This is a genomic window from Photorhabdus sp. RM71S, from assembly GCF_042879355.1.
Classification (GTDB): Bacteria; Pseudomonadota; Gammaproteobacteria; order Enterobacterales; family Enterobacteriaceae; genus Photorhabdus; species Photorhabdus kayaii.
In genome coordinates this window covers 1-57671 of record NZ_JBHFKV010000014.1, presented here as the reverse complement: position 1 = coordinate 57671, position 57671 = coordinate 1, and the positions used below count along the sequence as shown (strand labels likewise).

Sequence of the window (57671 nt, the reverse complement as noted above, 5' to 3'; positions counted from 1 at the left end):
AAACGCGCGCAGGAAGCGGCCAGAATAAAAACGGAATTTCTGGCAAATATGTCTCATGAATTACGTACTCCACTCAATGGCGTAATTGGCTTTACCCGCCAAACACTGAAAACACCTTTAACAATACAGCAAACTGAATATCTGTATATTATCGAGCGCTCCGCTAATCATCTACTGAATATTATCAATGATATATTGGATTTTTCGCGGCTTGAAGCGGATAAATTGGTATTGGAAAACGTTCCATTCCTTTTACAGGATATGATTGATGAGATCATGGTGTTACTGACACTCAGCGCCAAAAGTAAGAATATTCAGCTAACTCACCATATTGATCCCCAAATACCGAATCTGGTTGTAGGTGACCCTATGCGCCTCCAGCAAATACTCACCAATATCATCGGTAATGCAATTAAATTCACGGACCAAGGTTCTGTGGAGATAAAGATCAATCTGTTACAACAACAACACCATAAAATCAATTTAGAGATTATTGTCAGCGATACGGGCATCGGTATCAGCCCTGAGCAGCAACCTCATCTATTTCAGGCTTTTCACCAAGCAGATGCCAGTATTTCTCGCCGTTACGGCGGTACCGGCCTCGGTCTGGTCATTACAAGGAAACTGATCCAAGAAATGGGCGGAAATATCAGCTTTACCAGTGAGCCGAAGAAAGGTTCTGTTTTCCGTTTTGATTTATGGCTAGGAAAAGACGATTTCATTCTAACCGGCTCAGTTGCACCACAAAAGACGCTTGTCCATCCCCCACGTTTACCGATGACCGTCATGGCCGTCGACGATAATCCAGCCAACCTCAAACTAATAGGTTCATTACTGGAAGAAACCGTAGAAAAAACAGTGCTATGTAACAATGGAGAAGAAGCTTTGCAGTCAGCAACTTCTCACCATTTTGATGTCATTCTGATGGATATTCATATGCCAGGTATGGATGGCATCTGTACTTCTGACCGCATCCACCAGCTACCGCAACACCGCAGTACACCGATCATTGCGGTTACAGCCTATACTTGCCGACCAAAGAGCGATACAGACCAATCTCCATTTGAGGATTTCCTGACCAAACCTCTCGATGAAGATCGTCTGAGAGCAGTGTTAAGTCGCTATGTCAAAACGCCAAAATCACAACATATTAACTGGCCATTAGCATTACAACAGGCAATAGGAAAAGAACAGTTGGCTATAGATATGTTGCAAATGTTGGCAGATTTACTGCCAACGATTAAAACAATCACAGAAAAAGTTTTGTCAGGGGAAACAGCGGAAGATTATCAGCAACAGATCCATAAACTACACGGTAGCTGCTGTTATAGCGGCGTGCCACAACTTAAAGCTCTCTGCCAATTAATTGAACAACAATTACAACAAGGCGTTCAATTAACCGATATAGAACCTGAATTGTTGGAACTGACAGATGAAATTGATCATGTCCTTACCGCCGCAAAAAAAATATTGAGTCGCGGCGAGAATATACCCTATGGATTTCAAGATGCATCGCGACGGCAAAGGAGCGAATCCCCGGGAGCATAGATAACTATGTGACCGGGGTGAGCGAGGGCAGCCAACAAAGAGGCAACTTGAAAGATAACGGGTATATCAATTGCACACAATAAACTTACGATACTCTTCATAAGCATAATTATCTGTCATGCCACTGATGTAATCCTGAATAAGACGGGCACGATAATAGAATTCCATCAGGTCTTTTTCAGATTCATCAGTGGCAACAATTTTCTCCACGGCTTCACCATAAGCCAGACGATGTTTGGTAGAAAGTTTGTGTAGCAATCGAGTTTCCATAAAATAATCCTTGTGGAAATTGTTCTGGTTCAGTTCCACAAAATCCTGACGGGATATCTTTAATAACGGATAATAAAAATCCAATAACCCATTAATAACTCGGTATCCCTGTAACTCCAATTCTTCAATTTCTGGATGATTAAACACTCTCTTACAAGCAATACTCTTCAACGTCTTAAGTAATCGATGCTCTTCACTGCTATCTTCAAGTAGAGCTTGATTAAACGAGCCCTCAAAAATAGCCGGCAGATGATCAATAAAACGACGAGCCGTGTAAGGCACAAGTTTACCGGTAATATAAACCCGCAAATACATAAAAAATTGATCCTGCTGGCTTCGACGTAATTCGTTACCGTGAGTTCCCTTGTACGCCTTTCTGACCGTTAAGTCGAATAGATCCCCGGCCCGATGACCGCCATTTTCTTGCCACTCCTGTTCCAAATATCCCATCAGTGTATCGACGCTGAAAATCGTTTTTTCAACAGCATCATCCAAATCAGCAATGCAATAAGAGATATCATCTGCTGCTTCCATAATATAAGTCAGTGGGAAGCGACAGAACTCACCCATTTTAAGCTCACGACGTAATTCGCGAACAAAATGCTCCTCCGACCAATAAAAACCTGGCTTTTTCATCAAATAATTAAATTGATTTGGTGTTTCTTCAAGACGAAAAGCAGGGCAAGTATATTTTAGAATACAACCAACCTGGGCATAAGTCAGATTGAGTTTTAATAAGCTATGCACCATACGGATAGCCTGAGCATTCCCTTCAAACTGACATAAATCTTTACGCAACTGGCGACGAAAGAGATCTTTTTTCACATCACCACATAAACGCAATTCGAAGATTTCGCATCGATCTTCTCGCTTAATATTTTCCAAGGAAAAATTAAGATCGAGCTTTTTGGCAAACCAATCTTTAATTGCCGCTTCACCAAAATGACCAAATGGTGGATTACCAATATCATGCATTAAACAAGCCATTTCAATCAAACTTTCAAATGATAATAGCCGTTTATCCAACCCGTAATCAGCCAGCAAATTACGCGTTTTCAATTCATTAATAATCGTTTTCGAAATATAGCGCCCAACCTGTTGCACTTCCAATGAATGCGTTAAGCGACTGCGGACAGCGGCATTATTTTCCAGCGGAAAAACCTGTGTTTTTTGCTGTAAACGACGAATAGCCGCTGAATTCATAATCCGCCCACGATCGCTTTCAAACTGGCGAATAACCTGCTCTTCATCATTAGGATCAATATGATACTGACGGTATTTACGCTGATAGTTAAGCTTCTGACTAAAGTCTATCCCGGACATTTATCCCCCCGACTTGTGAGATAGCACAGTTTTACACTACAGATTATCTGATTGTTCCGTATTAGATGTTAAACTCAAACACGGAATGATTTTATATGATTAATTAATCAACAGCGAGTATGACATCATGAAAGTAGGCGTGATAGGTGCTATGGAGCAAGAAGTGACGTTACTGCGTGATCAAATTGAAGATCGCCAAACATTGTCACGAGGTGGCTGCGAAATCTATACCGGTAAGCTCAACGGCGTGGAGATCGCACTGTTAAAATCCGGTATTGGTAAAGTTTCTGCTGCAATTGGTACAACTTTACTGCTTGAACATTGTCAGCCTGATGTAATTATTAACACCGGATCAGCGGGTGGCCTTGATCCAAAACTGCAAATCGGTGATATCGTGATATCCCGCGAAGTTCGCTATCATGATGCTGATGTTACCGCTTTTGGTTATGAGCCCGGCCAGATGGCACAATGCCCCCCAGCTTTCGTGGCGGATGACCAGCTAATTGATCTGGCAGAAAAATGTATTCATTCACTAAATCTGAACGCAGTACGTGGGCTGATTTGCAGTGGTGATGCATTTATTAATGGTGCGGAACCACTAGCGCGTATCCGGGAAACTTTCCCACAAGTGACGGCGGTAGAAATGGAAGCGGCAGCAATAGGGCATGTCTGCCATCAATACAACACCCCATTTGTAGTGGTACGTGCTATCTCTGATGTGGCGGATAAAGAATCTCATATCAGCTTTGATGAATTTCTTGCCGTGGCAGCTCGCCAATCTACATTAATGGTCAACGCAATGCTGACAACTCTGAATAAAGACAAATAATATATTACTGACACGCCCTGATGAATATTTTCGGGCGTGTTTGCGGGCGACATATTTAATGTTTTAAAGAGCACCCTTCAATGAAATGGATAAAAAGCACGGGTTCAATTGGATTATCGCTTTTACTGTTTCTCAGTAGTTTCAGCCATTCTCTGTATGCAGCTCCCTTACGGGTAATCAGTTTATCTCCGTCAACCACAGAATTAGCCTATGCCGCCGGGTTAGGCGACAATCTGATCGCAGCCAGCGCGTATTCTGATTATCCCCCTCAGGCCCGTAAACTTGAGCAAGTAGCTAACTGGCAAGGCATCAATCTGGAACGCATTATTACCCTTAAACCTGAGCTGATTCTGGCATGGCGTGGCGGTAATCCCCAACGTCCACTGGAACAACTTGCTGCTTTTGGCATTAAAATCTTTTATTCCGATCCCATAACCACCGAACAGATAGCGCAGGATTTAGAACGACTCGCTGAATATAGTCCTCACCCAGAACAAGCAAAAAAATCCGCGACTGAACTTCGTCAACGATTTGCCAATTTGCAACAAAAATATGCCACTACAACTCCCAAACCGGCCTTTTTACAATTCGGCACTTATCCTCTGTTTACCGCTTCCGGCCATACATTGCAAAGTGAAGTGCTTTCAATCTGTGGCGGCAAAAATATTTTTGCCAACAGCCCCGTCCCCTGGCCCCAAGTCAGTCGTGAACAAATACTCACGAGGAAACCTGAGATAATTGTTATCAGTGGTGGACAGGAACAAGTCAAACTAATTGAAAATTTCTGGCATCCACAATTGCATGCCAAAGTGATTACATTACATGAAGATTGGTTCCATCGCGCAGGGCCACGCATCATTCTGGCAGCCGAACAGCTATGCCAGCAATTGAATGACAAAGATTATTGATAAAGCAAAATCGTTTAATAGGATTGCAAGAGGACTCCCGAAAATGGGTCATAATATTCAGACCCATTACGGGAAATCGCCTGGAATCAGATACTGAAAGAAGAACCACAACCACAAGTTGTCTTAGCATTAGGGTTCGTGACGATAAAACGTGAACCTTCCAGACCTTCGGTATAATCAACACAACCGCCAACCAAATACTGTAGGCTCATCGGATCAACAACCAACTCCACACCTTGTTTCTCAATGGTCATATCACCTTCATTCATTTGATCATCAAAGGTAAAACCATACTGAAAGCCACTGCATCCACCACCGGTGATATAAACCCGTAAACGCAAGTTTGGGTTTTCTTCATCCGAAACCAAAATTTTCACTTTGTTAGCTGCGGCATCCGTAAACTGCAAAGGTAATACGATATCATCGCTCATCATTTTTACTCCAGACTGGAACTCGGCAAAAATATTCAGAAGACAACAAAAATTTGCCGATCATTAATAACTCGAATTATCCAATACCTGATTAGTTCGTTCAAGTATTGTCATTTTGACAACACACTAACCGCTAAAAAATTATCACACATTTGTTTACCATCGCGGCTACCTTAGCGACAAACGCGGGCTTTTTACGATAGCTTCAAAGAGCAGTAAACCGTCACGTGTAGTTAAACCCTCCGTCAATCAATTAACAATTAAGAAAGAAAAAATATTGATTTATCATCATGATTAGTTACTTTATTGAATATTTTTCAAAGTAACCATATGGAGTTCCTATGCGAAAAATGTTGCCACTGATGCTTGCTGTCACCTTGACAGGTTGTGCCGCTCATAGCAAACAAGCCGATATTGACAGCTATACCTCGAAAAAAATTAATGAAATTATAGAAAACCAAGTAAAACCGGGAAACAAAGATAATCCCGGAGAAATAATAAAAAACGTCTCTTATCAATTACTGGGCACACCTTATGCCGCCAACAAACTTATTGGCTCCCCTACTGAACCTGAAAAATTAGTTATAGACCTCAACGGACTAGACTGTTTTACTTTCCTTGATTATGTAGAATCGCTAAGAAAATCCAACGACCAAAGTGATTTTGTAAAAAATCTCATCCAGACAAGATATATCGACGGAAAGATTAGCTTTTTACAAAGAAAACACTTCTTTACAGATTGGTCAATCAGAGAAAAATTAAATGCCAAAGATGTAACGGATGAAATAAGTTCTTCTTACATAAAAATCACAAAAAGCCTGAATAAAAAGGCTGATGGTAGCGAATATATCCCCGGACTGGGTGTTACCAAAAGAGAGATTAAATATATTCCAGGCGATAAAGTCAACGATGCCGTTATTAAGAATCTAAAAACGGGCGATTATATAGGAATATATACCCATCTTGCCGGATTGGATGTCACACATACAGGGATTTTTATTATGACAGATCATGGCCCAATGCTGAGGAATGCATCCTCACTTGCTGCGAATAAAAAAGTTGTCGATTCTCCATTTCTTGATTACGTAAAGAATAAACCCGGAATTATCGTTCTAAGAGCCTTATAATCCGAGGGGCAAACGACAACCCCACTTAAAAATAGATTCAGGAGCCTTTCATGAGCCAATCCGACATCCTCTATTCTCAGGCAAAGCAACTTATTCCCGGCGGCGTCAACTCTCCGGTACGTGCATTTAATGGTGTTGGCGGTACTCCGTTGTTTATCAAACATGCTGATGGCGCTTATCTCTATGATGTTGATGGTAAAGCCTATATCGATTATGTCGGTTCCTGGGGGCCAATGGTACTGGGACATAACCACAGCACTATCCGTAATGCCGTTATCAAAGCCGCAGAGCAAGGATTAAGTTTTGGCGCCCCCACCGCCACGGAAGTGGAAATGGCACAGTTGGTGACTGAACTGGTGCCATCAATGGATATGGTGCGCATGGTTAACTCAGGCACAGAGGCGACCATGAGTGCTATCCGTCTGGCCCGTGGCTATACCCATCGCGATAAGATCATCAAATTCGAAGGTTGCTATCACGGCCATGCTGATTGCTTGCTGGTGAAAGCCGGTTCTGGCGCGTTGACTATCGGCCAACCAAATTCACCGGGGGTTCCGGTTGATTTCGTCAAACATACGCTGACCTGTATTTACAACGACCTAAGTTCAGTTAGGGAAGCGTTTGAACAATATCCGCAAGAGGTCGCCTGTATTATTGTTGAACCGGTTGCCGGTAATATGAACTGCGTACCGCCACTACCTGAATTCCTACCCGGTCTGCGCACGCTGTGTGATGAATTCGGTGCTCTGTTGATCATCGATGAAGTGATGACCGGTTTCCGCGTCGCTCTATCCGGCGCACAATCTTATTACGATGTCGAACCCGATATAACTTGCCTTGGCAAAATCATTGGTGGCGGTATGCCCGTTGGCGCTTTCGGCGGGCGTTATGAAGTGATGGAGAAATTAGCTCCCATTGGCCCTGTTTATCAGGCAGGAACCTTATCCGGCAATCCGATTGCAATGGCCGCCGGCCTTGCTTGCCTGAAAGAAGTTTCTCAACCCGGTGTACATCAACGCCTGACTGAGCTAACAGATAATCTGGCTGCTGGCCTGATGAAAGCAGCAAAAGCTGCCGGTATTCCTCTGGTGGTTAATCATGTCGGCGGGATGTTTGGCATTTTCTTTACTGATGCAGAAACCGTCACTTGCTATCAGGATGTGATGAATTGCGATATTGAGCGTTTTAAACATTTCTTCCACCTGATGCTTGATGAAGGGGTTTATTTAGCGCCTTCTGCATTTGAAGCGGGTTTTATGTCTATTGCTCATACTGATGAAGATATTCAGCGTACTGTTGATGCTGCCGCTCGCTGCTTTGCCAAGCTAAAATAATTTCTTTATTTTCAAATAACAGCGCCGTATTTCTACATTCCTACGGCGCTCTTAAATAGTCCAATCTTCGGTATGCAATCCCGATACATATTGAAAAGCATGATCATTTGTGACCATATATCATTTTCATATTTAGTGTATGTGCTGCAATAAGTAGATCAAGTGGCGCTATTTCAATCCTTCAAACGTATCACGAGATTGCTCTTGCTGACACCGCTCTTCTTTACTCAAAAAATCATCGGGAATCATTGTCCCCTTCAATGCCGCCAAAAAACCATCTCAGTCGGAAAGATTACGGGACAGTGCTACATCTCCGGTCTCAGTATCCTTCCGAATAAAAACTTCATCAAAGTCAAACCGATAAACCGCTGGCAAACGCACCGCTTGATTCCTCCCATTCATGAATAATTTCTCTACAATATCAAAACATAGATACATATCAAGATATAGACCAAACATGATGCTATAAAGAGCTATCGATTTAACGGTAAGTTATAAATCCGTTGCCCTTCAAAAAAACACCCTGTTTCACTTGACCAGTACAAAGGATACAAGTATATATTTTTCATAAATTTTATTTATGTATGCCGTGTTTTCAGACTCATATTCATTTATTAAATAGATATTCTGGCTTTATCAAGAAGTTGAGTTTTATTTCTATCTTTTTGTTTTACATCACAATTTACTAAACCAGAAAATATGAAGGAGAGAGGATGAGCAACGTTATCAAAGAAATAAGTGATGCTAATATTGCATATGCAGCAACTTTTGGTGATGATAAAAAAAATCTTGGTTTACCGGCTGTCAGACGATTTGCCATATTGACTTGTATGGATGCCAGGCTGGACCCAGCAAAATTTGCAGGTTTATCTGAAGGTGACGCTCATATTATTCGTAACGCAGGCGGAAGAGCCAGTGATGATGCCATTCGTTCACTTATCATTTCTTACAAACTTTTCGGCACAAAAGAGTGGTTTGTCATTCATCATACTGATTGTGGGATGGAGCTTTTTACAGACAATATCATGGGCGATCTACTGGAAAGCAGCCTGGAAAGTGTCATCATGACAGATGAGGGATTTAAAGATATCGGCAACGGTACAGGTTCATCCGAGGGAAAATATATCAAATGGCTTACTATTGATAATCAAGTTAATAGTTTAGTTGAAGATATTCACCGTATTCGTACTCATCCCCTTGTACCCACAAATATCGCTATATATGGGTACATCTATGATGTGAAGTCAGGAAAATTAATTGAGGTTCCTGAAGCAACAAGCATTGTAAATATAGAGTCGTGAATTAAACTTGTTGGTATACCATAATCATTGAAGATATTTGATTTACGATAGACTTGTGTGATTTACTCCCCACGCTCAATCACCAGTGATTAGCGTGGGGTTTCTTATCAGCGATTTTATACTCTGCTTATTTTACTGCCATAACCATTTAAAAATGCGAATACAGAAATATTATCCGAACAGACTGGTATTTAAATGCTTTCTCGCCATTATTTTATGAAGGAAACCCTAAAAATAACGCAATAAAAAAATGGATAAAACGGTTAATCTGGCGGGATTTAAGCCTTGAAAAAAGTTGATTTTCCGTAAAGATATCTTTAATCTCATCAGGTTACTTACTGATTTATCAAGATAAAACAAAGGGTGGTAATTTATTAAAACTGCCCAGGATTTCCGGTAAAACAACATCAGTAAAGCTAAAATCGGCTATGATTAACGTTCATTAAACGTAAAGCCACAATATGCCATAATGATTAAACTTGATAAAAAGCAGACGTTAAAAGTGGTAAAAACCATAGTTAAAAAAATGGTTAAAACTTTATACCGATTAAAACCAAGGATTAACACCATGGCTTTTAAAATAGTTTAAAACCGGCTTATTATAAAACTATCAGTGAAAAATGAAAAACAAAACTTGACTCTGTTAATGCTTATATCCATTTTGGGAAAAAAGAAAAATAAGAACATGAGTCGTTTAATCAGAAAATATATTCTCTAAAAGGAAATGGTTTTATTAACGTTTTCAATCTGGAGTAAACTTTGTCGTAAATAGATTAAATAGTCGTAATTAACACCCTTTATCTAAGAAAAATAATTAAGAGATTGTTCTTCAATAAAAAATCCCCTGATAAGATTTTCTTAGACTATTTATTAACACTTCAAAATTAACCACCATTACTTATATAACCCCTGTTCTCGGCTAAGCTAAGGTTATATTCTCCGCCCCCCTCTAACACGCAAATTAGCTAAATATAATCGCGGAAATCCTTTTCCTCATTTAACGAATCCCTATTATTTTTTGAAGCCGGGCCTGCCATTTTTCGCTCGCCATTCTTTTATCACTTTAAGCACACCTTCTGGACTATCTTCAACTCCATTTTCTGGATAAAAAATTAGTCCATTTCCGTTTGGGTGTTCTGAAAGTTTTTCAAAATGATCTATTAAATTATCATGTTCTTCCTCTGAAACATCCACAGCCCATATTTTATTCAATAGGGATAAGAATTCAGCTTCAGTATAATCTTCCAGTTTGTTTTTCAGTTCCATCTTACATACCCTCTCTAATTAGAATGGAGTTCAATGTGTTTTTTTGGGGTGACTACCCGTAAATTATCGAGATCATAGACAGCCCCACCATCTTTAATTGGTTTTACATGGTGGATATCGAATTTTCTCTTTCCACCTACTTGTTCAATCGGAATGGCAAACGGCGCATATCCAAGCTCTTTAATTCTTTTTTTATTTACATCAGAAAGATCCTTTGCTAATTCAGGATCGTTTCCAACCTCTTTCCAAAATGCCTTTCTGAAATCATCAAAGCTATTGAATGTCCTCCCACGCAACTTATCCGCTATCTGACAGGGGATCGGAGCTCCCATATCTTGCCCTGCACAATTTAGCCAGTTGCCTTCGATTTTTTGCCCCCGACCAGTTACCACTCCCGGTTGATTCCTAGAGGTATTAAACATCACGTAAATCGGTTTCATGCCAGAATCGGCTGGAAATACCAAAATATAATCGCGGAAATCCTTCTCTTCCGGCATCGGTAGTAATTCAATATCACTGCCCACTTTATCCGGGATAGGCAACACGGTTATTTGAGACGGAATAAACGGCTGTTCTTCATTCCCGGTATGGGCCGGAACTTTAAACTCTTGTTCGTTCGGCGTCCATAAAATCGTCGGCCTGTGCTCTCCCGGCTCCCAAAACTCATAATTACCCGTGGTCCGATTCAGCTTCATCATATGAACCGGCACTTTATCCAACCCACTTTCCGGGCTGACGTGATACCCCTGAACCGTCATCCTGCCGTTTTTTTCATCTCTGATCTAGCGAAAACGCACGCGAGTAGAAGCTTTACCATACTGTTCCGCTATCTGTCTCAGACGATACGGGGTTAAGTAATCTTCCTCTCCGTCATTCAACTTAGGTGAATAAAACACCCTCATTAACCCAACCGTTACCGGATTCGGTGCCGGCAACCAACGCCCTGCACTGATGATACCACCACCAATGTAACGCATCACCAGCCCTTCCCCTTCCGCTACTGCGCTGCGGGCAGTTGCGGCCACAGCGGTAGCGGCTGCTTCGGCTTTATCTTTGCCACGGCTAAACCACCGTTTATACCACGGTAATTTTTTATCCTGAGGTTTATCCGGTTCAGGTGGGTGTTGCTTGCCCTGTGGAGTCGGTTCTGGTTTTTGCGGCGTTACGGGAGCAGGAGATGACGGAACCTGATATACCGCCATCTTGCCGAAGTTGTTCGCGGATTCAGCCTCAGTTCCAGCATCGGTACAACCTTTGCCCCGCAAGCAAGATTTCGTAAACACCGGTATCGGAGGTGCCTTAGCCACAGGCGGCTCCGGCTGAACGTTGCTCGCTTCCTTCACCGGCGACGAGAAATTCTGCACCGCCATATTAACAGGCGCTGTAGCCCGATGATTAGGCTGCTCCTGTTTCTCATAGCTGTCCATCTCCGAATTAATGAATCTAGCCCGGCAGGGGCAAGTACTCACACTGTCCAATGTGCCAGCCAACTGGCGCCCCATATCAAACACATCGGATACACCACAACAATCGTGTAAGTACCGGGATGTTTGCCACAGGTAACCTTATCCCCTTCACGAGCGGTTGCACGTCCGTTAAACGTCATGGTGTGGTCACCGGTAATAATCTGTCCACCACAGGTTGTTTTGTCACCAACGAGCAGAAAATATCCTATTGCCATCTATTGACTTCTCCATTGACCAAACGCATGAAGAGTGGATCTGACTGGAATCATCATGTTCTTACTACCTATTACTTAATATTAATGATTAATAATTCATCAGATTTAACTTTAGAAAAATATAGGAACATTCCGAAAGTTGCTGATTTTTTCATCTCATATGGGTGCAAAAATCCACATATTGCAACAATATTTATACAACTATGTAACAAGCATCAGCATTACTACTGCGATAATCGTGTAAAGCCGAAAAGGTAATGACGCGGTATGTTTGGAAAACTGATAAAAAAACGGTGGAAGGTGACTTTGCAGACGAAAAACAATACTCAGAAAATCAAAACGCTGACCAGAAGATCAGCGCTTTGTTATTCATTTCATCAAATATTCATTATTGACCAAACATCTCCCGCAACCAGCCCGGTGCTTGTTCTTGTTGCTGAACAGGCTCTGACACTGCTGTTTGCTGGCACAAACTCTGTGGATCATAAGTCCAAACCGGTAATGTTCGCCAACCACTGCCACTACAGCTAAAGCTGCCATCCTGATTAACCGCCATATCGACAATGCCTTCCGGTGGAATGTTATTCAGCATCAGCGGCGTCTGATTTTCCAGATAACGGCGATATACATTCAACGCCCCTGTAGCCCCTGTCAGATTGGTCGGTTCATTGTTATCTCGGCCAACCCATGCTATCACTACTTCTTTACCATCGATTCCGGCAAACCAGCTATCACGCAGATCATTGGTGGTACCCGTTTTACCCGCCAAATTATAACGACCAAACTTAGCGTTCAGAGAACGAGAAGTTCCATTCGCTACAACCTGCTGCATACCATATAGCGTCAGATAAGCCGCCTGAGCCGGTACAGCCCGTTCAGCCTGCGGGTAACTCTGATATATCACGGTACCATCTTCCGTAATGACAGAACGTAACGCGGAAAGCGTCGCGCGGTTGCCGCCACTCGCCATCGTCTGATATTCCTGCGCCACTTCTAACGGTGTCAAGCTAAGAGAACCCAGTAACATGGCCGGAACCTGCTGAATCACTTCCTCCGGTACGCCAAGCCGGATTAATGTGTTGCTAACATGATCAAGACCAACAGCCAATCCAAGATTCACCGTAGGAATATTCAATGAACTTGCCAGCCCATCTATCAACATGACACGCCCACGGAAACGACGGTCATAATTTCTCGGTTCCCAAACCTTACTGTTCGGCTGTTTTACCGCAAGAGGTTCATCCGCCAGCCAAGTATTCAACCGATATTGATCCGGCTCACTCAATGCCGCCAAATAAGTAGAAGGTTTTGCCAGTGAGCCAATCGAACGGCGCGCCATCATCGCTCGGTTAAATCCAGCATACTGAGGTTGAGAACCACCAACCATCGCTCTAATTTCACCACTGATGCGATCGACAATCACCATTGCCCCTTCAAGGTCAGCAATTTTTCGGGTTTCTCTCAAGCTGGCAATCCCCTCTTCTACTGCGTTTTCAGCCGCATCCTGAGATACCGGGTCCAAAGTAGTGAAGATTTTCACGCCGGACAGATCATTTACTCGATCACCAAGTCTATCCTGCAATTCCTTACGAACTAGCTGCATAAACGCCGGTTGTGGGGTGATAACACCACCTTTCGGTTTTACCCCCAGTGGACGAGCACTCAATAACTTATAAAGATCTTCATCAATAATTTGCTGGTTTTGTAACAGCTTCAGCACCACATTTCGACGCTGGAGAACGAGTTTAGGATTACGCCACGGATTATAGAGTGAAGCCCCTTTCACCATACCGACCAGCAACGCCTGTTGATCTAAACTCAATTCATCCACCGGACGACCAAAATAATAGAGGCTCGCCAGCGGGAATCCTCGGATCTCCCCATCACCACTTCGGCCTAAATAAACTTCGTTCAGATACAGTTCAAGAATCCGATCTTTGCTGTAACGATAATCCATCAGCACAGCCATATAAGCTTCATTGGCTTTGCGCACCAAAGTGCGCTCATTGGTCAGGAACAAGTTTCTCACCAATTGCTGCGTCAGGGTGCTTCCCCCCTGAACGGTACGCCCGGCAGTCAAGTTAGCCAGTGCTGCACGCCCAATGGAAAGAATACGAATACCATCATGTTGATAAAAATGGCGATCTTCGGTCGCCAGCAAGGTGTTAACCAGTAAATCGGGGAAACCAGAACGTGGCACAAATAACCGCTGCACCCCATTAGGAGACTGCAACATGGTAATCAGCTTCGGATCAAGGCGGAAGAACCCAAATTGACGCTGATTTTCCAGATTTTCGATCCCTGCCAGACGGTTATCACTGAACGTTAGCAGAGCGTAGATCTGCCCCTCTTTACTGTCAGGAAAATCAAACGGACGGCGTAACATTTCAATGGTTTCACCTCTGACAGAAAACTCACCAGGACGGGTAATTTTTGTCACCTGGCGATACTGCATCCCTTCCAGCAGATGTATCATCTCTTTCTTACTGTAGTTCATGCCCGGTTCAAGATTGACCATTCGTCCATAGACTGCCGCCGGTAACTCCCAAACTTTTCCATCAATGCGATCGCGGATTTTGGCATCCAGATAGACACCATAAGCCGCCAATAATACGGCAAAAATAATAAATATCTTGAATAACAACCAGAACCAACGCCACTTTTTCTTAGGTGGACGGGAATACATTCCTTTCTTTGTCATGGGTTGATCCTCTTCATCATCGTAGTCCTCATCTTCATAGCCATTATCATCATCCAACAGATACCGTCTTTTTAATGGCCGTTTACGGCGGGGTACCGGCTTTTTGCCTTTACGTCCGATTGGTTGACGATCTTCACCAGACATTCCAAAATTCTCCAAAGCCGCTTAGATGCTAATTAATTGATATTCATATCTTTTAGTGAATCTATTCGCCGGCAAAAAGTTGTTAAATTCTACTGCGAATATTTTTTTACCCGCCGAGTGGGTAATGTATTTGCCGGATCATCCGGCCATGGATGTTTTGGGTAACGCCCTTTCATCTCTTTTTGCACTTCTCGATACGAGCCTCGCCAAAAAGCGGCTAAGTCTTGCGTAATCTGCAATGGCCTTTGGGCTGGCGATAATAGTTCAAGCACCACAGCCACCCGCCCTTTTGCCAGAGATGGGCTTTGCTGCTCACCATACATTTCCTGCATCCGAACAGATAATACCGGTGGTTTATCACTGAAATAACGGATTGTTATCCGACTGCCAGTTGGAACAGTATAATAAATAGGCAGTTCATTATCCAGACACTGTTGTTGTTGCCAATCCAGTAAACTTTCCAGTGCCGGCAACAAATCAATCTGTTTCAGCCCTTTCAAATCACGCACACCAGTAAGGAACGGCATCAACCAATCATCAAGAGAAACCATTAATGCATCATTATCTACTGCCGGCCACTGCATTTCAGGCAACCATTTAGCCGCACATTGGATACGGATGCACAACTGAACTGCCGCAGGTGACCAGTTGAGCTCATGTAATCCCTCACTGCGTAACCAGTTTAGCAGGGCCAGCTGTAATTGCTCATCTGAAAGCTTTGCCAATCGTTGGGCTTTTACTGTCAAGCACCCACATTGCAGTCGTTTCCATGCTCGCAATGTCCCTTTGTTATCATCCCATTCAACGACACTCTGCTCGCTAAATAAATTCGGCTGCTGTTGTATCAGCCGTTCAATATCCAGAGGGCAAGCCAGCAAAATACGCGCATCAGGATTTCTGCTGTTTTGTAATAATGAAGGAGCCACTAGCCACGATTCGCCAGATAACTTTTCTTCATCATCGATCATCACCCCCAAACCATTAGCCAGTTGAAAACGCCCTCCCTTATCCCGATTTTTGGCTATTCTGTCAGGGAAACCTTGGGCTAATAGCATTGCAACAAATCCACCGTCTGGCTCACCAAAATGATCGCCCATATTCCTAGCTAACTGCTTTGCCCGCCGTAACCAATGAGCTTGTCGCTGCTCAACCCAATAAGTGATATCCGGCTGGCCACCACGGGGCGGTTCTTCCAGAATCGCGGTCAGCATAGCTGCGGTTGCCAGCATATCGGCCCCTTGTTCCAACCCTGCACATAATATTGCAGCCAAGCGCGGATCACTGCCGGATTCCGCCATTTTTCTGCCTCTGGACGTTAACTGACCATTGTTATTGACTGCACCTAACTGTAATAACAGCGATTTGGCTACTGCCAACGCTGCGTCAGGAGGCATATCTAGCCAGTACAATTGGGAAATATCATGACATCCCCACTGCAATAAGGAGAACCATAAGCCACTGAGATCAGCATTCAGAATTTCGGACTCACTATACTCTGCCGCTCTTTCTGCCTGTTCTTGGCTGAATAGATGCCAACAAACACCGGCTTCCAACCGTCCCGCTCGACCAGCTCGTTGTGTCATAGAAGCTTGACTGATGCGTTGAGTGATCAGGCGAGTCAATCCATTTTTGGGTTCAAAACGCGTCGTGCGTTCAAGACCACTATCAATCACCAGTCGAATACCTTCAATCGTTAAACTGGTTTCTGCAATGTTAGTCGCCAAAACAACTTTACGGCGTCCACGTGATGAAGGCTCGATAGCTTTTTGTTGTTCAGCCAATGACAACGCACCGTATAACGGGCAAAGATCGGTATCCTCAGCAACTATCTCTTTAAGAAGTCCAAACACCCGTTGAATTTCCCCGCTGCCCGGCAAAAACAACAGCACAGAACCTTGCTCCTGTTGTAGTAACCGCAATACGACGGTGGCTACACACTGTTCAAAAGGTTGGTGAGCAGGCAAAGGACAATAATGTCTGGTCACAGAAAAGCTTCGCCCTTCTGAAATAATCACTGGCGCATCAGGCAATAAAGAAGAGAGCCGCTGATTATCCAGCGTCGCTGACATGATCAAAATTCGCAGATCATCCCGTAGCCCTGCCTGTACATCCAGCAACAATGCCAACGCAAAATCAGCCTGCAAGCTGCGCTCATGGAATTCATCCAGAATCACCAGAGAAACCCCTGTCAGCATCTGTCTCTTGATCATATTTCATAGATCAAGAGACTTGGACAGTAAATAACCTTCAAGGATGGTTTGTAACATGAACCATCCTTGCCACAGCCTTTCCCATCCCACTCGGCCATTTCGTTTTGAGTCATACCAACCCGCTAGTTTTCCCAAATTGATATAGGCCCAGTAAACACTTGGCGCTGTCTTAGGGACCTTTTTCTTTTCTTGCTTTACCCACAATAATTTCCACGCTAGCGGGCTTAATAGCGTTTCACAACTCTGTTTTTCCGCCTCTGATCTATTGAGACCCACATAGCGCAACTGATGAACACGCACCGCGATAAACGCCAGGATCACCACCATTTTTTCCAGATTTTCTTTACGTTGCATCCGCAGCGCTTCTACCTGTGTCCCGCCACTTTTCCATGCCTTGTGAAACTCTTCAATGAGCCAGCGTTTTTCATAGTAGTCCAGAATACGGCGGGCATCTTCTTTACCTTTTACCGGCTCCGATGTCAGAATGTGCCAGCTCAGCTCCTTGTCGTGATTCGTTTCCTGACAACTCACATAATACAGCGGTATCGGCTCCCCTCGTTTATTGGCCGGCATTTTGAGCGTGACAGGGGCGTAACGGACGTCGCAGAGAGCTTCACGCGCCTTACGCCCACCTCGTTGTTTAACCTGAACGGTTCTTTTATCTGCGGGCTGCAAAGATTCACTGAACAGATAAAGTTTATCTGAGCTTTGTTCAATGCAACGGCTTTGCATTGAACGCACAATAAAACGCGGCTGATGCGTGATTTTATAGGTCAGATAGTCAATAATGTCTGCCTCGCGATCACAAACTGAAATGACCTTATTCATATCACTGCCAAGACGAGTTTCTGTTGCCTGAGAGGCGCGTTCCCACTTATAACTTTCCTTGTCTTTATACGGCCGGGAAGCCCGTTGCGCTTTCTTGCCATAATGACTCAGCTCTCTCGTCCAGCGCGTTTGTTCAATCAGGCCAATGACCTGTTCTTCTCTGGGGGCAAAAAGCAAAACGGAATGGGCATGCAGGCCGGTGGCACTTTTTCGTGATGCGGTATACCCCATTTCATCCCGAACCGTCTGATGAGTGAACTCCAGTGAGGTTGTATCTTCCAATGCCAGCAAACAGTCATAGGACTTAGCTTGTTCAGCCGTTGCTGCAAATCCGGCCTCTGCAATGGCCGTTGCGTCAATGGCCCGGTTACGCGTAAATCGATAAGCGGCTTCAATATCCGCTGGTGTTTTGAGTGATTGCACAATAGATTGCCCGATATGGTTGGCTAAAGAGGCGGTGAATTTGATAAGACGCTGGGTTCGTCGGCTATCACCCAAATTTGCGCGAGAAAAAGTCTCATAAGCCCATTGTTCTGCGTGAGTTTGGAACATTTTACCGTACCTCAATGAAATAGTTATTACTAAGATCAGCAAAATAGAAAAAGATTCAAAAAAATCCCCCGATTTTTTATCAGGGGATTTGTGTATGAAAGACAGTGTCAGCATGGGGTCCTGCTGTAACATTCGGGTTAAAATGCCTTCTGTTACCACTTCAAGGCGAGTAGTTGCACTCATTTTCGTTTCTGAACGCATCCGGTAACCCACGGTCTGCCCGATATTTTCATTCAATTGAGCGGCAAGGCGATTGGCGACACTGCGAGCAGCAATCCGCCGTGGTTCTAACATTATGATACGCCCAGAGAAATCGGCTTTTTTCAGAATTTCCAATGGCAAAACCGTCGATTTCCCGGCCCCAGCCGGAGCATGAAGCAGGACCTGTTGTGAACTTTTCAACGTACTCAGGACAGGCTCGACGACCTCATATACAGGCAATAAAGACACAAACACTCCATACAAAGAAAGTTAACTTTCAACCGCCGGCATTGTAGCATTGCCTGCTTCAATCTTATGCCATCCGTCATTAGGGCGTTTTTATGAAATTCTATCCACTGTGCCAATACAGGGTACAGACAGAATATAATCATACATAATTGCCATTGATACAGTAATATTGCGGTTTCTGTTTTTAAAAACAAATAGTTAGATTAGATATATAAATAATTTTAATGTCAAATACATTGATAAATTCATTTAATGTGCTAATCTTTTAATTACTTAGATTCTTAATTATTTTTACAAAGTTATGAAAGGAGTTTAAAATTGGGCTCTGAATTTTGCTTTGTCAAATATGGTTTTGATAAAAATTTAAATGAATTAACAAATGAGTTTCAATTTGATGAGTTATCTACCGGAAGAATACTCTTCCGTAATACAACAAATGTATCTAAATTTAAAAGTGAAAGATATACTGCTTTTTTAATTGGTAATATATATAACATATCTACCATCAGATTCATTCTTGGAAAAATAGAAGGAAGAGCTGGTGTGCTTAGCGATGTGGAGGTTTTATTATTAATTAGAGAAAAATTTGGCAATTCCATTATTTCTATAGCAGAAGGGGATTATTGCCTTTTTATTGAGGATAAAAAAGGAAATATAGAAGTAACAACAGAGTCTAGAGGATTAAATTTAGTACAGACAGATTTTATTTGGATTACTAATAGCTTGAAGATTGTTGGTAAGGTAGAGGGAGATAAAGCTTTTGATTTCAAATCTGAAAGCGAAGTTATTAAGCGCTCACTAAAACCAGATAATTTTTCACCAATAAGAAATGTGTCTAGATTAAAGCCTGGTACAATAAATAAATTAACATTTGATGAACAAAGATATCCTCATTTAGGAGTTGAGTATGTAATACCTCCTGTAGAGGAAAATTCTTTTGATATAAAAGAAAGTGACCTTCTTGAAATAATTGATTCTGATTTGAGAAATTCTATTTCCCGGTTATCTAAAAATAATAAAACTATAGGTGTTCCACTATCAGGAGGATTAGATTCAAGTTTAGTTACTGCTTTAGCATCAAAGTATTTTGATAAAGTAAAAACATGATCTATAGGAACAGAATTAAGCAATGAATTTGAATTTTCTAAAATTGTTTCTGATTATCTCGGTACAGAACACGAAGTTAAAATTCTTAGTGAAGATGAAGTTATATCAGGTGTAGTAAAAGCTATTTATCATAATGAAATATTTGACGGATTATCTTCTGAGATTCAATCAGGATTATTTAATGTTTATGAATTAGCAAAAGGAAAAGTTAACTCATTGATAACAGGATATGGTTCTGATCTATTATTTGGAGGGATATTAGAACCCGGAAAATCCTATATTGAACCAAATAAAATATTATCTGAGCAAGTTTATAGAACTAAATGGACAGGAGAATTTTCAACTCATGGAGCAGGAAATTATGGGTTGAACGTTTATCACCCATTTTGGACTAATAATCTTATATCTTTATGTCATAATTTGGACCCATACTTTAAAATAAGAGATAATGAAGTTAAAAATATTTTACGAGAATATGCAAGCAGTATAAATATCCTCCCAAAAGAAATAATATGGAGAAAAAAAATAGGTATTCATGAAGGATCATCTGTCAATAAGTTTTTTGCAACAATGATAGGAACTGAAGTAAATAACTATCAAGATAAAACAAGGTTTAGTTATTCTATATATAAAGAGTTTTTGACAGGAAAATTGTCAATTGAAGAAGCAAATTCAACCAAGTTGCGTGAAATTATAAAAAGGAGTTAGATATGGTAATAGAAAGAGATTTTAGCTCAATTAGAGTAATTATACTTAACCATGAAAATAAGCATAATCCATTTAGTGAAAGCTTAGAAAATTCAATTAAAAAATCTTTAATTAAAGCTGATCAAGATGACAATGTTAAAGCCATTGTTGTTTATGGTGGAGAGAATCGTTCTTTTTCTTCTGGGGGAGATTTCAATGAAGTTAAAAATCTATCAGGAGAAAATGTGGAACGTTGGATAGATAGAGTGATAGATCTATATTGTGCTGTTTTAAACGTAAACAAACCAACAGTAGCTGCGGTAGATGGTTATGCTGTAGGAATGGGATTTCAATTTGCTCTAATGTTTGACCAAAGAATTATATCAAGCGAAGCTAAATTTATAATGCCTGAATTAAAACACGGTATTGGTTGTTCTGTAGGTGCAGCTATACTTAGTTTTACACATGGACATAATATAATGAGAAAAATTGTATTTGAATGCGAAGAACTTTCATCAGAAATGTGTATTAAATACAACATTGCAAATCAGGTAATAGATAAAGAAATTCTTTTAGAAACAGCTATAGAACGCGCTAATTTACTAGCAAAATATCCGAAAACAGCATACTCGAACACAAAAAAATTTATGAACAAAAAATTCGTTGATATCTTGGAAGATAGCAGAAAAGAATCAAAATTAGTTCATAAAAATTCGTTTGGCTCTAGAGATTCTCAAAAGCACTTTAAAAAAGTACTTGGTGATAAATATTATGAGGATAATTAAATGAATAAAAATTTACAATGGTCACCAATAATGCAGTCAGGTTTTGGTGCTAACATTAGTACAGATGATTTTTTGAAAGCTTCTGCTAAAGAAATTAAAAATCTTCTAATGAGACAAGGCTTTATTGTAGTCAATAAAATAAACCTTAATGCTGATGAATTTCGCGATATATACAGCAAATATGGAACAATAGTTGAGTATGCAGATGAAAAAATAGATGTTGGTTTTGGGTATCGTGATACATTAAAACTTGAAGGCGAAAAAGGAAAAATTGTCACTGGGCGTGGACAACTCCCATTTCATGCTGATGGTGGGTTATTATTATCGCAAGTAGATCAAGTTTTTTTATATGCTGCTGAAATAAAAAACATGAAGTTTCGAGGAGCAACTACCGTTTGTGACCATGTTCTTGCATGCAAAGAAATGCCTAAACATTTATTAAATATTTTAGAAAATGAAATTTTTGAAGTAATAGTTCTGGAATATGGCTACTACGTAGATGTATCTCCTGCTGGATGGTTTCAAGTTCCTGTATTTACTGACCTTGGATGGGTGAGAAAAATGCTAATATATTTTCCATTCGATGAAGGACAACCAGCCAGCTGGGAGCCAAGAATTGTTGGGTTCACAGATGAAGAAACAAAGAGATTTTTTGCTGAGCTTACTGAATTTATGAAAAATCCCCGCTATTATTATAAGCATTATTGGGAAAAAGGTGATTTAATTATAATGGATAACAGAAGAGTTATTCATGAAAGGGAAGAATTTGATGACGATAATATCGTTCGTCGTCTCTACCGTGGGCAAACTGCTGATATTTAAATTCCTCCCCCTTCATAGAAGGGGAGGTAAAAATAAAGTGACATATGAGTTGTTATAACTATAGAAATTACAAATAATGGCTAATAAAAAATCAAACAACAATAAAGTTTTTAAAGACGAAACATCACTGTATTCTAGATATAGTATATCAACCCTTTTTCTTAAGTTTTTTGTAACTTTATTGTTAACAAATAAAATCACAAAAAAAATTTCTTTATGGATGATGAGATTTATTTTAAATAAAAAAAATAAGTTTTTTATTAGGTTTTTAAATGGGGTTTATTTTGGTGGTGAAAGTATAGATGAAGCAAAGGCTAATGTGATTTTTCTATCAAAAAATAATATTCATAGCATATTAGATTATGCAATTGAAGGGAAAAACGACGAAATTTTCTTTAATAATGCGCTAGAGTCAACATTAAAATTAATTGATCTCGCTAGCAAAGAGTCCAATATACCATATGTTGCCATTAAGCCTTCATCACTAGGAGATATTCATCTTTATGAAGAAAAAATGAGAGGTTGGAATTTTTTTGGAGAAAAAATTAATTCTTGGAGTAGGATATTAGAACGTTATGAAAAAATATTTCATTATGCAGAAATTAAATCAGTTAAAGTTATGATTGATGCAGAGCAATCTTGGATTCAGGCAGCAGTAGACAAGATTGTCATAGATAGCATTATTAAACACAATAAAATATTGCCTATTATAACATTAACAATACAATCCTACAAAAAAGAATCCATTGATCTTCTGATGTTACTACATAAAATTGCTATTGATAATAACATTAAAGTTGGTATTAAGATTGTTAGATGAGCTTATTTAGAAGAAGAGATTAAAAATAAAGAAAAATCAATTGGAACATTTTTTTTAAAAAAAGAAGAGACTGATTTAAATTATAATTATTTAGCTGAATACATATCAAAAAGAATTGAGTATTTTTATCCTTTTTTTGCAACTCATAATGAAAATAGTATATCAATCATATTAAATAAGAATGAATTAAAAAATAAATCATTTTGGATTGGACAATTGTACGGGATTGGAGATCATATTTCATCAAAACTAGCTTACAATGGTATTAGGACGTGTAAATATTTACCATATGGGCCAATTGATAAATCATTGCCATATTTATTAAGAAGGATAAATGAAAATGCAGTGGCTTCAGATACCTTTGTTACAGAAAACAAAAAGATAATGAAAGAGATTATTTTAAGATTAAAAAAATACGGGAGATAAAAATGGATGTCTTTACATTAAAAATTGGAAATGATTCTTTTGATATATCATCGAATGAAACGATTTTGAAATGTGCTTATAAGAATAGAGTTAAATTAAAATATCATTGCGCTTCTGGATATTGTGGCAAATGTAAAGTAAAGCTTATTTCTGGTGAAGTTAATTTAGATCATTCTGGTGGAATATCTAGAGATAAAATATCTTCTGGATATATATTGACTTGCTGCTCATACCCGAAAAGCAACATTGAAATATAGGAAAAAAAATGAAATATATTTGTTTGTTTTTATCTATAATAATGTCATCAAAAGCATATTCATTTGATAACATGAAACTCAGCTTTGTTGAAGGCGGTGATTTTTACGTTGGTAGTGTGTTTGGCGCTCAAAATTATGAATCTCATTCTAATGTTACATTAAATTCTTTTTATATCATGAAGAATGAAGTTACTTATTCAGAATATAAAGAGGTATATGAATGGGCTATATTAAATGGTTATGATTTTGATGATGGATGTAATGGGGCATATTATGAAGATTGTCTTCCTCCTGAGCAGGATGAAGGCAGGCATCCTGTGACTAGTATTAAATGGTTAGATACCATTCTTTTTTCAAATGCATTAAGTGAGAAATTAAAACTCACTCCAGTATATTTTCAAAAAGGAAATAAAATTATTAGAAAAAAAGACAAAAACTTAGAGATCTTTATAAATACAAACGCTAATGGCTATCGTTTACCTACCTTAAATGAATGGCATGTTGCAGCAAGGGGCGGAAAACCTGCCTTACGATTAGGAAGATATGGATACTATCACTCTGGAAGCAATGATTCTAAGAAGGTGGCATGGTATCCAGAGTTTAATACAAGTAATTTTGGAACACAGGTTGTAGGTAAATTATCTCCAAACGACTTAGATTTATACGATATGAGTGGAAATGTTTCTGAATGGGTCTATGATAGTTATGAACTTGGTACAGTTAAGTTGTACTATTTTTGTGGTGGAAGTTATCTTTCCCATGCAAACAGCTTATCCAGTTGTGATAACCATAGTTCAGGATATATTATGCCAGATGTTGGATTTAGATTAGTTAGGAGCTATTTAAATGAAAAATAAATTTTACCTTATTTTTATTTTACTTTTCTCGTTTGAGGCATTTTCTCATTGCGGAAATAAGGTAAATCTAAAGGATGGAATCAATCTTATAGATTTGAATGGTGATGGAAAAAAAGATGTAATTTTTTATGCCAAATTTGAAAACAATACATCTCATCCAAGTAACACATTAACTGTTTTTATAAAAAATAAAAATGGGAAATTTAATATAGTTCCACTCCCAAATGATACTGGTTTTACTTGGTTTGATTTTAAATTATCTGCTTCTGAAATAAAAATACAAGATTACGAGCTAAGGGTAAAAAATGGAGTTTATTATATTATTTTTTTTCGCAAAAAAAATAATGATGATGACATATTTGGAGAATACCCAGTAGAATTTATTAAATATGATATAAAATACAACAATGAAGTGCCTGGTATTTCAAATTATTATTGGGATTATACTAAATCCTATCTTACAAAGAAAAAATATAAAAATGTTAGTGATGCCATGACAGAATATAATATGGAGTGTAGTTTATGAAATTTTTTTATTTTTTTTGTTTTTTTATCTTTTTTTTGTCATTCAGGAGAAAATGAATCTTTTAGAAAAAAAATACAAAAAAAATTGACGATAAAATATTATTATGCCTAGGTGAAACTGAATGGCCAGTATCAATTAATGAAAATTCTATATGGGTTAATGCGAACATGGAATCTCTTGTTGATGCTGGATTAGTGAAATTGGATTTTAAAAGAGGAAAAAATAAATTATGGAACTTAACCAAGTTAGGAAAAAAAGAATTTAATAAAAATGGTGATTTTTGTTACGGTAGAATGATGTTAAAAAACATTCTAAGTATAACTTACATAAATAAAAAAAGAGGGTTTATAGTTTTTAACTACTATGTGCATTTATTACCTGAATGGGCTAAAAGCAAATCAATAAGATTCGCATATTCTTATCTAGATAATATTATTACAGGCATTGACAATGAAAAATATCAAATTGAATTTGAAAAATCTGACACTGGGGTTATTAAAATAATAAGTGATCCTGTTCAACTTGAAATTCTTTACTAATTTTAAGCGATAATAGGGGTTTCAAAAGCAACGGAATAGTACACTCCATTAAATAACTATTTAATGGCAGATTCGACTAATATACATTACACCTGCTGGATAGTCTTGGTATTCAGCATAAAAACAGTTTTATGAAACATCGTTCAAAAGCAGTTATTTCGGATAAAGATTACTCTAGCCAATCATTACGTAGCCGATTAAAAAATCAGGGAATAAAAGTGATAATTCCGTATATACCCTATGGATTTCAAGATGGATCGCGACGGCAAGGGAGCGAATCCCCGGGAGCATAGATAACGATGTGACCGGGGTGAGTGAGTGCCGCCAACAAAGAGGCAACTTGAAAGATGACGGGTATAAATCAAACGAAAAATCCCGGTCAGATAGACGGGTAAAATTCGACCATAAGACGAAATGTTGTGGAAAGATGTTTTGGTCGACTGAAAGAACATTGTAGCATTGCCTGCTTCAATCTTATGCCATCCGTCATTAAGGCGTTTTTATGAAATTCCATCCTCCGTTACAATCCGCCACACTCATTCGTCGTTATAAACGTTTCCTGGCTGATGTCATCACACCGGAAGGAGAAACACTGACTATCCACTGTGCCAATACGGGCGCAATGACCGGCTGTGCGACACCGGGAGATACGGTTTGGTACTCCACCTCTGATAATCCCAAACGTAAATACCCCAACAGTTGGGAATTGACAGAAACACAGGATGGTCACTGGATTTGTGTTAATACGCTCAGAGCAAATGATCTAGTCGCTGAGGCCATTGCACAAAATGCTATTCCAGAATTTTCTGAATATAAAAAAATCAGCCGGGAAGTGAAATATGGCGAAGAGAACAGCCGGATAGATCTGCTATTACAGGCAGAACAGCAAGTTAATTGCTACATTGAAGTGAAATCAGTGACTCTTCTCCAGGAAAATTGTGGCTATTTCCCTGATGCTGTCACGACTCGCGGGCAAAAACACCTACGGGAATTGCAACACATAGCAGAACAAGGGCAAAGGGCTGTTTTATTTTTTGCAGTCTTGCATTCTGGCATCAGGCAGGTCGCGGCGGCTGCACATATTGATCATAATTATTCATCTCTTTTGGAACAAGCGCAAAATTCTGGGGTCGAAGTTATCTGTTACCAGGCCAACATGACAGGAAAAGGGATGGTTTTAGGCGATAAGTTAACTTTTGTACTAAAATGATTAACTTACCGATTCACCTAATATTTGCAGCCAAGTTGTACAAGGTGTAAAGGCATACAATACATTTGCTTCCACACCATTGTGAAACTAATAGCAGGAACAATTGCCAACCCTTGCTCCATCTGCTATTTATAACGGCCTATTTTTTTCCCCGCTAGGGGTTCGTTTGATAGTGCGTGTGTTAGGAGAAGTATTATGCAAGAAGGGCAAAAACGTAAAACCTCGTCCTTAAGCATTCTCGCCATCGCTGGGGTAGAACCTTACCAAGAGAAGCCAGGTGAAGAATACATGAACGATGCCCAGTTGGCGCATTTCAAGCTAATTCTTGAAGCATGGCGCAATCAACTCAGGGATGAAGTAGATCGTACTGTATCTCATATGCAAGATGAGGCAGCGAACTTCCCTGATCCAGTTGACCGTGCGGCGCAGGAAGAAGAATTCAGTCTTGAATTACGTAACCGCGATCGTGAGCGTAAATTGATTAAGAAGATCGAGAAAACCCTGAAAAAAGTCGAAGATGACGATTTCGGTTTTTGTGAATCTTGCGGCATTGAGATCGGCATCCGTCGTTTGGAAGCCCGTCCAACCGCAGATTTGTGTATTGATTGTAAGACGCTGGCCGAAATCCGTGAAAAACAGATGGCTGGCTAATTAATGGTGTTCCGAATACGGCGTCTTTATGACGCCGTATAAACAACCCCACTGATCTCCATATGATAAAATCTGAACGTCCCCAAGCTTATATTGGGCGTTTCGCCCCATCACCTTCTGGTGACCTGCATTTTGGTTCATTAATCACTGCCATTGGCAGCTATTTGCAAGCCCGTGCTTGTCAGGGAAAGTGGCTGATACGTATTGATGATATTGATCCGCCCAGAGAAGTTCCCGGTGCTGCCAGCCGGATTCTTCACGCACTTGAACATTACGGTTTACATTGGGATGGTGAAATTCTCTATCAGTCTCAACGCCATGAGGCTTATCGCCATGTCCTTAATCAATTGCAACAACAAGGTTTAAGTTATTACTGTACCTGTACCCGTCAACGCATTCATCAGATTAATGGTTTTTATGATAGAAACTGTCGTGAATTAAATTTGCCCATTGATCATGCAGCAATTCGATTCAAACAGCGTCATCCGGTTTACGGTTTTGAAGATAAATTACAAGGATATCTGAACGCCGATCCGGTCATGGCTGAAGAAGATTTTATTATTCACCGTCGTGACGGTTTATTTGCCTATAATTTAGTGGTTGTTATTGATGATGATTACCAAGGGGTGACTGAGGTGGTAAGAGGGGCAGATTTGATTGAACCAACTGTCCGCCAGATTGCGCTTTATCAGCAATTAAATCTCAAAATACCTGACTATATTCATTTACCACTCGCTCTGAATAAGGACGGCAATAAACTTTCCAAACAGAATCATGCTCAGCCGATCCCATTGGATGATCCCCGGCCATTACTGATTGAAGTATTATCTTTCCTTAATCAATCTGTTATAGAAAACTGGCAAGATCTTTCTCGTGATCAATTGTTACAAAAAGCAACAGCACGTTGGGATCTGGACCGAATTCCACGACAAGGTAAAATGCACATAGATAACATGAATAAAGTTACGGTTAGTCATAACAACCATTCTCAAAAAATACACAGTAGGCTATGATTAGCCGCTGTTTTTTATTTGTTTTATATGATTAGTTACTTATCGAGGTGTACCATTTTTAACCGAGTAGCAAATTTCTGCCGTAACTTATTGATCCGCGAAGGGAAAAATAACCGCGAACTACAGGCAGCCAGTGAAAGGCCAGTCACCGGATCTGACCGTTCTGCTCAGGAAGAGTACATAACTCTTCACTCTAATCGCCAAAACCCTTATCAACTCTTATCCAATGTGGAGACACCAAGGAAGGTTGAACAGGAGAATCCTCATTCGAATTTATCGATAACGATAATTCCACGGGAACAACATTGTATTTCCCGCAGAGATATCAGTGAAAATGCACTGAAAGTCCTTTACCGTTTGAATAAATCCGGTTTTGAAGCCTATTTGGTTGGCGGTGGTGTCCGTGACTTATTACTCGGTACAAAACCGAAAGATTTTGATATTGCCACCAATGCCACACCAGAACAGGTGCGTAAATTATTTCGCAACTGCCGTCTGGTTGGACGCCGCTTTCGCTTAGCTCATATTATGTTTGGTCAGGAAGTGATTGAAGTCGCAACATTCCGTGGTCCACATGAACAAACGGGTTCTGATGATAAAAATCAATCACAACAAGCACAAAGCGGCATGCTACTGCGGGATAACATCTTCGGCTCAATTGAAGAAGATGCTATGCGCCGCGATTTCACCATAAACAGCCTCTATTACGGTATCAATGATTTCTCTCTGCGTGATTATGCCGGTGGCCTTCATGATCTGGAAACCGGTGTTATCCGCTTGATTGGCGATCCTGAAACCCGCTATCGGGAAGATCCAGTAAGAATGCTGCGTGCGATCCGTTTCGCTAGCAAACTGAATATGACCATCAGCGAAGGTACCGCCGAACCTATTTCTCGTTTGGCTTTTCTGCTGAGTAATATTCCACCTGCCCGTCTGTTTGAAGAATCTTTAAAACTTTTACAAACCGGTCAAGGTTACAGCACTTATAAACTTCTGCGCGAATACCGCCTATTTCAACCACTTTTCCCATTGGTTCAACGCTATTTCACCGAAAATAACGATTCGCCAATGGAACGTATACTCAATCAGGTTTTGAAGAATACCGATTACCGGTTACAAAATGATAAACGGGTTAACCCGGCGTTTTTGTTCGCCGCAATGCTCTGGTATCCACTGGTTGAACATGCGGAAAAGCTGTCTCAAGAAGGTGGCCTGGCTTACTACGATGCTTTTGCATTGGCGATGAATGACATTCTGGATGAGCAATGCCACTCCATTGCCATTCCTAAGCGCCTGACAACCATCATGCGTGATATCTGGCAATTACAGTTACGTCTGCCACGCCGTCATGGTAAGCGGGCAAATAAACTGATGGAACACCCTAAATTCCGTGCTGCCTATGATTTGCTGGAACTGAGAGCCAATGTTGAAAATCGCAATGAGCTAAAAGATCTTGTCGATTGGTGGGGAGAATTTCAGCAAGTCAATGCATCACAGCAACGGAGTATGATTTCTGAACTGGGCAGTGAGATTGTTCGTCGTCGTACACGGCCTCGCCGTCACTATAAACCAAGACTGAGCAGGAACAGCTAATAAATTATGGCTCGTGTTTATATCGCTGTTGGTAGCAATCTGGCAGAACCTATGCAGCAAGTAAAAAATGCACTTGCTGCATTAAAAGATTTACCGGAAACAGAATGTATTGCCTGCTCCTCACTGTATCGTACTAAACCAATGGGGCCGCAGAATCAACCTGATTTTCTGAATGCGGCAGTCGCACTGGAAACCACGCTAACACCGGAAGAATTACTCAATCACACTCAGGCGATTGAACTGGCCCAGGGACGGGTAAGAAAAGATGAACGCTGGGGGCCAAGAACACTCGATCTGGATATCATGCTATTTGGTGATCAGGTGATTACTACCGAACGATTGACAGTGCCTCACTACGGACTAAAACAGCGCGAATTTATGCTCTACCCGTTAGCTGAAATTGCCCCTGATCTTATATTTCCTGATGGGGAAGCTTTATCTGAAAGACTGAAACACATCCCAGAAAACGGCCTGACACTCTGGCTGCAACCGCAGCTCTGATTCTAATCATTACATATAGGGATCTCAGTTCAGTCCGTGGCCGATTTCTGTACATAACAAGAAAAATTGCAGGAGAAGGAAGATAAATAATGAAACCAATAACCATGACTGATCTGAATCAGCTCAAAAAAGAAAAACGTAAATTTGCAACTATTACCGCTTATGACGCCAGCTTTGCCCACCTGTTTGCCGAGCAAGGTATCGATGTCATGCTGGTTGGTGACTCACTGGGTATGACTGTGCAAGGGGCTGATACCACCATTCCAGTGACAGTTGAAGATATTGTCTATCATACTCGTTGCGTCCGTGCCGGAGCACCTTATACTTTTATCATTGCCGATATGCCCTTCATGAGTTATGCCACACCAGAGCAAAGTTGTGAAAACTCAGCCAAGCTTATGCGTGCTGGCGCTAACATGGTGAAACTTGAAGGCGGTAGCTGGTTATACGATACCATTAGCATGCTTACCGAGCGTTCTGTACCCGTTTGCGCTCATTTAGGGCTAACTCCTCAATCAGTCCATATTCTTGGCGGTTATAAAGTTCAAGGACGTGATGAAGTATCAGCGAATCAATTGATAAAAGATGCCATTACCTTAGAAAAGGCAGGCATACAACTGCTAGTACTAGAATGCGTACCCGTTGATTTAGCTAAACGTATCACCGATGAATTACAGATCCCGGTAATTGGTATTGGCGCCGGTAATGTGACTGATGGGCAAGTTTTAGTGATGCATGACGCACTAGGCATTACCGTAAGCCCCCCTAAATTTGTGAAAAACTTCCTTGAAGAAGCAGGAAATATACGTGATGCCATCCGCTTATATAAAGAACAAGTGGAAAGCGGCGCCTACCCAGGTAAAGAACACTCATTTTATTAATAAATTACCCTTGTTAGCCCGAAGGCTATAAACACATTAAGGAGTATTAAGCAATGCTGATTGTCGAAACTGTACCGATTCTACGCCATGAAATCCGCCGCTGGCGTCAGGAAGGAAAACGCATTGCACTGGTGCCAACAATGGGTAACTTGCACGACGGCCATATGACGTTAGTCGATACAGCCAAAGGGCAAGCAGATATTGTGATCGTCTCTATTTTCGTCAACCCGATGCAGTTTAATCGTCAGGATGATCTGGCAAGATATCCCCGCACTTTACAGGAAGATTGCGAAAAACTTCATCAACACGGTGTCGATCTGGTATTTGCTCCTGCTGATAAGGAAATATACCCTGATGGTATGGAACATCAGACTTATATTGAAGTTCCTGGGCTTTCTACCATGCTGGAAGGGGCCAGTCGTCCCGGTCATTTCCGTGGTGTTTCAACCGTGGTGAGCAAACTATTCAATCTAGTGCAACCAGATTTAACCTACTTTGGCGAAAAAGATTTTCAACAATTACAACTTATTCGCAAAATGATCGCCGACCTGGCTTATGATATTACGCTGGTTTCAGTACCTACTGTGCGCGACAAAAATGGCCTGGCTCTCAGTTCGCGTAATAACAATTTAACAGCCGATGAACGTCGAATCGCCCCAGAATTCAGCAAGATCATGCGATCTATCGCTGAAAAAATGGCACAGGGTGAATGCCACACAGAACAATTGCTCATTCAAGCTTCCGCACAACTACACGAAACGGGTTTTGTACCTGATGAGTTGTTTATCCGTGACGCCGAAACATTGGCGCCGTTAAATACCGAAAGCAAAAAAGCCGTTATTCTAATGGCTGCCTGGTTAGGGCAAACCCGTTTGATCGATAATCAGCAAGTAGATTTAACGCAATAATCGCCGTTGTATCAGGCGTTATTGATGCAAAAAGGTTCTAAGTTGTCATCGAATCAGGAGAAAAACCATGTTGCGTACGATGCTACAGGGGAAATTGCACCGGGTGAAAGTCACTCAGGCAGATTTGCATTATGAAGGTTCCTGTGCAATTGATCAGAATTTCATGGATGCAGCCGGTATTCTGGAATATGAAGCTATTGATATCTATAACGTGGATAACGGCGAGCGTTTTTCCACTTATGCTATCGCCGCTGAACGTGGTTCTAGAATAATTTCAGTTAACGGGGCAGCAGCACGCCGTGCTGCGGTAGGTGATAAGCTAATTATTTGCTCATATGTACAAATCCCTAACGAAGATGCCCGTCATCATAAGCCTAATATCGCTTACTTCGACGGTGATAATATTATGAGCCGTATAGCTAAAGCCGTGCCAGTTCAGGTAGCTTAAATATTAATTTAAGCGCTCAATAATGGGTAGGTTGTGAAGACATTGCAAGTAAACTTCCCCTACCCATTCATCACCATTTAATAACAAAATAATCTACAATTAAGTTCTCAATCCCCGCCCTGTTTCAATTAAATACCAAGCAACAAGATAAAAAACCACAATAAATGCAGTCAAAACACTCAACGTAATTATCAAAGAAACATCAGTAATCCCCAAGAAACCATAACGGAAACCACTAATCATATAAACGATCGGGTTCAACTTGGAAACCGCTTGCCAAAATGGGGGTAATAATGTCAATGAATAAAATACCCCACCAAGATAAGTCAGTGGCGTTAATACGAAGGTCGGAATAATGCTGATATCATCAAATGTTTTAGCAAAAATCGAATTCAGCAAACCACCTAGTGAGAACAAAATGGAGGTCATCAACAACGTGACAACAATCATCCACCACGCATGAATATGAAGCGGCACAAAAAATAGAGAAACCAATGTCACCAGAATACCGACGCTGACACCACGGGCAACACCACCACCAACAAACCCCACAATCACTATGTGTGTCGGAACCGGCGCCACCAATAATTCCTCAATACTGCGCTGAAATTTCGCACCAAAGAAGGAGGAAGAAACATTGGCATAAGAGTTAGTAATCACTGCCATCATAATAAGGCCAGGGACAATAAACTGCATATAATCGACACCGCCCATTTCTCCAATACGTGAACCAATCAAGCTACCGAAGATAATAAAATAGAGCGACATGGTAATAACCGGCGGTAATAAAGTCTGTACCCAGATACGACCAAAACGGGTAATTTCTTTAATCCAGATAGTTTTTAGCGCCACCCAGTACAACTGAATCATTTACTATCTCCTTATTTGTTGCTCACCAAGCTGACAAATAACTCTTCCAGACGGTTCGCTTTATTACGCATACTCAAAATATGAATACCCTGAGCACTTAATTGGGTAAATACGCTATTTATTCCCTGACCACGTTGAACATCCACTTCCAAAGTAGAAGCATCCAGCAGTCTATAATCATATCCTACTAGTTCAAGAATTGGGTTTTGTGTTGCCAGATCGAAGAAGAATGTTTCAGATTCCACCCGACTGAGTAAATTTTTCATACTGGTGTTTTCCACCAATTCACCATGCTGAATAATACCAATATTACGGCACAGCATTTCTGCTTCTTCCAGATAGTGAGTCGTTAGAATAATTGTCGTTCCCTGAGCATTCAGCTCTTGCAAAAAATTCCACATAGAGCGACGAAGTTCAATATCAACACCGGCAGTCGGTTCATCAAGGATCAATAATTTAGGCTGATGCATCAACGCACGTACAATCATCAGACGTCGTTTCATCCCACCAGACAAACGAATCGCCCGTTGATTGCGTTTTTCCCACAGATCTAACTGCGACAGATAAGTTTTCGCTCTGGCTTGAGCCACTTTTCGCGGTACACCATAGTAACCGGCCTGATTGAGAACAATCTGCAACACCGTCTCAAACGGATTAAAGTTAAATTCTTGCGGAACAAGACCTAATTGACGTTTAGCATTCACAATATCAGTATCAATATCATAGCCAAACACTTTAACCTTACCGCTGCTTTTGTTTACCAGAGAGCTAATAATGCCGATTGTGGTGGATTTCCCTGCACCATTCGGGCCTAATAATGCGTAGAAGTCTCCAACTTCCACATTCAGGTCTATCCCACGCAGCGCCTTAACGCCATCAGTGTAAGTCTTAGTAAGCTGCGTTAACTCCAATGCATAAGTCATAAATTACAAAACACCTTTATTATCTGGTCGCCTTTGCGTGTAATGTGGAAACATAATGCCCCTTTTCTGCCTGACTTGCTTTGCAAAAGCAGCAGAAAGATTAAAAACAAACAGCAATAAAATATTAAAATTTCAATTGATGTTGTATATGATTCTATCTTAAAGAAACACTACCAGGCTATGAATCATGATGAAAAAAATAGAAGAGCTGCTTGCCAATAACAAGCAGTGGTCAGAATCGGTTAACGAAGAAAATCCAATTTTTTTCAAAGAATTAGCAAAATCACAAAAACCTCATTTCTTATGGATTGGTTGTTCAGACAGCCGGGTACCAGCAGAAAAACTAATTGATGCCGCCCCCGGTGACTTATTTGTTCACAGAAACGTTGCAAACCTGGTTATTCATACTGACTTAAATTGTCTTTCAGTTATTCAATATGCGGTAGACGTACTGGAAGTTGAACATATCATTATCTGCGGACACTACGGTTGCGGTGGTATCGAAGCGGCAATTGATGGCACCGAACTGGGGTTGATTAACAACTGGCTGCTACATATTCGTGATCTTTGGTATAAACACAGTTCTATGCTAGGTGAATTACCCCCTAATGAGCGTCTGAACCGTCTGTGCGAAATTAACGTTGTTGAGCAAGTATATAACCTTGGTCACTCAACCATTATGCAAGCAGCATGGAAACGAGGCCAAAAAGTAATGATCCACGGTTGGGTTTACGGTATTCATAATGGTCAATTGCAGGATCTGGAAGTCACAGCTGACAGTCGTGAAAAACTGGAACTTGCCTATCGCCAGACAATATCCAAACTGACGCATAAGAAGTGATTTTTTAGATCATTCATAAAATACGCTGTAGAAAAGGTTATATTTAACCTCTTCTATAGTGTAATTAAGCAAATATTTATACAGATTTTTATTTTATTAAATCGCTGCCTATTTGAATCTTAAGTATTTATTTTGATTTCTTTATTTTACGAATGTACTAAATATGGTAATAAAAAGAAAACAACGTAATTCATGATAAATATATTCATCATCACTACAGAAAAAAGGAAAGATAAATATATTATTATCCACTAGGTAAAAAATTCGGTTATCAGTTCTACCACCTTCATTCCATTTGACTGTTTCCTACCTTGTCGAAGTTGTTACAAAAGGCTAGCGTTTCTTACTACAATAAGGAATGTTTCAAATTTTCCTTGAATGGACAAAATAGTTCATGAAAAAGAACATTTTTATGGGCTATTGAATCACATTATCTGTAATAACAATGTTGACACTTAGGTAAAACCACGCTACAGTGTCAACAATGTGATAACCGTTACTTACGAGGAAAGTGCTATGCTCACTCGTGTCAGAAAAATTGGAAACTCTGTTGGTACTATTATTCCAGCTCAGCTATTGAAATCTCTCCACCTGAAAGAGGGTGACCAATTATCAATTGTCGAAGAACAAGGAAAAATTGTAATCTCTGCGGTAAACCATCGTCCTAAGTATAAATTGGCCGATCTACTTGCTCTATGTGACTCAGAAGCACCAATGCCTGAAATATTAAAAGAATGGGATGCTAGTAAACCTGTAGGGAATGAAGTGTAATGGCAATATTTCAACGAGGGGATATTATTGAAGCTTGCTTAAACCCAGTCGCGGGTCAAGAACTGCAAGGTGACAAAAGACCATGCTTAGTAATAAGTCCATACAATTTTAACAAATTAGGTTTAACAATTATTGCTCCTATAACACAAGGAGGAAATTATGCCAGGTTCGCAGGTTTTGCCGTGACATTAATGGGCACCGGTACACAGACTCAAGGAGTGTTATTAGCGAATGGCATTCGTTCCGTCGATCTAAATGCAAGACAGGCAAGAAAAATTGAAGAGGCACCGACGTCTGTAGTTAATGAAATTTTAGCCATAGTGTCCAGCATATTGGAATAAATTCTACTGTTAATCAGGGATATCTGCCGATATGGTTCTATGACCGGAAGCCGTATTAGGCACCAGTGCCGAAATGTAGATAGGAACGCAGCCCTCTACACACCATGCCTGAATCACAAAGCCAAAAACGGCAACCCAAAAGTTGCCGTTTTCAAATGAGATAAAAACTACTCTTCTAACAAAACCACATGACCGATATAAGGAAGATGACGGTAAAGTTGCGCATAATCGATACCATAACCCACCACAAATTTATCCTCAATTGAGTAACCAATCCACTCAACCGGAACATCAACTTCACGGCGGGAAGGTTTATCCAGCAAGGTACAGATTGCCAGTGATTTTGGCTCACGCAGCGCTAAAATTTCACGCACTTTATTCAAGGTATTACCTGAATCAATAATATCTTCCACAATCAGTACATGCTTACCGCGAATATCCTCGTCCAGATCTTTTAGAATTTTCACATCACGCGTGGAATTCATACCGCTACCGTAACTGGAAGCCGTCATAAAGTCGACTTGATGAGGGATCTGAATTTCACGGCATAAATCAGCCATAAAAATAAATGAACCTCTCAGCAATCCGACCAACACCAGCTCACTACCGCCGTCACGATAGTGTTCAGTAATCTGTTTTCCCAGTTCAGCAATACGTTGTTTAACCTCCTGTTCGGAGATCATAACTTCTACAGTGTGTTTCATTATAAAGTTAACCAATTGTTTTTAATGAATAAATATATGAAAATCAATAAAAAATCATAACCAGTTGATATGCCAATTAATACGCTGTTCTTCTAGCAATATTGTTGAACAGTTCCTTTTCCCTAGGATATCTAAAGGCAAGTATGGCATAAGATAAGGATGTTTATATACCCGTTATCTTTCAAGTTGCCTCTTTGTTGGCTGCACTCACTCACCCCGGTCACATAGTTCTCTATGCTCCCAGGGATTCGCTCCCTTGCCGTCGCGATGCATCTTGAAATCCATTGGGTATAGTATTTAGAAGAGAAACCAACAGATATTTTAACTTTGGCAGAGTCGTAAAAGGGCAGTGAAGATAAAGAACATCTCCTATAGCCAAACTCTGTTTGGCTGAAAAATCTGCCCTAAAAGATGCGGGAAATCTGTCACCAAGATTAGTCATCGTTACTCAAGTAAAAGTCAAATAAGCAACTAACTTATCACCATCTTTACAACTGGCAGCGATCACTTCCAATGGAATCTCTCCATTCTGGTTAGCCGCCATCCAAACACTATCGTGGCTGATATCACGTATTTCTTTAAAAGAGAGATTCCCATATTTTTCAATTGATTCATTTATGCAATCAATATCAGAATCACTAAACACATCTTCATCGAAATCACGCAAAGCACGTATTTGGAATAAAGCGCCCGTCTCCCCTGGCTACTTTTATAATATCATAGGCATTCTCTGCAACAGGGCCATCTTTCATTGCAAGATAGTTATCACCCGCAATTAACCGGCCATAACGTTCTAAATGCAGCCGGTCAGCAAAATACAGAATTTTGCCCACATGATAAATGTCAGAAATTGGTGCTGTAGAGGCAACGTACAGAATAGACTCTATAGCTTTTTCTGAGTCAAATCTTGCACTAAGCATCTCAATTACCTTCATTTAAACAGGATAAATAATACACAAAACCTATGCCTATTCTAATACCTACCATAATCCCTGTACAACGCTTTGTTATGCTCCATTACGGTCAGCAAAATTATTTACTAACAGTAAAACCCACCATCATGCCAGTATCTTCATGTTCCAGTAGATGACAGTGCGCCATAAATGGATGTTTCACTCCCGCCGTATGATTGAACTGAACCAGCACTTCACTCTCCTTACCTTCCACATGAACAATGTCTTTCCAACCACTGCGGTGAGCAGCAGGCTTACGGCCATTTTCACTCAAAATACGGAAACGGGTGCCGTGGATATGGAACGGATGCAGCATCATGTCGCCGACCCCCGAAATCACCCAACGCTCATACTGCCCCTGTTTCACATCAAAAGCGGGTTCCATCATGGAGAAAGCCCGCCCATTAATGGTATTGGCATGATGGAAATTTAACTCGCCACCATGATGCATATCTCCGTGGTTTATATTCCCATGATCCATTTCCATACCCGCCATAGCCCGATCACCGTAGCGCTGAGACAACATCATCATTCCCTGCATATCCAGACGACTATCCATCGCCAGATGTAAACGACGCCGATTCAAACCACTAAAAGAAGGCAATGCAGGAAGCTTGACAAGCTGTTCCGACAGTATTACGCGGCTAGAAAAAAGCTGAGGTTGAATACGTAAAACCGGCAGCGGCTGATCAAATGGCGGTAATGTCATTCCTATCTGAACTACAGGTAACGTCACCAGATCGAAAGATTTGCCATCCGAAGCATCTATCACTACCTCAAAACGCTCTCCCGACAAAATCGGTAACTCATTAACCGCAACCGGTTCCGCTAACAAACCACCATCACTGGCAACAACATACAATTGACGGCCATCACTGGTCGCAATATTGAGACTACGAGCATTACAGCCATTTAGCAAACGCAGACGTAACCAGCCACGCGGTGCAGTATGTTGGGGCAAAACAACACCATTGGTCAACATCATATCGCCAAACCAACCAACAGCAGCACTCATCACATCCAGTTGATAATCAATCTGTCCCTCGTTATTCAAGCGCTTATCCTGCAACATCACCGGAATATCATCCACGCCCCATCGATTTGGCAAACCCGTATTAATACTGTTCTCATCTTCAATCAGTACTAATCCGCCAAGCCCCATTGCAACCTGATAACCCGTCTTGCCATGCGTATGTGGGTGGAACCAACAAGTTGCTTCCGGTTGTTCAGGCGTAAAATTGACCGTCCGACGCCCACCTGGCGCAATCATCGCATGCGGCCCACCATCGGCTTCCCCAGTGATCTCCAAACCATGCCAATGAACTGTGGTCTCTTCTGGTAGATGATTACGAATATCAATAGTAACAGGTTTACCAGAAATCAATTTCAGTGCCGGCCCCAGTAAATCACCGTTGTAACCCCAGGTCTTAGTCACCATTCCTGCTTTAAAACTGGATTTTCCCGCTTTGATTTCAATAGCAATTTTTCCTGCCGCATCTGGCTCTAGTTGTAGAGGAATGGGTAATGGCGGATAAGATTCAGCAAAGGAGAAACGACTCCATACGGGCAACATACTGGATAGCCCCATAATGGCGCTTAATCTGATAAAATCACGTCGTTGCATATTCACTTCCTAGTTAAATCAATCAAAAAATAGACAACAAAAAACATCTCATAAAGGAAACCTAAGGGCTACCCTTACAGGAAGGTCAAGCGAAGGGAATGTGATTTAAGTCGATCTTTACAGTAATTTTAAAAAATAAATTTTACCTAACAAATATATTAATATGTTAACGTACTATGACATGGATTGATTATAATAATACAAATGCGAAAATTAGCTCTCTTGACTTACATACTGGTTCTTTTCGGTTTTTCTCACCCCGCAAAAGCGCTGACAGAAAATGAAGCTGAAGATCTGGCCGATCTGACAGCGGTGTTTATCTACCTGAAATATGACTGTGGTTACAGCCAAATTCCTGACCGGGAAATTAAACGAGCTATTATTTATTTTGCTCAACGCAATAAGTGGGATTTAACTAATTACAACAGCCGATTGATGGACAAGCTCAATGAAGAAAGCTACCAAGATCTAAAAGGAATTTATCTGTCTAATGCGATAAAGTGCCATGCTCTCGCCAGAGATTCTCTGAGTTTATTCGCCTACGTTAAATAGTCCTTTTCCTCATACCCCTAAAGGGGTAAATTTCACCGTGCAACTGTGAGAATTGTTGGTTATTATGTGCTCCCAACTTTCATGACTGTCACAGTGGAGGAAAAGCCGGGATATGTCACAAAAAGAAATTTGGTACGAAACCCTGCACGCCAACTTTGGTCAGTATTTCTCCGTCGATAAAGTACTTTATCACGATAAAACTGAGCATCAAGATTTGATTATCTTTGAAAACGCAGCATTAGGCCGCATTATGGCGCTGGATGGCACAGTACAAACGACTGAACGTGATGAATTTATCTACCACGAAATGATGGCTCATGTTCCTTTGTTCGCCCACGGGAACACCAAACGAGTACTGATTATCGGCGGCGGTGATGGCGGTATGCTACGTGAAGTCTGCCGTCATCAATATCTTAAAAGCATCACTATGGTTGAAATCGATGCTGGCGTAGTGGAATTCTGCCGTCAGTATCTGCCTAATCATAATGCCGGTGCTTATGATGATCCACGCTTTAATCTGATCATTGACGATGGCGTTAATTTCGTTAATACCACCGATCAGAAATTCGATGTCATTATCTCTGACTGCACTGATCCGATCGGGCCGGGCGAAGGATTATTCACATCTGAATTCTATCAAGGTTGCCAACGCTGCCTGAATGAAGATGGCATCTTTGTTGCTCAGAATGGTGTCTGTTTCCTGCAACAGGACGAAGCCATCACCAGCCATAAAAAATTGAGCAACTATTTTGCTGACAGCGGTTTCTATCAGGCAGCTATTCCAACCTATTATGGCGGAATTATGACCTTTGCCTGGGCGAGTCAGAACCCGGCACTGCGCTATGTGGATCTAACAACATTGCAACAGCGCTTTGACAACGCAGGTTTTACCTGCCGTTACTACAATCCAGCCGTTCATGTCGGTAGCTTTGCTCTACCACAATATCTGCTGGATGCACTATCCGAGAACCCATAATCACCCATTAGCCAGGAGGTGAAATAAATTGCACAAGCTGAAATTGCACGGCTTTAATAACCTGACAAAAAGCCTGAGTTTTTGTATTTACGATATCTGTTATGCAAAAAGTCAAGCTGATCGGGATAGTTATATCGCTTATATTGACGAACAATATAACGCTAACCGTTTAACGGAAATTCTTAGCGAAACATGTTCGATCATTGGTGCAAATATTTTGAATATCGCCCGTCAGGACTATGAGCCACAAGGGGCAAGCGTTACCATACTCGTCAGCGAAGAGCCGATGGACCCAAAGGATGTAGACAATACTGAAAATCCAGGTCCGTTACCCGATTCCGCCGTTGCTCATTTGGATAAGAGCCATATCTGCGTTCACACTTATCCAGAAAGCCATCCGGGCGGCGGCATATGCACTTTCAGAGCTGATATTGAAGTATCAACCTGCGGTGTTATTTCACCTCTCAAAGCGCTGAACTATCTGATCCACAAATTAGAATCAGATATTGTCACAATGGATTACCGCGTCCGAGGTTTCACCAGAGATGTGAATGGCATGAAACACTATATCGATCATGAAATCAGTTCTATTCAGAATTATATGACTGAAGAAGTGCAATCGCAGTATTACATGATGGATGTTAATATTTATCAGGAAAATCTATTTCATACAAAAATGATGCTAAAAAGATTTGACCTGAATGATTACCTATTTAATGCCACACCAGAACAACTTAGTGAAACTGAAAAGCAGGAAATTACCCATCTTTTGAAAAAAGAGATACAAGAAATTTATTATGGCCGTAATTTACCCGCTGTTTAACTTTCACTAACTTATTATTTAACCTGAGGTTTGCTTAAGAAGGGGACTAAGTGCCTGAGGCACGATCAAAGTTTTTGCTAGATAAAACAAAATCGTGGAGATCCTCAGACATATCTAATTTAGAAGAACTTTACTGTTGCGTCGATGACTTTTGCCAAAAATTTATTCCTCTCTGGCATCAACAGTTAATTGAAAATGGTTTGCTCAAACGTCGCCGCGAAGCTTCCCTTTCTCTCAGTGAAGTGATGACGCTCCTCATTTTATTCCACATGAGCCGTTATCGTGATTTTAAAATGTTTTATATTCAGCATATTAAACACTATCTTAAGGCCGATTTTCCCCGGTTGGTCAGCTACACCCGGATGTTAACCTTAAAGCAAAGGGCGCTCATTCCTCTCTGTGCTTTTCTTTCGTCACGCAAGGCTGAAACCCAGGGGAGCGCTTTTATTGATTCAACCAAAATTGCCGTTTGTCACAACCTCCGTATTCCCCGTCATCGCGTATTCCAACCTAAAAAACCGAGCTTGAATTTACGGGATTGTGATATCGCTATTTTTAAACGAAACTGAGGTTAGTCATGTCACTTTGGTATTCTTAAAAGAAAAAACCCACTGTTAGCGGGCTTTTCATGGTTTTGATAGAGGGATTATCTTACGAGTGTTTCGATAGCTCACGCCGAGCCAATTCAGCCAAGAATCCGCTGCGGCTATGATACTCACGATGTGAGTTCACGTATTCATCAATTCTACCCAACAAAAGTTGGGGCATAGTAATGTTTAGCTTGATGGCTTTTCCATCGTATTTAGTTAAATCCATGTCAACATAAGCCCAACTGCCGCCGGTGCAATCTTCATTGCTTAGATGGTCAGCAACAGTTCTGGCTTGTACTGGAGCCTCACCCTTTTCGCTCATGTATTCAAAATAAGTATCTAATGCGTTTTGAGCATCGCCAATAGCGTCATCAATGGTATCGCCAGCAAAGTAACATCCGATCACGTCTGGCACAAAACCGGAAAACGATCCGTCGTCAGCCTGATGTAAATAAATAGGATATCTCATGCTTACACCTTCTCTTTGATTAAAGAGCGGCCTTTCAACCGCTTAATTAAGTTATTTCAGTCCTGCTTGTTTAAGTATTTTATTGAGCGTCCCGACCGCCAAATCTTTGCGCGGATGCGGAATTACTATCGGGCTGGGTTCCCCTGATTTCTCGAAAACATGATGCGAACCATTGGCTCGCACAAAATTCCAGCCAACCGCTTTGATTTGCTTTATTAGTTCATCGCTAGACATTATCCCTCTCTTTAATCAAAACCAAGAGAATGATAGCACCTCTCATACCCACCATCAACACCAATACCCATGATGGGTATAAGAAATATTGTTCGGGTAGCCGACTATAACCCATTATTCCAATTTACATGACTAATGCAGTGCTCATTATAATTTCAGCGCCGTAAATAGTTTTAAGATAATCCAGAGCCGCTTGCTGATCGACCCCCGGAAAAACACACACGGCATCTGATGGAACCTTGATTCTATAACCGCGTATAAATGCGCCATAAGCGGTATGTCTGACACAACAATGAGTATGTTGGCCGGTTAACACAACTTCCGTCACACCATATGCTTTCAAAACCTCTTCCAGATTGGTTCCATCGAAAGCCCCATAAAATCGCTTGGGCAAAACAATTCACGTTCTGCTCCAATAGGAGCCAGTGCCTCAATGACATTAGCGCCTGATGTTCCGGCCATTGCATGTTTACCCCAAATACTTATTTCCCGATCATCAGCTCGATGAGCATCATTAGCATAAACCACCGGCCAATCAGGTTGACGCCGGGCATGATCAATCAACCGCTTGATTACCGGCACGATCTTCATCGCATCCGCCTCATTAGCAAGTGCCCCTGTGACAAAATCGTTTAACATGTCAATTACGATCAATGCTTTCATTAACTTTGCCCTTTAAATGAATTCTTAAAAAAACAATTGCTGTGACTTGTTTCCACCACTCAGTTACAGACAATTCTGACAAGACCATTAGCCCATAACAACAAAAGGATATACCTTTACCAACATTGAAAAGTATCAAGAAACAGGCAGGGCTTTGAGCCCACTTCTCGGAGGTGTAAATGTTATATCCAGTTGCTATTGATAAAGGTCATTCATCCTTCGGCGTCCGTGTCCCTGATATCCCAGGTTGCTTTTCTGGAGGGGATAATTTTACAGATGCACTAGAAAGCGTCCGCGAAGCAATTGAAGCGCATATCGAGTTGCTGATTGATGATAATGAAGCAGTACCAGAAGCGACAAGCGTAGAAAACTACCTTACCGATCCTGAATATATAGGAGCAATATGGGCAGTAATTAATGTGGATATTACATGATTAATGGGAAAGTCAGAGAAAATCAACGTAACTCTTCCATCATTACTAATCCGCCGTATCGATCAATTCGTCGCAAATCATCCAGAATACGGGAGCCGCTCAGGTTTTCTATCACATATAGCGGCAGAAAAAGTTATTAGCAGAACCAAAATCTAATATGTCTCAAATGTTAGTTTATTGACAATAGGCTGATTTTTTTCCAATAAAACACCATCACAATAATTTCACAAAATAATCACTGCCCCGAATAAAATCATTATTCAGGGCAGTTCAATAACACTGTGATTATTTCGATGGTGTCAAAGAAAAGGTCAATGTCTCCAACGGCTGAAGCGTAATCAACGCCGTTTTATTGATAAACTTCGGTACCGAGCTGTTCTCGCCATAATCGATATTAACGTCATATACCGAAGGCTGATTATCAGGCAATTCAAGATCGCTTTGCAGATCCAGATAATATTGTTTCACTTCATCAGCAGGATTGCGCAAAGTGATAATCGACTTTTTCGGACTCCAGGCTCCCCAACCATACACCGCTAGATCGGTGGGATCTTTACCAATCCAATGGGTATCAAACAACACATCTTTATTTTTCTCTGACCATTTCGCCGCGTTTGCCAACGTATCCCAATCCTCGGTGGTCAACAGTTCAGGCGTAACATACATCTCCTGTAACTGCGTGCCGCTGCCAAAATAGCTCCAAACCTGATCGGCAAAATCTTTAGGTGACTGTTTATCCAGATGCTTAGCCTGTTTAGCATAAACAATGCCATGCAGCATCAACGAATTCAGTGGGAACAGCGGCCCCTTTCTGACGACATTACGATAAGTTTCTGCATCACGATAGGTAAGCCACTGCTGCACTTTGGAACCTGTACCGTGAAACTCCACATCATAGCCGCCACGCCAAATAGAATCGGCGAAAAATAGCCAAGAAGGCGTGGCTTTGGTGCCTGTGGTCAAGTTGATAAACAGATCATTGCCTGTACTGCGCATATCTTCAATAAGGTGGATAGCGGCATCAAAATCACTGGTGAATGAACTCCCTTTAATCACACGATCAGCATTGCCGGTGCCATCCAGCTTAAACATGGATACATTTTGTTGTTGAATCAGGTTGAGTACCCGGTTATGGAAATTGGCGTAGTAATTAGGGCCTGAGAGCGCAAATCTGCCATCTATCACTTCATAACCAAACTCCTCCGCATGCGAAACACGTTGCTCACCAGGTGGGCCATAACCGCCCCAAGGAGAAAGCCAAATACCTAAACGAGCACGATATTGATCTGCTGCCTGTTTAAGATTTTTGAACTCATGGGGAAATGCCTGACTAAAACCCCAATCTCCTTTGAGGTTATCCCAACCATCATCAAACAGATAACCACCCAACTTCACACCGCGCTTAGTCACCAACTCCTGCCCAAACTGTTTGATACGAGTCAACGACTCTTGTTCGGTATAAGGCGTGAAGAAACCAATATCGTACCAAGAGTTGTAATGTAAGTAAGGACTATATTTACGCGGACGCGCATTGTTCAAAAACTCATTGACGTTGCGCCGCAATTGCCCTTGCTGATAAACACCAATATACGTCTTATAACTTAACGTTTTCCCCGGCTCTAGCGGGATAGAGAGCGCAATTTTTTGCGAAGCGCTCCCTTTATAAGCCTCAGTGGTAATCAATGGATTACCGGGAACAATAAAGAAGCTATCGCTGATAATCGGTGAACTGACGATAGACCCGTGAACAAAAGGGGTTTTAGTGTGAAATGGTATCAACGAGACAGAGCTGAGCTCCAACGCGTTTTCCTGCGGTGTAATGGTGATTTCAAACGAGCCGTATTTATCTTTACCCTCCACAGTAATTATATTGCTTACCTGAATGTCACCATGTTTCAGAGAGATAACAATACGATTTCGCTTTTTGCTAATGTCAGTAATCTGAAAATCTTTAGCCGTGAGCTTTTCTCCCGATTTCAACGTGATTTCAAACAGATTGTCAATGATGATGTGATCGTGGTTTGTTGGATTTTCAAATTTTAATTGCGTTACTTTACCGTGTTCGTCGCTAACCGTTACATGGTAATTGTTACCGTCCAACAGCCAGCTATCTGCCCAGACTGGGGTGTTATACAACATGGAACTCGCTAATAAACTTAACGTGATTTTATTTAACGTTCTTATTTTCACAGCAGTTTCCTTAATAGTCAGGATGAAAAAACAGAACCTTCACGAATACAGCTTACCTGCACTGCCACAAATCCGGATTTTTTCTTCTACTACTGCCTGCATAGCCTGTTTTCCCGGCGCGATATATTTACGTGGATCATTCGCATCTGGGTGCTGAATGAAATAACGCTTTACCGCATCAGCAAAAGCAATTTTCAGATCGGTCGCCACATTGACTTTGCATACACCAAGACCAATCGCCTGCTGTATCATCACTTCAGGAATACCCGATGCACCATGTAGCACCAACGGAATATCCACCTGTTCACAGATTGCCGCTAGCCGATCAAAATCCAAATGCGGTTCACCATGATACAAACCATGCGCAGAACCAATCGCTACCGCCAGAGAATCAATACCGGTACGGGCAACAAAGGCTTTTGCTGCCAGCGGATCGGTAAAAAAACTATCGGCACTGGAGACCTGCAAATCATCTTCCTGCCCGCCTAGCCGCCCCAATTCCGCCTCAACGCTAACATCGTAACGATGGCAAAATCGTACCACCTCAGCCACCTTACGAATATTCTCTTCAAAGGGTAAATGCGAGCCATCAATCATTACCGAGCGCACACCTGCGGTCACTTTATGACTGATATCCTCCAGTTCCTCATGATGATCGAGATGCAACGCCAGCGGCAGATTGTGGCGACGAGCAGCATCCTGACAGATTGACACTAGGTAGTCAGTCCCCGCATAACTGAAAGTACTCGGCGTACCTGCCAGAATAACCGGTGATGCCAAGCGTGCAGCGGTTTCCGCTATCACCTGGACAGTTTCCAGATTATGGACGTTAAAAGCAGGAACCGCATAGCCTCCACGCAGAGCCTTTTTCAACATTTGACGACTGGAAATCAGATACATGTAAGCTCCTCAAATGCCATCCAGATTCGGGCTGTCATACCCTCGTTTCTGCTGTTCGTGCCACAGGCTGGTTAATCCCCGCCGCCCACACTCCAGCGCCGTATCACGAAATGTTTCCAGCGTCATACCTTCACGATCTAGCACCATCTCTACCGCCAGTTGCATATTCGTACCGGCAATAACTTCATAACATGGATTAGCTATTGCCAGTTGCGCCGCCTGCCGAAACGGTGATCCACCCAGTAAGTCACTGAGAATAATGATACCCTCACCACTATCACAAGCTGTGCAGGCCGCCTCCAACAACACCAATAATTGTTGCGTACTGATTCCCTCAGGAAAATCGACAGCACAGCACTGCGGTTGTCGTCCGACAACTTGTTCCACTGCCTGCAACAACCCACTGGCGAAATGTCCATGACCGGTGATTACAATACCTAACATTCCCTCTCCTCAGTGCCGTTTATTAAAGAAAACCCACAAACTTCCCTACAATACCGATCACAACCGTCAAACCAATTAACTTGACCGGGGAAAATCCTTTTTTCATCAACCAAAACACTAGCAGGGTGAAACACAACGGCAACAAATTAGGCATTAGTTTGTCCAGCACATCCTTCTGCAACGCCACACTGGCCTTACCGGCATTTACTATTACTGGCGTTGAGAGATGGACATAGGAAGCTACCAACGCTCCGATTACCGTCATTCCCACAATTGAAGCAGCGTGGGAGATCTTTTTGGTATGCTTTTTCAACAAGCTTAACGCGCTGGTTCCTGCACGATAACCATAATGCGCCAAACCAAAACGCAAGCCGAAATGCACGATATTGAACAGCAACAGGAATATGATGGGGCCAAACAGACTGCCCTGTAGCGCCAGAGAGGCCCCAATACCCGCGCAGATGGGTAGCAGAGTCAACCAGAATAATGCATCGCCAATCCCACCTAGTGGCCCCATCAGCGCCACTTTTACTGCACGAATAGTGGAAATTTTCTCCTTATTTCGCTCCATTGCCAGCACCAACCCAGACAGGAAGGTGGCATCAAACGGATGCACATTGATAAACTCCATATGCATCTTCATCGAATTTGCGAGATCTTGCGGATTCTTGTGGATCTTACGCAGACCCGGGATCAAGGTGTACAACCAGCCCCCCGCCTGCATACGCTCATAGTTAAATGACGCCTGTAGCAACAAAGAGCGCCACGCCATACGATTCAAATCGCCGTTGGTCAGATCCTCACTCGGTATCGTGTCCTGATAGTCATCCTGTTCAACCTGACTGGTTGCCAGCGTCTGCGCCATCCTGTTCTCAGCTTTAGCTGCCATAGCTGCATCGGTATCGTTAAATGCCATCTTCCATCTCCTGAGATTGAGTGGTAGGCGCGCTGCGTTCAGCGGCCTCTTCCATACGGGAACGGTTAAAGAAATCGATCAATGCAATCGCAAAAGCGCCAAGTGCTACGGCAATAATCGGCATATTAAGGAATGTGACTGAAATAAAACCTAAAATGAAATAAGCGATATAAGTCTTTTTCATCATAATTTTCATCAGCATAGAAAAACCGATAGCAGGCATCATGCCGCCCGCAACCGCCAGACCATCCAACAACCATTGCGGCGCCTTCTGTACCATGACGCTGGCAGCGTCAGCACCGAAATAGACTGGCAGAAATGCCACGATAAAATAGAAACAAAACAGAATGGTGATACCCAGATAATTCACACGTTCCACGCCGCGCCAGTTCAACGCTTTCACCATCTGATCGCATTTATGCATCATGGGTGAGAACAGGGTAAACAGCAGGGTGATGCAGCCTTGTACCGCAATAGAAAACGGCACCGCGATACCAATCGCCACCTTAGGATCAGTATGAGTCAAAATGGCAAATGCCGTGCCAATCACACCCCCAATCACCACATTTGGCGGCTGAGCACCTGCCAGTGGCACCATTCCCATCCAGACCAGCTCCAGTGTCCCCCCGACCAGCAAACCCGTCTGCACATCCCCTAAAATCAGCCCGACCAACGGCCCAATCACCACTGGACGATGAAAATGAGTCAACCCGTCGAACAGATCCACCCCGGCCAATCCAGCCAGTAACCCAATCAATATCGCATCAATCAGCATAACTCCCCCCTCAAACCAGCAATTTGGCGATAGGTTCTCCCGCTTCATCTGGCACTCGCCGAATCTCGCAAGTGATACCCAGTTGCTCCAGTTCACGAAATACCACCACGTCACTGTCATCAACCGAAACCGTCTTATGAATTTGACGCTTTCCCTCAGCAAAATGCATATTACCCACGTTGACGAAGCGGATCGGTACTCCGCCTTTTACTAACGTCAGTACATCCTGCGGTGTTTTACAGACGATAAAAATCTTCTGGCGCTCAGCCGCTTTATGAATCACATCAATGGTTTTTTGCAGAGTGAAATAACGCGTCTGAACCCCATCAGAAACCACCATATCCATCAGATTTTGCTGCATCAAATCACTGGCAACGTGATCATTAGCCACCAATACCAAATTGGCCCCCAGTGAATTGGTCCAGGTCACACCGACTTGACCATGCACCAACCGGTTATCAATTCGAGTCATTAAAATATTCGGTATCGACATAATCACTCCTGCTACATTTTATTCTTGGTGAATACGGTGGATGATAAGGATAAATTTCCACCCCCTTCACCACACGGTTGACTTCCCCTGTCGGACATGGATTGTCTGGCGTTATGCCCAGTGCCAGCGAGGTTTCAAACGCTAACATCTGCAAAAATATCAAATAGGGGAACAACAGCCAGATATCGTCTTGTTCACTGTTAACCACAGTGAACCCTTTCCCCTGTGTGCCACTCAGTGCAACAATTTGACACGCCAATCCGTCATGATTCAGCTCATGCCACAGATCGAGATCATAACGACGACGATACTGATCAGCCGAAAGCATCATGACCACCAACGTATCGCGTTCGATCATAAACTTCGGCCCATGACGCACCCCCATTGACGAATCGTAACGCGTCGTGACACGCCCGGCAGTCAGCTCCAGCATCTTGAGCGCTCCCTCCTCTGCTATCCCAGTAAAACAACTGGAACCCAAACACATCATGCGTTTAAAACCACAACGGGCCAGCCGCTTAATCTGTGTCTGCCACTGTTCCCTTTCCCGCTCACACAACACGATCATCGCCCTCAACGGCTCATCACACTGTTCCAACGTCAATGGCCCTAGCAGCAGCACTGTTGCTAACGTCATGCAGCTAAAACTGGACGTCATAGCAAAACTTTGGTCATGAGAACCCTGTGGCATATTCAACGAACAGACGTGAGAGCGCCCTTCGGCATAACGCGCTAACGCACCGCCGGGATTACAGGTCAGCATCAGGTGATAACAGCGTGACAGGAGCTGATCCGCCAGTTTTACCGCCGCCACGCTCTCCGGGCTATTGCCCGATCGCCCATAAGAAATCAGCAAGGTTGAACGTGTTGGATCGAGATATTGCAAAGGAGAAGGCACAATGTCTGTGGTGCTGTACGCGACCACATTCAGTCCACACTGCTCGCGCAACCAAGGCGCCAATGTGCGCCCGATAAACGCGGAGGAACCTGCGCCACACAGCACTATCTGTAACTCCAGCTCAGATAATAAAGGCTGCAAAAAGGGTCGCCATAACGCTTCTTCACGTTGCAGATTTTGATATAACTGACGCCAAAGCTCAGGCTGTTGATGAATCTCTCTGGCAGTATGCAACGCATGGTGCTCACGCAGCCAGACTTCGGCATAGGAAAACAGTTCATTCATGCTAAAACTCCTTGTACCTCGGGCTCACAAGCCTGCACATAGTTTAAGAGTACAGAACGAATTTTATCCAACACCCAAGCGTGTGGGTCATTATCCAACCTTCCGGCATTAACGGCCTGCGCCTGCTCCGGCAGGTACTGACTCAGCAGTGAAAGGGAAACCGGGCGACAACGCAGGTTATCCATCAAGGTATTCACTGCCTGTTGTACCTGTGGATGCGGCCAGTAGTAACGAATGCGATCACTCAAACTGTATTGACGATCAATAAACTGTTGATGCGGTGTACCATGGTAATAGCGATTCCAGTGCTCCGGCTGCTCAAGCATGACCTGTTCTAACGTGGCGCACAGATGAGCCGCGTCCTGTTCCCCATTCCATTCACCATCGATTTTATCGAGTGCGAAAAGCGCCTCACGTAAAGCAAAAGTCAAAGCTGGGCCGACTTTCAAAATGGCAAAGTGATCACGTACCAATTCACGGTAAGCTTGCGCCGTTTGATAATCAGTGGAATGAGCTTCATAGACTAAATAGGGTTGAGATTCGATATATTGACTCAGTGCCGCTGCACGTTTAGGTTGATAATGTTCAATATAATGGTGATCGAACTCCACCCCCGGTTGCACCACCAGCGCAATCACCCGCGGCCATACCGGTTCCAGTCCAGCCAATCGCCAGGCTTGTTGATGTACACTCAACGTTGTCGCCGCTGCCTGAGGCGTCGTGACTTGCATTCCTGCCAATGCTTCTTTCGCTCCGCCCGGTACCGGCACTTCGGTACCTATCACATAAACCGGTGGTTCTCCCCCCACCTGCTGCCAACAACGTTCTGCCACCTGACACAAACGAGCTGCACGTACCGCAACCTCCTTGTCGCCAAGCGGCGTTGGATCATCCAAACAGGACATCGAGCAATCGAGATGTATCTTACGAAACCCCGCCGCCACATAATCGTGTATCAACGTTTCAGCCAGTTTCATTGCCTGTTCAGCGGGAAGATCCTGCCAGGCATTGGGTCCAAGATGATCGCCCCCTAACCAGACACGATCACGCGGTAAACCAATGCGATCGGCCTGTTGCCAAACTGCATCCCGGAATTGAGCAGGTTGCATCCCGGTATAACCACCAAACTGATTGACCTGATTAGAAGTTGCTTCAATCAATACCGAGGTCTTACGCTCTTTAGCGACGCGCAAAGCACTTTCCAATACCCAGGGATGAGCGGAACAGACCGAATAGATCCCCACTGCTTCACCTGATTTGTGACGACGGATAAGTTGTAATAGTGACTGCATGGTGTCTCCCATGCGGGCAAGAATCTCGGTAAGAACTATTCGTCGGCAATAATCACATCCACACCGAGTTCAATTAATGCCCGCCTGTAGTTATCGGGGATCCGACTGTCAGTAATCAGCCGATGAATCTGTCCAGCTTGACGGATCATACAAAAACTTCTGCGCCCAAATTTACTGGCATCCGCCACCGCGATAATTTCATGCGCTACCTCACACATTACGCGATTAAGGTGGGCTTCACCGGGGTGTGGCGTGGTTATCCCTGCTTCCAGATCAAAACCATCGACGCCAAGAAATAGGGTGTCAAAGCGATATTGACGCAATTGCTGTTCCGCCGCCGGGCCATAGAGCGAGTAGGAGTTCTGACGCACACTCCCGCCAAGCACCATCACCTCCATCCGGTCAAACCCCGCCAATTCATAGGCGATATTCAACGCGTTAGTCATGACGACCAGATCACGCCGCTCTTTCAGAAATGGCACAATTTGCGTGGTAGTCGAACCAGAATCAAGGATCAGAGCATCACCATCCTGAACAAACTGTGCCGCCTTGGCCGCAATGCGCGATTTCACATCACGATTCATCCGGCCTTTATCTTGCAAGGGGCGATCAAAGGCGAATTGCTGATTCAACATGGCACCGCCATAGGAACGCAATGCACAACCTTTTTGTTCCAGATAACGCAGGTCATTACGGATAGTGACACTGGAAACCCCAAAATGAGTACTCAGATGCTCGACACGCACGCTGCCCTCATGACACAGCAAGTCGATAATCTGTTCACGTCTTTTTACGGTATCTACAGCCATTCCGTTATACTCCTCAGATTTTCAGCGACAAATTTATGCCGCCTGTGATGAATTGCTTTCCCTCTCTTTCGATTTAATTACAGCAAAAGCAATTAAATGAAATTGTGATCGCTATTACAGTCTATTATATAGACAAAAATTGGCATAAAAGGTTTCGATTGGAAACGTAACGAAAGGAAATACTAAATTCTCTGGTCACTGACTATTTACCCAAAAATCAGTTTTCATCCCCATTTTGGGTAGCAATTGATATAAAGAAACGAAAGCGCTTGGTTTTCAATCAGCAACCGCAAAGTTTTATTTTGTCAGGTGATAGAGATCACAAATTTTGTGATTGGGTGTACAAATCCTGATAGAATCCAAGACTGAAAGCTCTCACTGTAATTGAAGGACACGCCACATGACAAAACGATTTTCGGTGCTGACTGGCAGTTTGCTGTTTGCCGCTTCTCTCGGCGCTCAAGCCTCGAATACACCAGATCAGCCCCGCCTGACAAATACCGTTGATAAGACCATACACTCCCTGATGCAGGAATATGACATTCCAGGAATGGCGATTGCGGTGACTTTCCGCGGTCAACATTTTTTCTATCAATACGGTGACGCGTCAAAAGAGAGCAACACGCCGGTCACCAAAGAGACAATCTTTGAAATAGGATCGGTCAGCAAAACCTTTACCGGCAGCCTGATTTCTTGGGCGCAGGTGACGGGAGCCATTTCCCTCTCCGATAAGGCCAGCCAGCATTTTCAACCGCTTGCAGGCAGCACCTTTGACAACATAAACCTGCTGAATATTGCCACCTATACCGCAGGCGGCCTGCCGTTACAATTCCCTGATGAGATCGACAGCAATAACAAAATGGTGGACTGGTTTCAGCACTGGCAGCCAAAGTACACGCCCGGAACCTACCGCCAGTACTCCAATCCCAGCATTGGCCTGGCGGGCTATATCGTTGCCCAACGCCTTGAAAAATCTTACTCAATACTGGTGAAAAACCAAATCCTTTCACCGCTTGGTCTACACCATACCCGGTTTAACGTGCCCGAGCAGGAGATGAAAAATTATGCATTGGGTTATTCAAAAGAGAATAAACCGATTCGCATAACTCCCGGCGTGCTGGATGAGGAAGCCTATGGTCTGAAAACCAGTGCACAGGAGCTGATCGGCTTCGTAGACGCAAATATCGATCCTTCCCGCATAGGTGACAGCAAACTGGCACAGGCCATTCGGGCAACCCATACCGGCTATTACCGGGTGGGGGAGATGACGCAAGGGCTGGGCTGGGAGCTTTATCACTGGCCCGTTACCCTTGAGCAGGTACTGAGCGGCAACTCGGCGCAGATCGCTTATCAGGCCAACAAAACCACGGAACTATCGCCGCCAGAGCCGCCAACGGATGCGCTTTTTATCAATAAAACCGGTTCCACCAATGGCTTCGGCGCGTATGTCGCGTTTGTGCCGCAAGAGCAAATGGGTATTGTGCTGCTGGCCAACAAAAACTACCCCAATGAAGCGCGCATCAAAGCGGCCTGGCAAATCCTCAAGGCGCTGAAATAAGGTGCAACTGCATTAAATACCGTGCCTGTTGGCAGCGACAACGCCTCCCCAGGAGGCGTTGTCCTGACATATCGAGTCGTTAAGCCAGTAAGGCTTCCAAACCTGCGGTCACCGACTCCATACGGTGACCACCTGAATGCTCAATAACATAACGCTTGCCTACCTGAGAAGAAGCATCCAGCCCCCAAATACCATGTTCGGCCTTCTGACTCAGAGGATCGCTACTGGTATTGATGTGGGTGACGTTGGCACTATCCAACTTGTCGGCCAGCCGATCCCGTAATCCTACATGCAATCCCATGCTGTTGAATGCGGTGACCTTGATCCCATGTTTGATGCCCGCATATTGCGCCAGCCCGCCTCCCAAGGAGTGGCCTAGAACCTCAACCTTGCCGCCATATTGTTTAGTAAAAGCCTTGACCAAACGGTCAGCATCCTGAAACGCGCTGTCCTTGATCCCCAAAGCAGCGCCGACGTCACTCTTCACTGTACCAGGACGCTTAGTTGGCTGGGTGCCCACGAAGGAGAGCACCATAGTATCGTCACGTTTGTAAACAGCAACCTTGAGCGCAGACCAGCCATCTCCCTCAAGGATTAAAGGATCATTCACCCCCTTGCTGGGGCGAACATGCAGGGTTAACTCACTGCCAGTTCCGCCACTGCCATCCTCCCGGCGAGCCAGTATTGAGGACGGGATATCAGCTAAAGTGGCATGACTGTAACCCGCAGGCATATCCCGATAGCTACTGGAGCAACTGATTCTCGCCAATTGAGCCGCATCCATCACTGCCTTAGCTCCCACAGCATTCAACGGCTCTTGCTCCGCTTTAGCCACAAACGCAGGTTTGGCGATCACCTTGGCAGAATTCAGCAATTGCTCGGCACGCGTTCCAGCCTGCAAACGATCGGACGCGCCAAACGGTAGGTGCGAGACTCCCTTCGCGCCCGCTCCAGCCAGCCCTAAGGCAGAAGATGCTAGCAAACGCCCTGTGGATTCCGCCAGGTTTTTAACGCCTGTAACACCGACTGAAATTGCACCACTCGTTACACTACTGGCACCGCCCGTGATATTAGCCAATCCCTTGATAATGGCCCCAGTCCAGTAACGCGCCTTACCTTTGGCACTCTGTGCATGGGAGTCATGTCCTCCCTGTATGGCAGTGCCAATCTTGCGAGCCGGGGCACTCAATGTCAGATATTTCAGTGTGGTGGTTAGCACCTTGCCCGGCGATACCTGAGTACCAAGACCAGTACTGGTGTAATGAGAGGCAAGATGATGATGAACATTATTATTGCGAGATGGTGTCTGTACTTCTCCGTTCGAAAGGGGTGCCAATACCGTGGCGCTGGGAGTGTGCCCAATACCTTGAATAGACATCTTATTATTCTCCTTGGTTATTCAGATGACCGAAATTCAGCATACGATGGCTGAACCGGGTAATGGATGCAGCACAGATGATGCGCCATTCTGCTGGGTGTTGATCACCTGAAACTGAGACTGCAAGCTGATCCCAAGATCGAGGAACTCTCCCAGAGTCTGCATAAATGCAGTTTCATCGAACATCTCGATTAACGCGGAGAAGCTCAACACCAGATAATTGGTACGACTGTCCAGACTGATCTGACTACCGCCCGTGGTAAGACCGAACATATTCAGCTCAAGGGCAGCCCGGGTCAACATCAACTGGCCCGGCTCATCTGCTGGCAATCGCAACAAAGGAATATAGAAATAAAATGCCTGAACGTCATCATTACCCGGCACTTCGATGATGCACTCACCACCTTGGCCGAAAGGTACTGTACAGTGACCATCGCTGCCAATGCTCAAAGCTACACCTTGGCGTTCACCAACAAGGCGCAACCATTCAGATACTGTCTGTTGATATGCTTTCACTATGATGTTCTCCGCTCGTTATCCCTTACAGACCAAGGGTTTCGCACGCAATAGAAAGTGTGAGCATGTTAACAATCACTGGCAAGCCGTGATTTATCTCCGGGGCGAAGTTTTTTATATCGACGTCGAAATAGCGCCTTATCGGCAGTTGGGTTGTACCGTGCAAATGGGTTCGAATCCAACCCAACTTGGCCGACAAGTTTCGATTGAAAAGGAGCGATTGAGCGATTTATTAATTAAAGAATTCAATTATGAAAAATCGGAACTGATATCGATTAATTAGCTGTTTTATGTGATATTTATCACATTTTTTCATGTTCATATGACAAATATCGTGATCTTGTGGTCATAATATTTAGAGAGTGAAATTCTCTGTTACTTGTCTCCACTCCATCCTACTCAGTTGGACGCGGTCTATTGTTCTCGCTAACGCCACGTATTAAATGATGGCTATTTTACGCTGTCATTTTTTTACTGCGGAACAGACCGCCGCTATTTAAAAGAGCCGCATGTCA

55 protein-coding genes and 6 pseudogenes (1 of these 61 running past the window's edge) are annotated in these 57671 nt (G+C 42.5%); 32 read left to right on the top strand and 29 right to left on the bottom strand.

Annotated features, from left to right (window positions below; all coding sequences use genetic code 11):
• On the top strand, nt 1-1548 hold the 3' portion of the coding sequence (locus tag ACGF5R_RS10050) for an ATP-binding protein (protein ID WP_387690685.1). The gene continues 846 nt to the left of window position 1, outside the view; 1548 of the gene's 2394 nt are visible here — the last part of the coding sequence; its start codon lies off the left edge, out of view; its stop codon occupies nt 1546-1548.
• 66 nt (nt 1549-1614) lie between these two features.
• Here the strand turns inward: ACGF5R_RS10050 and dgt are convergent, their stop codons facing one another.
• Complete coding sequence (dgt, locus tag ACGF5R_RS10045; RefSeq protein WP_112876856.1) at nt 1615-3141, bottom strand: dGTPase; 1527 nt, start codon at nt 3139-3141, stop codon at nt 1615-1617.
• Nucleotides 3142-3268: 127 nt separating this feature from the next.
• Here dgt and mtnN point away from each other — a divergent pair, with 127 nt between their 5' ends.
• Both mtnN and btuF read left to right on the top strand, forming a co-directional pair.
• Entirely contained in the window at nt 3269-3970 is a 702-nt protein-coding gene (mtnN, locus tag ACGF5R_RS10040; RefSeq protein ID WP_112876857.1) for a 5'-methylthioadenosine/S-adenosylhomocysteine nucleosidase, read from the top strand.
• A gap of 80 nt (nt 3971-4050) precedes the next feature.
• Nucleotides 4051-4878 (top strand): vitamin B12 ABC transporter substrate-binding protein BtuF, encoded by an 828-nt coding sequence (gene btuF / locus ACGF5R_RS10035; RefSeq protein WP_112876858.1) that lies wholly within the window; start codon nt 4051-4053, stop codon nt 4876-4878.
• An 86-nt stretch (nt 4879-4964) separates the two neighbouring features.
• Here btuF and erpA read toward each other — a convergent pair whose 3' ends face one another.
• Nucleotides 4965-5309 carry an iron-sulfur cluster insertion protein ErpA gene (gene erpA, locus ACGF5R_RS10030; protein ID WP_112876871.1) on the bottom strand — a complete coding sequence of 115 codons (345 nt, stop codon included), beginning with the start codon at nt 5307-5309 and terminating at the stop codon, nt 4965-4967.
• 341 nt (nt 5310-5650) lie between these two features.
• On the opposite strand from erpA, the gene ACGF5R_RS10025 reads away from it, so the two are divergent.
• From ACGF5R_RS10025 to ACGF5R_RS10015, 3 genes are all read left to right on the top strand, one after another.
• Nucleotides 5651-6436: a DUF1460 domain-containing protein gene (locus tag ACGF5R_RS10025; RefSeq protein WP_112876859.1), complete on the top strand. Its 786-nt coding sequence runs from the start codon at nt 5651-5653 to the stop codon at nt 6434-6436.
• A gap of 50 nt (nt 6437-6486) precedes the next feature.
• Complete coding sequence (hemL, locus tag ACGF5R_RS10020; protein WP_387690683.1) at nt 6487-7770, top strand: glutamate-1-semialdehyde 2,1-aminomutase; 1284 nt, start codon at nt 6487-6489, stop codon at nt 7768-7770.
• A 713-nt stretch (nt 7771-8483) separates the two neighbouring features.
• Nucleotides 8484-9071 (top strand): beta-class carbonic anhydrase, encoded by a 588-nt coding sequence (locus ACGF5R_RS10015; protein ID WP_387690681.1) that lies wholly within the window; start codon nt 8484-8486, stop codon nt 9069-9071.
• 1011 nt (nt 9072-10082) lie between these two features.
• Here ACGF5R_RS10015 and ACGF5R_RS10010 read toward each other — a convergent pair.
• From ACGF5R_RS10010 to ACGF5R_RS09985, 6 genes and pseudogenes are all read right to left on the bottom strand, one after another.
• Entirely contained in the window at nt 10083-10337 is a 255-nt protein-coding gene (locus ACGF5R_RS10010; RefSeq protein WP_387690679.1) for a bacteriocin immunity protein, read from the bottom strand.
• A 14-nt stretch (nt 10338-10351) separates the two neighbouring features.
• Nucleotides 10352-12018, bottom strand: a pseudogene (locus tag ACGF5R_RS10005) (S-type pyocin domain-containing protein).
• 388 nt (nt 12019-12406) lie between these two features.
• Entirely contained in the window at nt 12407-14863 is a 2457-nt protein-coding gene (mrcB, locus tag ACGF5R_RS10000) for a bifunctional glycosyl transferase/transpeptidase (protein WP_387690677.1), read from the bottom strand.
• An 89-nt stretch (nt 14864-14952) separates the two neighbouring features.
• Nucleotides 14953-17058 (bottom strand): ATP-dependent helicase HrpB, encoded by a 2106-nt coding sequence (gene hrpB, locus ACGF5R_RS09995; protein WP_387690675.1) that lies wholly within the window; start codon nt 17056-17058, stop codon nt 14953-14955.
• An 18-nt stretch (nt 17059-17076) separates the two neighbouring features.
• A complete protein-coding gene (locus ACGF5R_RS09990) occupies nt 17077-18453 on the bottom strand; it encodes an IS4 family transposase (protein ID WP_387690716.1) in 1377 nt (458 codons plus the stop codon).
• Between the two features lie 108 nt (nt 18454-18561).
• Nucleotides 18562-18903: pseudogene (locus ACGF5R_RS09985) on the bottom strand (DEAD/DEAH box helicase); the annotation flags it as partial.
• Between the two features lie 318 nt (nt 18904-19221).
• Here ACGF5R_RS09985 and cpmA point away from each other — a divergent pair.
• The 16 genes and pseudogenes from cpmA to panD all read left to right on the top strand — a co-directional run bounded on the left by cpmA (nt 19222) and on the right by panD (nt 32934).
• Nucleotides 19222-20718 (top strand): annotated as a pseudogene (gene cpmA / locus ACGF5R_RS09980) (carbapenam-3-carboxylate synthase).
• Nucleotides 20719-20720: 2 nt separating this feature from the next.
• Nucleotides 20721-21482 carry a carboxymethylproline synthase gene (gene cpmB, locus ACGF5R_RS09975; RefSeq protein WP_112877014.1) on the top strand — a complete coding sequence of 254 codons (762 nt, stop codon included), beginning with the start codon at nt 20721-20723 and terminating at the stop codon, nt 21480-21482.
• Nucleotides 21483-22304, top strand: coding sequence for a (5R)-carbapenem-3-carboxylate synthase (gene cpmC, locus ACGF5R_RS09970; protein ID WP_262981285.1), 822 nt, complete (start codon nt 21483-21485; stop codon nt 22302-22304). It abuts the gene before it with no gap.
• 76 nt (nt 22305-22380) lie between these two features.
• Nucleotides 22381-23584: pseudogene (gene cpmD, locus ACGF5R_RS09965) on the top strand (carbapenem biosynthesis protein CpmD).
• Complete coding sequence (cpmE, locus tag ACGF5R_RS09960) at nt 23553-23807, top strand: carbapenem biosynthesis protein CpmE (RefSeq protein ID WP_387690673.1); 255 nt, start codon at nt 23553-23555, stop codon at nt 23805-23807. Before cpmD ends, cpmE begins: the two are co-directional and overlap by 32 nt.
• Nucleotides 23808-23815: 8 nt before the next feature.
• A complete protein-coding gene (cpmF, locus tag ACGF5R_RS09955; protein WP_387690671.1) occupies nt 23816-24664 on the top strand; it encodes a carbapenem biosynthesis protein CpmF in 849 nt (282 codons plus the stop codon).
• The gene (gene cpmG, locus ACGF5R_RS09950) at nt 24654-25190 is read left to right on the top strand and encodes a carbapenem biosynthesis protein CpmG (RefSeq protein ID WP_011145247.1); all 537 of its coding nucleotides are present in this window, start codon (nt 24654-24656) and stop codon (nt 25188-25190) included. The genes cpmF and cpmG overlap by 11 nt, the downstream gene beginning before the upstream one ends.
• 9 nt (nt 25191-25199) lie before the next feature.
• Nucleotides 25200-25729, top strand: a pseudogene (gene cpmH / locus ACGF5R_RS09945) (carbapenem biosynthesis protein CpmH).
• A 502-nt stretch (nt 25730-26231) separates the two neighbouring features.
• Nucleotides 26232-26939, top strand: a complete 708-nt coding sequence (gene sfsA, locus ACGF5R_RS09940; protein WP_112877019.1) for a DNA/RNA nuclease SfsA — start codon at nt 26232-26234, stop codon at nt 26937-26939.
• A gap of 195 nt (nt 26940-27134) precedes the next feature.
• On the top strand, nt 27135-27590 hold the full coding sequence (gene dksA, locus ACGF5R_RS09935) for an RNA polymerase-binding protein DksA (RefSeq protein ID WP_011145244.1): 456 nt from the start codon (nt 27135-27137) through the stop codon (nt 27588-27590).
• A 62-nt stretch (nt 27591-27652) separates the two neighbouring features.
• A complete protein-coding gene (gene gluQRS, locus ACGF5R_RS09930) occupies nt 27653-28603 on the top strand; it encodes a tRNA glutamyl-Q(34) synthetase GluQRS (RefSeq protein WP_112877020.1) in 951 nt (316 codons plus the stop codon).
• Between the two features lie 90 nt (nt 28604-28693).
• Entirely contained in the window at nt 28694-30196 is a 1503-nt protein-coding gene (gene pcnB / locus ACGF5R_RS09925; protein ID WP_240000729.1) for a polynucleotide adenylyltransferase PcnB, read from the top strand.
• A gap of 6 nt (nt 30197-30202) precedes the next feature.
• Nucleotides 30203-30697, top strand: coding sequence for a 2-amino-4-hydroxy-6-hydroxymethyldihydropteridine diphosphokinase (folK, locus tag ACGF5R_RS09920; RefSeq protein WP_112877022.1), 495 nt, complete (start codon nt 30203-30205; stop codon nt 30695-30697).
• An 89-nt stretch (nt 30698-30786) separates the two neighbouring features.
• Nucleotides 30787-31578, top strand: a complete 792-nt coding sequence (gene panB / locus ACGF5R_RS09915; RefSeq protein WP_387690668.1) for a 3-methyl-2-oxobutanoate hydroxymethyltransferase — start codon at nt 30787-30789, stop codon at nt 31576-31578.
• A gap of 53 nt (nt 31579-31631) precedes the next feature.
• Complete coding sequence (gene panC / locus ACGF5R_RS09910; protein ID WP_387690666.1) at nt 31632-32486, top strand: pantoate--beta-alanine ligase; 855 nt, start codon at nt 31632-31634, stop codon at nt 32484-32486.
• A 67-nt stretch (nt 32487-32553) separates the two neighbouring features.
• Nucleotides 32554-32934, top strand: a complete 381-nt coding sequence (gene panD / locus ACGF5R_RS09905; protein WP_118986494.1) for an aspartate 1-decarboxylase — start codon at nt 32554-32556, stop codon at nt 32932-32934.
• 99 nt (nt 32935-33033) lie between these two features.
• On the opposite strand, the gene ACGF5R_RS09900 is transcribed toward panD, so the two are convergent.
• Complete coding sequence (locus tag ACGF5R_RS09900; RefSeq protein WP_228901624.1) at nt 33034-33804, bottom strand: ABC transporter permease; 771 nt, start codon at nt 33802-33804, stop codon at nt 33034-33036.
• A gap of 11 nt (nt 33805-33815) precedes the next feature.
• A complete protein-coding gene (locus ACGF5R_RS09895) occupies nt 33816-34727 on the bottom strand; it encodes an ABC transporter ATP-binding protein (RefSeq protein ID WP_112877027.1) in 912 nt (303 codons plus the stop codon).
• A gap of 187 nt (nt 34728-34914) precedes the next feature.
• Here ACGF5R_RS09895 and can point away from each other — a divergent pair, with 187 nt between their 5' ends.
• The 3 genes from can to ACGF5R_RS09880 all read left to right on the top strand — a co-directional run bounded on the left by can (nt 34915) and on the right by ACGF5R_RS09880 (nt 36680).
• The gene (can, locus tag ACGF5R_RS09890) at nt 34915-35568 is read left to right on the top strand and encodes a carbonate dehydratase (protein ID WP_011145235.1); all 654 of its coding nucleotides are present in this window, start codon (nt 34915-34917) and stop codon (nt 35566-35568) included.
• A gap of 516 nt (nt 35569-36084) precedes the next feature.
• Complete coding sequence (locus tag ACGF5R_RS09885) at nt 36085-36339, top strand: AbrB/MazE/SpoVT family DNA-binding domain-containing protein (protein WP_387690663.1); 255 nt, start codon at nt 36085-36087, stop codon at nt 36337-36339.
• The gene (locus ACGF5R_RS09880; protein ID WP_112877029.1) at nt 36339-36680 is read left to right on the top strand and encodes a type II toxin-antitoxin system ChpB family toxin; all 342 of its coding nucleotides are present in this window, start codon (nt 36339-36341) and stop codon (nt 36678-36680) included. The genes ACGF5R_RS09885 and ACGF5R_RS09880 overlap by 1 nt, the downstream gene beginning before the upstream one ends.
• A 167-nt stretch (nt 36681-36847) precedes the next feature.
• On the opposite strand, the gene hpt is transcribed toward ACGF5R_RS09880, so the two are convergent.
• The 4 genes from hpt to cueO form a co-directional block, all read right to left on the bottom strand.
• Nucleotides 36848-37384: a hypoxanthine phosphoribosyltransferase gene (gene hpt, locus ACGF5R_RS09875; protein WP_112877030.1), complete on the bottom strand. Its 537-nt coding sequence runs from the start codon at nt 37382-37384 to the stop codon at nt 36848-36850.
• A 448-nt stretch (nt 37385-37832) separates the two neighbouring features.
• On the bottom strand, nt 37833-38030 hold the full coding sequence (locus ACGF5R_RS09870) for a Panacea domain-containing protein (protein ID WP_262981281.1): 198 nt from the start codon (nt 38028-38030) through the stop codon (nt 37833-37835).
• Between the two features lie 13 nt (nt 38031-38043).
• Nucleotides 38044-38304, bottom strand: coding sequence for a Panacea domain-containing protein (locus ACGF5R_RS09865; RefSeq protein WP_387690661.1), 261 nt, complete (start codon nt 38302-38304; stop codon nt 38044-38046).
• A 112-nt stretch (nt 38305-38416) separates the two neighbouring features.
• The gene (gene cueO, locus ACGF5R_RS09860) at nt 38417-39961 is read right to left on the bottom strand and encodes a multicopper oxidase CueO (protein WP_387690659.1); all 1545 of its coding nucleotides are present in this window, start codon (nt 39959-39961) and stop codon (nt 38417-38419) included.
• A 204-nt stretch (nt 39962-40165) separates the two neighbouring features.
• Between cueO and ACGF5R_RS09855 the strand changes: the two genes are divergently transcribed.
• From ACGF5R_RS09855 to ACGF5R_RS09840, 4 genes are all read left to right on the top strand, one after another.
• Nucleotides 40166-40513 carry a YacC family pilotin-like protein gene (locus ACGF5R_RS09855; RefSeq protein ID WP_112877032.1) on the top strand — a complete coding sequence of 116 codons (348 nt, stop codon included), beginning with the start codon at nt 40166-40168 and terminating at the stop codon, nt 40511-40513.
• Between the two features lie 112 nt (nt 40514-40625).
• Entirely contained in the window at nt 40626-41489 is an 864-nt protein-coding gene (gene speE, locus ACGF5R_RS09850; RefSeq protein WP_112877033.1) for a polyamine aminopropyltransferase, read from the top strand.
• Between the two features lie 28 nt (nt 41490-41517).
• Nucleotides 41518-42312, top strand: coding sequence for an adenosylmethionine decarboxylase (gene speD, locus ACGF5R_RS09845; protein ID WP_112877034.1), 795 nt, complete (start codon nt 41518-41520; stop codon nt 42310-42312).
• Between the two features lie 50 nt (nt 42313-42362).
• Nucleotides 42363-42881 (top strand): transposase, encoded by a 519-nt coding sequence (locus ACGF5R_RS09840; RefSeq protein WP_387690657.1) that lies wholly within the window; start codon nt 42363-42365, stop codon nt 42879-42881.
• Between the two features lie 82 nt (nt 42882-42963).
• Here the strand turns inward: ACGF5R_RS09840 and ACGF5R_RS09835 are convergent, their stop codons facing one another.
• From ACGF5R_RS09835 to ACGF5R_RS09820, 4 genes are all read right to left on the bottom strand, one after another.
• Nucleotides 42964-43371 carry a type II toxin-antitoxin system HicB family antitoxin gene (locus ACGF5R_RS09835; RefSeq protein WP_262981277.1) on the bottom strand — a complete coding sequence of 136 codons (408 nt, stop codon included), beginning with the start codon at nt 43369-43371 and terminating at the stop codon, nt 42964-42966.
• Nucleotides 43372-43422: 51 nt separating this feature from the next.
• Entirely contained in the window at nt 43423-43605 is a 183-nt protein-coding gene (locus tag ACGF5R_RS09830) for a type II toxin-antitoxin system HicA family toxin (protein ID WP_036849727.1), read from the bottom strand.
• Between the two features lie 124 nt (nt 43606-43729).
• Entirely contained in the window at nt 43730-43948 is a 219-nt protein-coding gene (locus ACGF5R_RS09825) for a cysteine hydrolase (RefSeq protein WP_262981276.1), read from the bottom strand.
• On the bottom strand, nt 43945-44268 hold the full coding sequence (locus tag ACGF5R_RS09820) for a cysteine hydrolase family protein (protein ID WP_262981275.1): 324 nt from the start codon (nt 44266-44268) through the stop codon (nt 43945-43947). The genes ACGF5R_RS09825 and ACGF5R_RS09820 overlap by 4 nt, the downstream gene beginning before the upstream one ends.
• 179 nt (nt 44269-44447) lie before the next feature.
• Between ACGF5R_RS09820 and ACGF5R_RS09815 the strand changes: the two are divergent.
• Nucleotides 44448-44858 (top strand): annotated as a pseudogene (locus tag ACGF5R_RS09815) (type II toxin-antitoxin system HicB family antitoxin).
• Nucleotides 44859-44987: 129 nt separating this feature from the next.
• Here the strand turns inward: ACGF5R_RS09815 and ACGF5R_RS09810 are convergent.
• The 9 genes from ACGF5R_RS09810 to agaR are packed head-to-tail and all read right to left on the bottom strand — an operon-like array spanning nt 44988 to nt 53704.
• Nucleotides 44988-46892 (bottom strand): enterotoxin, encoded by a 1905-nt coding sequence (locus tag ACGF5R_RS09810; RefSeq protein ID WP_387690654.1) that lies wholly within the window; start codon nt 46890-46892, stop codon nt 44988-44990.
• A gap of 39 nt (nt 46893-46931) precedes the next feature.
• Complete coding sequence (locus tag ACGF5R_RS09805) at nt 46932-47792, bottom strand: tagatose bisphosphate family class II aldolase (protein ID WP_112877042.1); 861 nt, start codon at nt 47790-47792, stop codon at nt 46932-46934.
• Nucleotides 47793-47801: 9 nt separating this feature from the next.
• Nucleotides 47802-48236, bottom strand: a complete 435-nt coding sequence (gene agaF / locus ACGF5R_RS09800; RefSeq protein ID WP_112877043.1) for a PTS galactosamine/N-acetylgalactosamine transporter subunit IIA — start codon at nt 48234-48236, stop codon at nt 47802-47804.
• A gap of 22 nt (nt 48237-48258) precedes the next feature.
• Nucleotides 48259-49152 carry a PTS system mannose/fructose/sorbose family transporter subunit IID gene (locus tag ACGF5R_RS09795; protein ID WP_112877044.1) on the bottom strand — a complete coding sequence of 298 codons (894 nt, stop codon included), beginning with the start codon at nt 49150-49152 and terminating at the stop codon, nt 48259-48261.
• Entirely contained in the window at nt 49142-49927 is a 786-nt protein-coding gene (gene agaW / locus ACGF5R_RS09790) for a PTS N-acetylgalactosamine transporter subunit IIC (RefSeq protein WP_387690652.1), read from the bottom strand. Before agaW ends, ACGF5R_RS09795 begins: the two co-directional genes overlap by 11 nt.
• 10 nt (nt 49928-49937) lie before the next feature.
• The gene (gene agaV / locus ACGF5R_RS09785; RefSeq protein WP_192880998.1) at nt 49938-50420 is read right to left on the bottom strand and encodes a PTS N-acetylgalactosamine transporter subunit IIB; all 483 of its coding nucleotides are present in this window, start codon (nt 50418-50420) and stop codon (nt 49938-49940) included.
• The gene (locus tag ACGF5R_RS09780; RefSeq protein ID WP_387690650.1) at nt 50386-51603 is read right to left on the bottom strand and encodes an AgaS family sugar isomerase; all 1218 of its coding nucleotides are present in this window, start codon (nt 51601-51603) and stop codon (nt 50386-50388) included. Before ACGF5R_RS09780 ends, agaV begins: the two co-directional genes overlap by 35 nt.
• Nucleotides 51600-52895, bottom strand: a complete 1296-nt coding sequence (locus tag ACGF5R_RS09775) for a D-tagatose-bisphosphate aldolase, class II, non-catalytic subunit (RefSeq protein WP_387690648.1) — start codon at nt 52893-52895, stop codon at nt 51600-51602. The genes ACGF5R_RS09780 and ACGF5R_RS09775 overlap by 4 nt, the downstream gene beginning before the upstream one ends.
• Before the next feature lie 35 nt (nt 52896-52930).
• A complete protein-coding gene (gene agaR / locus ACGF5R_RS09770) occupies nt 52931-53704 on the bottom strand; it encodes a transcriptional repressor AgaR (RefSeq protein WP_112877048.1) in 774 nt (257 codons plus the stop codon).
• Between the two features lie 400 nt (nt 53705-54104).
• On the opposite strand from agaR, the gene ampC reads away from it, so the two are divergent.
• Nucleotides 54105-55262 carry a class C beta-lactamase gene (gene ampC / locus ACGF5R_RS09765; protein WP_387690646.1) on the top strand — a complete coding sequence of 386 codons (1158 nt, stop codon included), beginning with the start codon at nt 54105-54107 and terminating at the stop codon, nt 55260-55262.
• 79 nt (nt 55263-55341) lie between these two features.
• On the opposite strand, the gene ACGF5R_RS09760 is transcribed toward ampC, so the two are convergent.
• Complete coding sequence (locus ACGF5R_RS09760) at nt 55342-56640, bottom strand: phospholipase (protein WP_387690644.1); 1299 nt, start codon at nt 56638-56640, stop codon at nt 55342-55344.
• A gap of 36 nt (nt 56641-56676) precedes the next feature.
• Complete coding sequence (locus ACGF5R_RS09755) at nt 56677-57156, bottom strand: CesT family type III secretion system chaperone (protein ID WP_240000730.1); 480 nt, start codon at nt 57154-57156, stop codon at nt 56677-56679.
• Nucleotide 57157: 1 nt separating this feature from the next.
• Here ACGF5R_RS09755 and ACGF5R_RS09750 point away from each other — a divergent pair, with 1 nt between their 5' ends.
• Nucleotides 57158-57439, top strand: coding sequence for a hypothetical protein (locus tag ACGF5R_RS09750; protein ID WP_387690642.1), 282 nt, complete (start codon nt 57158-57160; stop codon nt 57437-57439).
• The last annotated feature ends 232 nt before the right edge of the window (nt 57440-57671 follow it).

What these genes read in the sequence shown, in the direction of transcription:
- dgt (WP_112876856.1), bottom strand. Translation starts at nt 3,141, where the DNA reads ATGTCCGGGATAGACTTTAGTCAGAAGCTTAACTATCAGCGTAAATAC.
- sfsA (WP_112877019.1), top strand. Translation starts at nt 26,232, where the DNA reads ATGAAATTCCATCCTCCGTTACAATCCGCCACACTCATTCGTCGTTAT.
- ACGF5R_RS10010 (WP_387690679.1), bottom strand. Translation starts at nt 10,337, where the DNA reads ATGGAACTGAAAAACAAACTGGAAGATTATACTGAAGCTGAATTCTTA.
- gluQRS (WP_112877020.1), top strand. Translation starts at nt 27,653, where the DNA reads ATGATAAAATCTGAACGTCCCCAAGCTTATATTGGGCGTTTCGCCCCA.
- ACGF5R_RS09830 (WP_036849727.1), bottom strand. Translation starts at nt 43,605, where the DNA reads ATGTCTAGCGATGAACTAATAAAGCAAATCAAAGCGGTTGGCTGGAAT.
- ACGF5R_RS09895 (WP_112877027.1), bottom strand. Translation starts at nt 34,727, where the DNA reads ATGACTTATGCATTGGAGTTAACGCAGCTTACTAAGACTTACACTGAT.
- cpmB (WP_112877014.1), top strand. Translation starts at nt 20,721, where the DNA reads ATGGTAATAGAAAGAGATTTTAGCTCAATTAGAGTAATTATACTTAAC.
- speE (WP_112877033.1), top strand. Translation starts at nt 40,626, where the DNA reads ATGTCACAAAAAGAAATTTGGTACGAAACCCTGCACGCCAACTTTGGT.
- ACGF5R_RS09805 (WP_112877042.1), bottom strand. Translation starts at nt 47,792, where the DNA reads ATGTATCTGATTTCCAGTCGTCAAATGTTGAAAAAGGCTCTGCGTGGA.
- cpmC (WP_262981285.1), top strand. Translation starts at nt 21,483, where the DNA reads ATGAATAAAAATTTACAATGGTCACCAATAATGCAGTCAGGTTTTGGT.
- ACGF5R_RS09855 (WP_112877032.1), top strand. Translation starts at nt 40,166, where the DNA reads ATGCGAAAATTAGCTCTCTTGACTTACATACTGGTTCTTTTCGGTTTT.
- panB (WP_387690668.1), top strand. Translation starts at nt 30,787, where the DNA reads ATGAAACCAATAACCATGACTGATCTGAATCAGCTCAAAAAAGAAAAA.
- ACGF5R_RS09990 (WP_387690716.1), bottom strand. Translation starts at nt 18,453, where the DNA reads ATGTTCCAAACTCACGCAGAACAATGGGCTTATGAGACTTTTTCTCGC.
- cpmE (WP_387690673.1), top strand. Translation starts at nt 23,553, where the DNA reads ATGGATGTCTTTACATTAAAAATTGGAAATGATTCTTTTGATATATCA.
- erpA (WP_112876871.1), bottom strand. Translation starts at nt 5,309, where the DNA reads ATGAGCGATGATATCGTATTACCTTTGCAGTTTACGGATGCCGCAGCT.
- hemL (WP_387690683.1), top strand. Translation starts at nt 6,487, where the DNA reads ATGAGCCAATCCGACATCCTCTATTCTCAGGCAAAGCAACTTATTCCC.
- ampC (WP_387690646.1), top strand. Translation starts at nt 54,105, where the DNA reads ATGACAAAACGATTTTCGGTGCTGACTGGCAGTTTGCTGTTTGCCGCT.
- ACGF5R_RS09865 (WP_387690661.1), bottom strand. Translation starts at nt 38,304, where the DNA reads ATGCTTAGTGCAAGATTTGACTCAGAAAAAGCTATAGAGTCTATTCTG.
- ACGF5R_RS09775 (WP_387690648.1), bottom strand. Translation starts at nt 52,895, where the DNA reads ATGCAGTCACTATTACAACTTATCCGTCGTCACAAATCAGGTGAAGCA.
- mtnN (WP_112876857.1), top strand. Translation starts at nt 3,269, where the DNA reads ATGAAAGTAGGCGTGATAGGTGCTATGGAGCAAGAAGTGACGTTACTG.
- ACGF5R_RS10015 (WP_387690681.1), top strand. Translation starts at nt 8,484, where the DNA reads ATGAGCAACGTTATCAAAGAAATAAGTGATGCTAATATTGCATATGCA.
- cpmG (WP_011145247.1), top strand. Translation starts at nt 24,654, where the DNA reads ATGAAAAATAAATTTTACCTTATTTTTATTTTACTTTTCTCGTTTGAG.
- ACGF5R_RS10025 (WP_112876859.1), top strand. Translation starts at nt 5,651, where the DNA reads ATGCGAAAAATGTTGCCACTGATGCTTGCTGTCACCTTGACAGGTTGT.
- can (WP_011145235.1), top strand. Translation starts at nt 34,915, where the DNA reads ATGATGAAAAAAATAGAAGAGCTGCTTGCCAATAACAAGCAGTGGTCA.
- ACGF5R_RS09880 (WP_112877029.1), top strand. Translation starts at nt 36,339, where the DNA reads ATGGCAATATTTCAACGAGGGGATATTATTGAAGCTTGCTTAAACCCA.
- agaV (WP_192880998.1), bottom strand. Translation starts at nt 50,420, where the DNA reads ATGTCGATACCGAATATTTTAATGACTCGAATTGATAACCGGTTGGTG.
- ACGF5R_RS09750 (WP_387690642.1), top strand. Translation starts at nt 57,158, where the DNA reads ATGATGTTCTCCGCTCGTTATCCCTTACAGACCAAGGGTTTCGCACGC.
- panC (WP_387690666.1), top strand. Translation starts at nt 31,632, where the DNA reads ATGCTGATTGTCGAAACTGTACCGATTCTACGCCATGAAATCCGCCGC.
- cueO (WP_387690659.1), bottom strand. Translation starts at nt 39,961, where the DNA reads ATGCAACGACGTGATTTTATCAGATTAAGCGCCATTATGGGGCTATCC.
- ACGF5R_RS09835 (WP_262981277.1), bottom strand. Translation starts at nt 43,371, where the DNA reads ATGAGATATCCTATTTATTTACATCAGGCTGACGACGGATCGTTTTCC.
- ACGF5R_RS09780 (WP_387690650.1), bottom strand. Translation starts at nt 51,603, where the DNA reads ATGAATGAACTGTTTTCCTATGCCGAAGTCTGGCTGCGTGAGCACCAT.
- panD (WP_118986494.1), top strand. Translation starts at nt 32,554, where the DNA reads ATGTTGCGTACGATGCTACAGGGGAAATTGCACCGGGTGAAAGTCACT.
- ACGF5R_RS09885 (WP_387690663.1), top strand. Translation starts at nt 36,085, where the DNA reads ATGCTCACTCGTGTCAGAAAAATTGGAAACTCTGTTGGTACTATTATT.
- hrpB (WP_387690675.1), bottom strand. Translation starts at nt 17,058, where the DNA reads ATGCTGACAGGGGTTTCTCTGGTGATTCTGGATGAATTCCATGAGCGC.
- btuF (WP_112876858.1), top strand. Translation starts at nt 4,051, where the DNA reads ATGAAATGGATAAAAAGCACGGGTTCAATTGGATTATCGCTTTTACTG.
- ACGF5R_RS09760 (WP_387690644.1), bottom strand. Translation starts at nt 56,640, where the DNA reads ATGTCTATTCAAGGTATTGGGCACACTCCCAGCGCCACGGTATTGGCA.
- dksA (WP_011145244.1), top strand. Translation starts at nt 27,135, where the DNA reads ATGCAAGAAGGGCAAAAACGTAAAACCTCGTCCTTAAGCATTCTCGCC.
- ACGF5R_RS09795 (WP_112877044.1), bottom strand. Translation starts at nt 49,152, where the DNA reads ATGGCATTTAACGATACCGATGCAGCTATGGCAGCTAAAGCTGAGAAC.
- ACGF5R_RS09900 (WP_228901624.1), bottom strand. Translation starts at nt 33,804, where the DNA reads ATGATTCAGTTGTACTGGGTGGCGCTAAAAACTATCTGGATTAAAGAA.
- agaR (WP_112877048.1), bottom strand. Translation starts at nt 53,704, where the DNA reads ATGGCTGTAGATACCGTAAAAAGACGTGAACAGATTATCGACTTGCTG.
- ACGF5R_RS09820 (WP_262981275.1), bottom strand. Translation starts at nt 44,268, where the DNA reads ATGAAAGCATTGATCGTAATTGACATGTTAAACGATTTTGTCACAGGG.
- folK (WP_112877022.1), top strand. Translation starts at nt 30,203, where the DNA reads ATGGCTCGTGTTTATATCGCTGTTGGTAGCAATCTGGCAGAACCTATG.
- agaF (WP_112877043.1), bottom strand. Translation starts at nt 48,236, where the DNA reads ATGTTAGGTATTGTAATCACCGGTCATGGACATTTCGCCAGTGGGTTG.
- hpt (WP_112877030.1), bottom strand. Translation starts at nt 37,384, where the DNA reads ATGAAACACACTGTAGAAGTTATGATCTCCGAACAGGAGGTTAAACAA.
- agaW (WP_387690652.1), bottom strand. Translation starts at nt 49,927, where the DNA reads ATGCTGATTGATGCGATATTGATTGGGTTACTGGCTGGATTGGCCGGG.
- cpmF (WP_387690671.1), top strand. Translation starts at nt 23,816, where the DNA reads ATGAAATATATTTGTTTGTTTTTATCTATAATAATGTCATCAAAAGCA.
- mrcB (WP_387690677.1), bottom strand. Translation starts at nt 14,863, where the DNA reads ATGTCTGGTGAAGATCGTCAACCAATCGGACGTAAAGGCAAAAAGCCG.